Below are 54,420 nucleotides of genomic sequence, written 5' to 3'. Positions count from 1 at the left end.
GGCCGCGAGCGCGTTGATGATGTTGCCATCGAATGTGTTGAGCTGGGTCGCGAGATAGCGCGCGCCGCCATGCACCTGCAGGTAAGGGCTGTCATAGTAATCCGGGTTGATGCCGAGATCGCTGGCGGTGCCGGGCATGATCTGGGTGAGGCCATAGGCGCCGACGGGAGACCGTGCCCCAATGGTGAAACGGCTTTCCTGCCAGATGAGCGCTTGCAGCAACGCGCGCCATTGGACGGGTGAGAGACCAGCGCGGCCGACACCCGCAAAGTCGCTGGTTTCCTGGGCGACGCGGATGATGAGCTGCTCGATGTTCTCGGCGGCGTCGCCGAACATCTGCGCACCGCCGGGATTGGGGTCGATGTCGGCATTGCCATAGACCGCCTCGACTGATCGGGCCGGATACCCGCTGCCGCTTTCCAGCCCCGAGACCATAGCCGGCAAGCCCTGACCGCCGAAGCTGGTCTGGGCATCGAGGATGCGTTGCAGGGTTGCCAGCTGTTCGCGCTCGATCTCCGCGATGAGTTCGCGCACGGCGAGCTTGTCGGCCTGAACGGCCAAGTCAGCCTCGCGATCACCGGTCTCGACGATGTCACGCGAGGTCAGCCCACTGTCATTGGTCGGCACACCTTGAGACAAGGCGAGACCAGGCAGCAGGCAAAACGCGAGGATATGAGGCAGGCTAGACTTCAATGTCGCCCTCCGGCGCATCTAGAGGCGTGAAGGTGCAATCAGGCGCGACAGGGGCTGTCGAGGCCAGGAAGGTGAAGCAGTTTGCCTGCGGTTCGCGATACTGCGCACAGGAAGCGAGCAGGCCGAGTGCTGTCAGGGACAAGAGAATACGGATCATGAAAGCCTCCAGAAGTCCGGGCGGGTGCGATAATCGGCGCCAACGTGCGCTTCGCCCTTTTCCATGCCGCCAAGGATGGTGAGATTGGGTCCAAGCGCGCTCAGATCGGCATCGACGACGATCGAGCCCTGATCGTCACGGATGAGCGCCAAGCGGCTGTTGCTGCCCGTGTTGAGAAGGACGTCGAGCTCCTTCTCCGTGAGGTTCAGCATGGCGTAGTCCGCAGGCTGCGCGCGGATATTGGGCAGCAGGATCTGCGTCGGCACGGCCTCGACGATGGTCTTGCCGGTCCGGGTGCGCTCGAGCTGGCTTGCGTATTGCGTCATCATCACCGCGACGGTGTTCTGCTTGCGCGCAGTCACGAGCCAGTTCGACAACCGTTCGGCGAAATATGCGTTGTCGAGCGCCTTCCAGGCCTCGTCGATCACGATGATTGTGGGGCGACGATCCTCGATCTCGCGCTCGACCCGGCGGAAAAGATAGGATAGGACCGCCATGCGTTCTTTCTCGGCCTCGCTGTCGAGAATGCCGGTGAGATCGAACCCGACCACTTCGCCTTCGAGCGAGAACGTATCTTCCAGCGTCTGGCCGAAGATCCACCCATAGCGGCCGTCTTCGGTCCACTCAAACAGGCGCTGGTGCAGATCGCCGCCATCATCGGTGGACACAAAAAGCGATGCGAAATCCCGCCAGTTCCGCAGGGCCGGATTGGAGGCCTGCGCGTTCTGGCGCACCACTTCCTGGATGCGGTTGGTCTGTGCCGGGGTCAGGGGCTTGTCGGCGCGGTAGAGCAGCGTGGTGAGCCAGTCCGAGAGCCAGGCGGTGCCGCGTGCATCGGTTTCGGTCCAGAGCGGGTTGAGACCCGTAGGCTGACCGGCGTTCAGGGACGCGTAACGCCCGCCATTGGCGCGGACCGCCATCTCCATACCATTACGGTAATCGAAGACGAAGATCCGTGCGCCTGCGCGACGGGCCTGGGTCATCAGGAAGGCCGACAACACCGATTTACCCGACCCGGGCCGTCCCATGATCAGGGTATGCCCGCTGGTCGGTTCTTTGTCGGGCGAACCTTGCTCGTGATAGGAAAACCGGTAGGCGCTCTGCTCCGGCGTGGGCAAATAGGTGACGACCCGGCCCCATGGGGTTTTCGCGGCGGGTTTGCCGAGCTGTGTCCGGTGAAAGGCCGCAAAATCCGCGAAGTTGCGATTGGTGACGGCGCTGGCACGGACGCGCTTGGGCTGGTTGCCGGGATGCTGGCTCAAGTAATGCGCCTTGGCCGCGACCCGCTCGCCGATCATCTTCACGCCTTCGGTTGCGGCGGCGTTCATGATCTCGGCGCTGAGGGTTTGCAGTTCTTCGAGCGTGTCGCAAAAGAGCGTCACGACCATGTGATGCTCGCCGAAGCTTTGGCGCTTGGCCTCGAGATCATCGGCGGCGATGTCGAGGGCTTCCAGGAGCGAGAGGGCCGCGTCCTGGCTGGCCTGCATCTGGCGCTTTTGCCGCTTGATGCGGCCCGCCATGAGGTTCGAATTGATCGGCGTGAAGGAGTGCGTCACGATCATGTCGACCGGCAGGTTCAGCATGTCGAACATGGTGCAGGAGGTGGCCTCAGCATATTCCCCGATGGTGAAACTCTTGCCGTAGCGATGGCCCACGACGCCTTCGGAAAGCTCGAAATGGTCTCCGTGAAACGTTACGCGGGTATTGGCGACGTTGAAGGACAAAAAGCCGTAGGTGTTGGCCGGGTAGAGCGGCAGCTCGGTGCCCGTGTTCAGCGCGCCCAAGAATCCCACCAACTCTCCCGATCCGGCTGAGAGCATGCGCGGCTTGAGCTCTGCGAGGCCGGACAGGAAGACGTTCACGGCCTCACCGAGGCGCTGCAGGCGTTTGCGGGTCTCCTCCTTCAGTCGGTCCGGCGCGCTGCGGCTGAGGAACGGCAGGAGGCTTTTCGGGGGCGGGCGGTGAATGACGGTGAGCGTCAGTGTTTTGTCGCGGAGCCCGCTGGTCTCGAGTTTCGCGCGCCAGCGCCGGTCAACCTCGCCTGCGAAGCTGTCCTCACGGATCGGGTCGAGATCAGGTTTGATGGCCTTGGAGACCTTGTGGACGTAATAGCTGAATTCCGGCCCGAGCTGCGCGACGATGCGGGCAAAGAGCGCCGTCACCTTGTCGAGATAGGCATCGTCCGTCGTGTAGCTGTTGATCCCCTCGAGCCGGATGCAGCGGAAGAGTTCGTTCACCCGGGTCCGCACGGTCTGGTCGTCGACGAGGCTCACATAGGGCAGCATATGCGCGAGGCGGGTCTCGCGCGCATACCAGTCCGGCGTCATCGTGCGGGCATCGAGCGCAGCATCACGGGCGTCATCACGGGGCATAGCTGTCCCCGCCATGGATGGACCTGTTGCGCGTGGGCGGTGTCTCCTGCAGGGCCGTCATCATCACGTCGATGAAACGCGGGTCCCAATCGGCGGCCTTCCACAGCACCGGATAGAGAAGGGTGGCCACGCCCAGCACCGCGATGTGCTGGACCCAGACGAACAAGAGCACCGAGCCAAAGAGCCAGACCATCGCGTACATGATGGGCAGGCCCAGAAGCTTCGGCGGGCGCACGAGGCCGAGAAAGAGAGGCGAGCGCTCAGCCACCGGCAAAGACCGCGGCAACGATGGTGGGGGCAGCCGCGACACCGGCGATGCCCACGAGGACCCAAAGCGCTTGGCGCAGGTCGATGATGTTGAAGAACCAGCTCAAGAAAACGCCGAGAACGGCAAGCGTCGCGATGACAACGCCAAGTGGGCCGGTCAGCGCATCCACGATGCCCTGTAACAGGCTCTGGATCGGGGAGAGATCAATGCTCTGGGCGAGGGCGGGTTCGGCAATCAGCAGGAATAGCGCCAGCGAGGCGACAAAGAGGTTTGAAATCTGTTTCATGAATTTGATCCTTCCAATCGGGCCGCGACGGCCATGACGCGGGCCACGTGGTTCTGGGTTTCTCGGTAGGGGGGAACGCCGCCATACTGGCGGACCGCATCGGGTCCGGCGTTGTAGGCAGCCAGCGCCAGGTGCGGATCGCCGAACGTCTCCAGCATTATCGCGAGGTAGCGGGCGGAGCCGTCGAGGTTCTGCAGCGGATCACGCGGGTCGACGCCCAGATCACGCGCCGTCGCTGGCATCAATTGACCAAGGCCAATGGCACCTGCACTTGAAATCGCATCCTGCCGGTAGGCGCTCTCAACCTCGATATTGGCCCGATAGAGAGCCAGCCAATCCGTCACGGAAAGCCCCGCGCGACGCAGGCCAGGATGGCCGGCATAGCGCAAGGCCGTGGTCTGAATCCCGGAGAGAACATCGGCGCGGGGCAGGGGAGTCATGCGGGCAAGGGCCGCGACTTGGACGCCCTCTTGCTCGGCCTCTACCTCGCCGAAGATCGCGATCCCATCGGAAGCCGAACTCTGACCAATCCCGTCATAGTAGTTTCGAGCAAAGCTGCTTTGGGAGCGGGACGGGATCAGGGAGCCGTCGCTCTCCATGACCAGGACCATTTGCGCTGAGGCAGGTGCTGCGACCAGCCAGAGGCAGACGAGGTTAGTTGTCAGCGGCCTTGTCTGACGAGGCTTTGTCTGACGGGGCGAGTTTATGCGTGCGGCTTGTGCCCGCCTCAAGCGGCAGGTCGACATGCGCAAAGCCAAGGCCAATGAAGAAAGACACCACGCCGGAGATCGTCTTGAACTCGCGGATCTTGATATCGTTGTAGGTCGTCCGTGTGCGGGCGGTGACGAGGAGCTTTTCCACCCCATCATCAGAGACAACGCGCATGATCCAGACCCCGTAATAGCTGGGGCCTTTCTTATGTGCCGACTCCTGGCACAGGATTTCTGCGCTATAGCCGCTTTCCACGAGCTCGCGGAACCTGGCTTCCGTAACCACATTTGGTGCTTCGATGTCCCAGTTCATGGCCCGGCTCACGCTTTCTCCAATGGCGCGACCCCAGGCATTCCTACTTGAAGCCCAGAGTTACGATAGTATATTATCAACCGCAAGATGTAATATCGTGCTTTGGCTGTAGTTTGGTTACGCAAACACTAGTCACGGCCAGTGTCCGCGATCAAGGAGATAACAGGTTTGAGAAACCCAAGGTTGACATGCCTGCTCCCATTGCAAGCTATGGCCCTTCTGATCTGCGTTCCTGGGCCGGTTTTGGCGGAATCCTGCTTTGCGCCATCCCGTCCTTTCCTGCCAAGCGATTCGCAGGCCGCGCGGGACTATGCGGATATCATCCGCGGCGACTTCGAAGATTACATTCAGGATATCCAGAGCTACTTCCGTTGCCTCGACGGTGAACGGGCCCGCGCCTTCGAGGAAGCGCGCGAAGTCAGCGAGGAATATGGCCGGTTCCTGCAATTGGTAGGGGATTGATGGGCAACCTCGGGAGCATCAGACTTGCAGCCCATGGAAACCAGACGCCGATAACACCCTCATATATCTACTTTTTAGATAACAGATTTCATCCGCTAGCGACGTCACAAAAGGTATGTGACGCGTGGCAAAGACAATCAGAAGCAAGGGACAAGTGGCACTCTGTCAGGCGTTGGTCGACGCCCGTGTCAAAGCGGGCCTTGGTCAGAAAGACCTGGCAGACAGGCTCAGATGCCACCAGTCCCTTATTGCCCGCCTTGAGAGCGGCCAGCGCCGGGTCGACGTTGTCGAGCTGGTCGTCTTGGCGCGCGCCATCGGCTTTGACCCGTTCGAGGTTCTGGCGATCGTTGAAGCCGCCACGGAGCCCGACCACAGGATTTGAAGCCAATGAATTGTTGAGAACACGGGAACCCACTTTCCCGGTCTGATGATCATTTCCTCATCGAGGACCAGTTAGCCAACATCAAAGAAGCCCGGCGCGCGGTCGTAGTGAACGCTCTGCAACCCCACGCCGCAATTCGCAGCGCCGCAGTGCAGGAAGCCAGTAAACAGTGAACGAAGATAAGGGTGAGGGCGTCGCGATCGCCAATCTGATCGGGACCGATGGGTGCAGTGTTGTTGGTTGGGTTTATCGCTGGAGGACAGGCTCACATGCGGTGATGTGGGACGTCCAAGGGCCCCAGCCGGTATCGGAAACCCGGCCGGATATAAGTGACGAACAGAAGCAAGAAATCGACTTCGATGCGCTGACGAGGATCGGAAGAAGCGACGACGGGTGAACAGAGCGAACCCGCGGTGTTTGCCTAAACGCCAAACAGCATGTGGACCGCGAAGCGTATGCGGTGCGGTCGTGCAAGCCAAAGAAGCCGTCTTCCATGACAAATCTACGTAGCGGCAGGTCAGTAGTTCACCTGCTCGAACCCGTAGTTGCCGTCATAGTCACGCCAATCGACGAAGACGGATCGGTGATAAATGCCAGGGCAATGCTCGCCCCAACGTTCAAGTCCCACATGGGCCTCGGGCAGGGCAGTTATCGAAGATCGCTGCCATGAGAAATCGCCTTGGGTCCCGTAGGTGCCGAGGACCACGGTCGCGCTTCGGTTACAATCCCCATCGCGCCCGGACTCGTGCTGTCGTGCATACCGTACATCGAAGACGCGGATGGACCGCACGAAATTGAACTCTGGCCCGCTGATATCGATGTCCGCGCGGTCCTGAACGAGCCGCAGGGCGAGGTCGGTGGGAACGAGATTATCTACTGGCAAGGATTGAAGCGGTCGACGGCTGTCGGTTCGGTACAAGGCTTCAAAGATGCCGCCAGCGTTGTTTTGTAACCGATCGTTCTCGTAGGAGGCGCCCATGGGACAGCGCCAGATTTGCAGCGGTGGTTCGACCGGCCAAGGTGTAATCCGCCGGATAAATTCGGCGCGGGCTCGGGCGCAAGGGACGGAAGCAGGCCAGCCGCCAGACAGGCACAAGAGGATCGCGCAATCGATCGGGTATGTCTGCGCGCGGGCGGGTATTGGCAGCGAAGAACCTGTCACGGTCAAAGCGACTGCGACCGAGGGGAGGAGCTTCTTGAGTAAATGGCGCATGCTGTGGAGCCTCCGTGATAGGAGTTCAGCATACATACAATAATATACTATCGCAACGCTAAGTATAAAGTCGCATAATGAAGTTTATGTTATTTCTTCTCCGGCTAATGCCGACCTTCGCTTATGCTTGGTAAAGGTGCACATCGCGGGACAATGCCGTCATTCGTTTTTCATATTTCGCTGACGCAGCACGGCTTCGCGCATGCGGCAGGTTTGTCGCTGCGTTGCAGCTCAAGTTGCCAATGCGGTCATTCAATCTGGCTAAATGTCACAAAGTCCAAACTCCACCTTCGCTGTCTCTTCGCAGCATGTTTTCGAAAACAGTAAGGCGCACAACAACTTGAAGCACCTACAACAATCACACCAGTCCCGTAAATAATGACGGGATCTTTATCCATGGTTTACCGACGATCTTGAAGCGATTCCTCGACGGTCCAATTGTTGCGCTCTTGATCTAAAGATTTCACGATTTCGAAGCTCTAGTGACCAGATTGTTTGGCTACGAGATCCTCGCGCAGCGATAAACCTCCAAGGCTAGAATAATCCGTTTGCGGGGTTCTAAGAGTAGGACGGAATATTGACTTTCACCGCCATGGAACAGCCTTGAACCGACTTGTCGCTTTGGTCCTGAAGATTACCTTGCGGGAGACGGTATCGCTACTTCGACACCAACCACGGTTGTCCCCGCCAAGTTGCCCTGTGCAGACCCGGTCCACGCAACGACAACGCCAGCTGCTGATCGCGTAATCCTTGGAAATCCTACCGACTCTCGCCCACGATTGATGTGGAGTGCTTGTGGCGAAGTACACCCGCTCTCCGGCGACACCTGACACACGACTATTGCTTCACCGCCATTCGCATACTCCAACCAAAGAGCAAGTGCTTTGCCGTCACCCATCTGCAAGACATCTACGCGACCTGCGGGTGTGCCGAGATCGAGTTGCAACGGGTCTTCAAAGGATGCGCCCCCATCCCTGGAAAACGCAATTCGAGCCTTTGCCTCGCCATTGGCACCGGTGAACCACACGACTACCGCGTACGTTCCCAACGCATCGATGGCAGGTCCGTTGACAGGGCATCCTGCGATTTCCCAGCCGTCGCCGTAGATTGTTTCGGGGTCGGTCCATTCTTCTTCGACCAACCTGACAACCGAAATATCGCGGATTTCTTCGGCTGTTCGGTCCCTGTAAACCGCTATGATGTTACCTGCTTCCTTGCGGACGGCCGATGTTTGACAGCACGTACAAGCGCGTGGGTCGAGCAGGCTTTCCGGTCCCATTGAACCGTCCGGCGCAATGCGACGTGCGCGGACCTGCATGGCATTCTCATAGCTGTCGTCTGCGGCTTGATTATCGTATGCACGACCATCTAGCCAAAGAGCTGTCAAACCAGCGCTATCATCAGGGATTAGCGACACGAAACCATGTTCACGCTTTGATCGGTCATCGTGGGGTATGATTGGCGTTGTCCAGTTCAAACCCTCATCGAAGGAGAAAGCGATCTTTACGTCGTATTGATAGCTGCCCGGCCCATTCAATTCCAACCAATGCGCTGCAAGCGTCCCATCGCTAAGCCCAACGACTGACGGAAAGTCGGCCCAGTTCACAAACAGTGTCTCAGATTGATGAATTGTACGCGCCTCCGTCCAATAGGTGCCATCGAACAGGGCCATCCGAACGGCGTTGTTACCTTCGGTCCAACTCATCACGATCCGACCATCGGGCAGTGTTGAAAGCGAGGGTTCACGTGCGTGATCCCCAACCGGTGCAACCAGTGGTCTGACTGGAAACAGAGGGGCATCTTCAGCCGCTACAAAGGGCGCACCGAGCATAAAAAGAGCCGTGCAAACGAATAAAAATCTAATCGGCCTCAACCTCCGGTCCAACCGAAACGAGATAAGCCCAGACTGCCTTGGCATCCGTTTCTTTCTTCAATTTGAATGACATGCCAGATTTCGCCTTGCTGTCGTTCAGAAAAGTCGCGAGGAACTTCTTCGGATCTGCAATATAGGCTACGAAATCGCTCTCGTTCCAGACCAAGCCATTCTCGCCCGCTTCACGAATAGAGTCCCGAAATTTATTCCCAAACATTTCTTCGGTCCCTGCTGTTCGGTTGTACACACCATAAAGATTTGGCCCAACCGCGCCACCCTTTCGGATAACGTCACCATCCGTCCTGACGATTGAGTGGCAGGCCTTGCACTTGTTAAATACCTTGTCTCCGGCCGATGCGTCGCCGGTTGCATGTCCATCGGCGAGAACACCTGTTCCGGACAATGCCAATGCTAGCGTTGCGATAAATTTAGGTTTCATTCGTTTCTCTCCCCGTTGATGACAGTTATTATCTACTGGATGGCTGTTATGCTTTTGCCTCAGGTCGACAGGTCACTCAGTTAATTCCGTTTTCCCTTTGAAGAGCCCGTATATATGCCACGATATTCAATACTTCTGCTCGTGTTACGCCCTCGACAGCTGGCATGTTGCCAAACTTCCAATGGTGCGCCCGAACACCATTCTGTGCTGCGAGGACAAACGCCATGTCACCGTGGTGGCCCGGCTCATAAATCTTGTGCACCAGCGGTGGAGCAACGCCGTCCTGACCCTGCCCATTGACGCCGTGGCAGGTCGCGCAGGCCGCACCATAGGCACGCTTGCCGATTTGCTCTTGCTCGGTGAAACTTGGGGGCAGCCTGACAGTTGCAAGCGCACCTGCGGGAAGTGCCATTCTTTCGTCCGTCTGAGTACTCGTCTGGGAGTGGGTCGGCTGCAGGATGTACCATCCTGCCGCAGAAACGGCGATCAGAGCAAAAAATATTGCTGCCCATTTCATGCTATCAAACTCCTTCATTGTGAAGCGAGGTCTCCATGCCCCTCGAAAGGCAAAGTCGTTTTTCTGAGCGGCGATTGCTCGAATTGGCTGACCTTTTCCAGCGTACTGTCATCAGCCTGGGCCACTTCGGACGAGTGGCCTGACCCGGCAAAAAAAGCCGTGATTTCGTGATACCGGATTCGGGTGTCTTCCAAGGTCTGATAGTAGCGGAAAAGTTCCTTCAGCGGTGCCGAGAAGTCCTTGTGCGCTGCCAGGACGGCCACCAGCGCGCCGAGTGTGATCCGCCCTTCGATGACGAAATATCCACCCAGAGAGTAGAACAGGAATGGCGTCAGCGCGGTCAGAAAATTGTTGAGGGCCTTGATGAAGAACTTCAGACGGAAAATCTTCCTGCGCACGTGCTCAAGCTCTCTAAAACTTGCGCTTACTGGCAGCAGCCCGGCCGGATTGACCTGCCGTTCGCGCAATTGATCGCTGAGCTGCCTGCCAAGCTGTCGGACCTCCTTGATCCTGGTGCGTGAAAGCGCGTTGACCCGCCGTTGCAGCTTGGGCAGCAGCACGAGCTGAATTGGCAGTACCGTCAGTGCGGCGGCACCCAAGACAGGGTCCTGAACGAACATGAAAAACAGGATCGTCAGAAGCGTACCGCCTTGCAGGATTGGCAGCGTAAGGACATCTGCCGCGAAGCCACCGATGGGCTCGACTTCCTGTGCGAGAATAGGGACGATCTCGCTTTGGTTTCCGGAGTCTGGATCGCTGCGCCATTGCCGATAGACCAGCAGGCGGAAGCGCCGCAGAAAACGCTCGGCGACATACCCTTTGAAGACGTTAAGGCTATATTTGTTTAGCCCATTCAGGATAATAGCCAAAAGGTAGAGACCGCAAAGAAGCATGAGGAAAACGACCTGGTCGACGTCTCGTCCCAAAACGGCAACTGGGAAACGGCCAGAATCCAGAGCGTTGTTTACGATCTGTTTTGGCAGTTCCAAAGTCAGATAGAGTATAGGCATCGCGATGAGGCTAACCACGATCATCAACGCTTGCTGCCTTCTTGAATAGCGCAAGACGGTGCTGAAAAGACTTCCTTCGAGCCCTCGTATGGGCTCTGGGTGGATCGCAGGCGTGCTGCGGTACTTCCAAAGCTTCAGAATGCCGCGAATAGCAAGATATGAGCCAACACTGATCAGCAGCGCGGGGGCCAAGACCAGTATGAGATGAATGAACGGATGAACCCAGTCCGGCGTGGCATCGCTGTAGTCGTACCCAAGGGCGGCAGCTACGTCGTGTACAAGCAGGTGATACCTATCCAAGAGTGACATTGAAAATGTCTAATCCTTGGACTTCGGCGCAAGGTGATCGTGCACGATGATGACGCCCCACATGCCCGCTTCCCGGTGGCCGGGAATCAAGCATACGAACTCCAGGTTGGTCATATCGGAGAAATCCCAGATCAACTCGGCATTTTGCCCACTAGGGATCGAAACCGAGTTGGCGCTGTCATGCTGCATATCGGGATGTTCGCGCATCCATTGCTGATGTTTTGCGACCTCGTCAAAGGAACCGAGAAAGAACTCGTGATCCAATGCGCCGGTATTTCTGATTGAAAACTGGACAACCGAGCCGCTTTCAATCTGGATCGCGTCCGGCTCGAAAAGCATGTAGCCGCTTTCCGTCTCCCGTATGGATATTTCAATCGTCCTGTCGATCGAGGAGCCATCACCGGGTTTCCCGATCGGATCATGGCCAGGCACTTCGAAGGCTCGCGCGTGAGGCTGCTGGCCCTTGCCACTGGAAGCGCCCACTGAAAAAGCCGGAAGGACAAGCGCAAGGGCGATGGTGCAGGTTCTCAGGAAATTCTTCATGCTCGGCTACCTCCGTAGCGCTTGATTTTATGGGATCTTCTTGCTTGCTTGGGCTAAGCGATCAAGGCGATGGGGCCGGAGTGTTTACCCCCGGCCCCATTGTTAGTAGTTACTTCATCTGCGTGACGGTCAGTTTACCCTTGACCCGGTCGGCAACGAACTCGATGTCCTGACCTTCCGCCATCTTGGCCACCATCGCCTCGTCGGCGCGGAACACCATGGTCATTGCCGGCATATCCAGGTTGACGAGAGGGCCGTGGATAATTGTGACCTTGCCGGCCTTTGCGTCGATTTTCTTGATGGTGCCGCTTGTGTATTCCACGTCAGCCTGAGCCATCTGGTCACCGACTGCGACCTCACGGTGCATTCCCGATTCGTAGTGGCCCGGGATCAGGCACGCTGCTTCGAATGTGCCAGAATTTGCGAAAGTCCAGACAACTTCGCCCGAGGCGCCCGCATCGAGACGGATACGGTTCGGATCGTCATGTTCCATGTCCATCTTGGCCATTTCGATCTTGTGCTCGGCATTACGCTCTACCGTGTCGAGGACGAATTCATGCTCCAGCTCACCCTTGTTGGTGATGTTGAAGCGGATGGTTTCGCCCTCCTTGATATCCATCGGCTCACTCTCGATCAGCATCTGGCCCTCATCGTTTTCGAGCAAAGTGACGTCGATTGTGCGGTCAACCTTGGCGGCGTCACCCGGCATGCCGACCATCATTGCGGCTGGCTTGGTCTCCCCATGTCCGCCGTCGTGTGTACCTGCAGCAAAGGCCGGTGCTGATAGCGCGATCGCGAAGCTTGTCGTCAAAAGAAGATTTCTCATTTTATTGTCCTGTAGGTTGGTTCGGTTGGAGATGACGAAGGGCCGCTCAGCCCTTCGAGGTTGGTTTCGGTGTGAGAATGGTTTTGGGGCTGTTGTTGGAGGCAAAGTCGGGTAATTCGCCAGTCCATTCGTAGGCCATCTCGCCCGGAGGGTTCTCGTACCAGCCGGGATCGGAGTAATCGTCCGCGTCGATGCCGTCCCGCACCTTCACGACCGAAAACATGCCGCCCATCTCGATGGGTCCGTACGGGCCCCAACCCGTCATCATCGGGATGGTATTGTCGGGTAGCGGCATTTCCATTTTTGCCATGTCCCCCATGCCGGACATGCCCATCGGCATGTATTCCGGCTGGAATTGACGGATCTTCTGGGTCAGCGGCTTCTTGTTCACCCCGATGAACGTCGGCACGTCATGGCCCATGGCGTTCATCGTATGGTGCGATTTGTGGCAATGGATCGCCCAATCTCCCAGATGATCGGCGACGAATTCGTAGGCGCGCATCGCACCTACGGGAATGTCGATGCTGACCTCCGGCCACTGTGCTTCAGGCGGCACCCAGCCGCCATCCGTGCAGGTGACCTTGAAGTCATAGCCGTGCATATGGATCGGGTGGTTCGTCATCGTAAGGTTCCCAACCCGTACTCGCACCCGGTCGCCCTTGTTCACGACCAGCGGATCGATGTCGGGGAAGATCCGGCTGTTCCAGGTCCAAAGGTTGAAATCCGTCATCGTCATGATGCGGGGTACATAGGTACCCGGATCGATGTCGAAAGCATTCAGCATGATCAGGAAATCACGATCCACCGGCATGAATGTGGGATCCTTGGGGTGGACCACGAACATGCCCATCATCCCCATCGCCATCTGGGTCATTTCATCGCCGTGGGGGTGGTACATGAACGTTCCGGACTTCACCAAGTCGAATTCGTAGACGAAGGTTTTGCCCGGCGGGATGCTTGGATGGCTCAATCCGGAGACCCCATCCATGCCTGAAGGAAGAATGAGCCCGTGCCAGTGCACCGTTGTGCCTTCCGGCAGCTTATTGGTGACGTAGATGCGCACCCGGTCGCCTTCGACTGCTTCGATCGTCGGGCCGGTGGATTGGCCGTTGTAGCCCCACAAATGCGCGATCATGCCGTCGGCAAGCTCGCGTTCTACCGGTTCGGCCACGAGGTGAAATTCTTTCACCCCGTTGTTCATCCGGTGCGGCAGGGTCCACCCGTTCAATGTGACCACAGGTGTGTAGTCCGGCCCGGTACTAGGACGCGCCGTGATCGCCGTTGCTGCGCTATCCATTTGGGCAGCTTCGGGCAGGCCCATGTTCAGGGTTTGACCCCAGGCTTTCGAAGAGACCAGCGTTGCACCTGCCGCGCCGGCTCCGAGTAATTGACGTCTATTTAGCATGTCAGTTCCTTTCAGTGTCCTGCGCCGCCACCGGCGGCAAGTGTCGCGCCTTCTCCACCAGCACCGCCACCGCCTTCGCCGCCGCCATAGATCGCAGCGGTCAGATCAGCCTGTGCCATGTAGAATTCGCGTTTTGCGTTTGCCGCTTCCAGTGATGCGCCCAGTTTCTCGCGCACGTCTGTCAGCAGCTCGAAAGTGTTGGTGATCATGCCGTTATAAGACAGCAGCCCCTCTTCTTCGACGGTCGTGCGTAGCGGCACCAGAACGTCGCGATAGTGGCGGGCGATCTTATACGCGGCGTGATAGGAGGCTTCAGCACCACGCGCTTCGGACCGGACGTTGACGGCTCTTTCTGCCAGCACGTTGGCTGCTTGCAGGTACGACAATTCCGCCTTGCGCATCCGTGCCTTCCCGGTGTCGTAGATCGGGATTGCGAACTCCACCTCCACCTGAGGGGTGGTCACGGTCTCCGTTTCTCCGTCCTCAATTTCCCGCTCCGCTTCGAACCCGGCAATGAATTCGAGATCGCTGATAATGCGAGTCTGATCAGTCAGACCAAACGCCTTGGCCTGTGCTTCCAGGCCAAGTTTGGCAACGCGCAGATCAACCCGATTTCGCAATGCTTTCGCTTCGATGTCAGTCACACGGCCGACGGAACGCGGCAGCGCAGGAAGAGCATCGGGCACATAATAGTCGACTTCGGTGCCCCACAGCCCCATGAGCCTGGTCAGCTGCTCTTTGGACCGGGTAGCATTCAAGCGTGCCTGGGCAAGTTGTCCGGCGAGTTCGGCATTGAATGCCTGTTCACGGGCCTGCCCGGCTGTGTTAAGCGCGCCGGTCTCGCCCAGTCTCATCGCTAATTCCGATCCGGCGTCAGACGTCGCTTTCGCACGGCGGAGATAACTCACAGCCTCGAAGGCGGCTACGGCATCGACCCATGCCTTCCGCGTCTGATTGGCCAGTGCGAGTGTGTCGTTCACGGCGCTCAGTTGAGCCTGCCGGAAGTTTGCGTCTGCAATGGCCGTACGCTGCTTGCGAGTGGTGGCATCGAGCACGTTCGACCGGATCAGTCCCTCGATCGCCCTGTAGGCACCCAGTTCGGGCGCACCGATGCCCAGTATACCAATCGACACGATTGGGTTTTCCGGCATCGATTGCTGCCAGGCCTCTGCGGCAGACAGGCCGACGTTTGCATAGGACGCCTGCAACCCTTTGTTGTTCAGAAGCGCGACCTGAACGGCGGTGTCCGCCGAAATGGTCTTGCGGTGCACCATTGCGTGCACCTGCTTCTTCAAGGCCTCGTTTTCGGCCTGGGTTTCGGCGAAGGCTGTCCGTTTGCCGAGGGCTGGTGTGACCTGGCTGGAAATATTGGCGAAGCCAGCTTTTGGTTCCGTGTAGATGCCCGGCACAGCGGTAGCACAGGCACCCAGGATTAGCGGAAAGCCGAAAACCAGCGGAAACTTCGATACCCGCATCAGTTGCCCTCCGTCTGTTCTTGATTGACGGAACGCCAGTCGCGGGGACCTGTAGGGCCGCGATAGGTGTAGCCCGCCAAGGGGTCCTGATAGCTGATCGGCGATGAAACTGCCGTGTTGACGACGGCCTGTTGGGTCGCGACGGACGGCAACGGGGTGGGCTCATAGGCGCATGCGCCAAGCCCGAGGGCCGAAGCCCCCATAAGTAGATGAATTTTCATGAAAGTAACCTGATTGGTGAACGTTGTCTCACGCAGACTCTGCGCAAGGCTCACACCCGTTTTGGGCGTCGGTTCAGATCAGGAATCGAGGGGGCCGCAGGAACCCTGCTGTTTCCACCGAATACGTTTGACCGTCGAGAATGACATATTCACTTGTACCAACCGGCTCTGCTTCGATCTTGGTGTCTTCGAGGAAGACGACAGAAATACAGATACCGTTGCAACACTCTTGGGATTGTTGCTCTTTGCCATCCTTGTCGGACGCTGCGATGTCGCTTGCGACCCTAAGCTTCTCATGCGCGTGATGCGCATCGCTTCCGGTGTCATGAGTCATGGCGGCACCAACGACAACAATAGACTTGGCTTGATGTCCGTCATGCATGCCGGACGCCGCGTGAGCGGCAGAAGGTGGTGAAAATACCAAGGCTAACGCAAACGCAATGCACGTAAACGTCTTGAACCAGCATGATATGAAAACTCGAAAGCTCATGCTCTAGATATCGGATACCGAAGCAATCCAGTCAATCCGTCCTGCGCAGGAAGGTTTGTCGCTTTTTTGTGAAAAAGGCGAGATTCGGCCGCTGCCGTCAGAAAATGTTGCATATCAGAAACATATAAAGAGCCAATATTCCCCTCCGGTCAGCGGAGCGATGCTGACGCGTCTTGTGCTACCGAACTTCAGCCAGCTTCTCAGACCTGTAGCCCGCGTCGCTGATCGCTACCGCCAATGCAGTTTCATCCAGAGTGCTGTCGACGCCGACGATAGGTGCAGTCAGATCGCACGAAACTTTTGCATCTGGGTCGGCAGCCATGATGGGCTTTTGCATGGAAGCGGCACGATGGCCGCGATCTCCGCGCAGATTGCAATAGACCCTGAAAGGAGTCCGCCCACTCGGATAGGAATATTCCGTTCTGAAAATTACCGCCAGCGTAAGACATGCAGAAAAGCTACTTTCCAATGCTATCAACATTTCCGCAACTAGGTCCGGCAGTAACCTACCATTTGTTATGTCGCTCGGCCTGCAGTCGAGACATGGAACGCGGTTCAGGAGATTTCGAAACTTAAATTTCATTCGTCCCAAAGACCTGGAGCGAATGCTTGGTTCCCAAACGCAGGTTCAACATCCTCGATCTCAAGCCGTATATGTGCCAACGTTCTAACATGCAGAGGTTTTTCTCCGTCGACATGCCCGGTGTTCAATTTGTGAGCATTGTCTTGGCATTCAGCCTCGCAGCGTTACTGGCGGTCCTCTGCCTTTATATCTTGCTTTCGCCGGGCTTTGCAGCGGCTCTTGCCGCCGGCGGGCCATCGCTGGCCCGCTTTCTGAGGCAAGTTACGACCAACGGTCTGCCCGTAGTTTTTGCCATAAACTATGTCAGTTTTTTTCTTTTCGCGGTGATACAGAAACCAAAGGTCGCCCGCCGAGATACGGCGTTTTTCGTGCTGGTGGATATCTTGCTCAGAGCCATTCTCTTTCCAAGCCTCCACGCACTGATCTACGTTTTGTCTGCCGACTGGTTCGAGTCATTCGGGGGCAGTCGTGCAACCGCGTTGTCGGTCGTTGCCCCAACCCTTGCGCGTTCGGCGTTTTTTGAGAACATCTCCGGAGTTTATCTTTATGCGACAATGATCAGCGCGCTGCCGCTATATGTTTCAGCTTTCGGGCAGTCGGAATTTCTTGGACCGACCGTTCGTCGCTTGCCAATAAAAGCGGGCTTGATGCTGCTCGCCTTGTTTGCGTTTGCCCTGTCGGTCGGATTGATCGCAATCGGTGCACAAGGCATCGCATTCCTTCAGGGCTAAATGATGGCTGGCTATTCACCGTGGGAATGCGCGGCCTGAGGTGCCAACCATCGCGACAAGTAAACGCGCTCGAAAGCGAAGACAGCGATCATTCCGACAGCCGCATACAGAACGATCATCGGGTCGCTTTGAAGCTTCATCACGGTGAAAGCTGCCAGTACAACTACATCGAGCGCCAGGGCAGTCAAAAGCACGATACCTGAGGCGCCGACGTCTGCTCGACGATAGTGGAACACGCCCCAATGTATGATCATGTCCATGACAAGGTAGAAGAAAGCACCGAGGGATGCGATCCGGCCAAGATCGAAAAGCACGGCCAACGTCGCGGCGATGACAACGGTATAGACCAGCGTGTGGCGTTGGATAGGGCCGGACATACCGAAATGGCTGTGCGGGATCATTTCCATGTCGGTCAGCATCGCCAGCATACGCGACACCGCGAAGACGCTGGCCAGAACGCCCGATGCGGTTGCGACAGCGGCCAGGATCACCGTCAATATGAAGCCGGTTTGTCCAAGGGCGGGCTGCGCCGCTTGTGCAAGAGAATAGTCACGCGCTGAGATGATCTCCTCGATCGTCAGACTCGAACCAACCCCGAAGGCGACCAACAGGTAGGCGACGACGCAGATCCCGATCGAGAACATGATCGCTCGGCCAACGTTGCGGTTTGGTTCGGTGATCTCGGCCCCGCTGTTGGTGATCGTCGTGAACCCTTTGAAGGCGAGGATAGCCAGCGCCGTGGATGCTATGAAACCCGTGATGCCATAGGATTGAGGCGTCTCGGAAGCCGCAGCGAACGCAAAACCACTAGACCACAAAGCAGCGATGCCGAACAGAGCTATGCCACCGATCTTGATTGCTGCCATAATCAATGAAAACAGCCCGACCGAGCGGTTTCCGGCCATGTTCACCAGAAAGGCGAAAACGATTACGGCCACGGCCAGAGCGGGGACCAATGGGCCACCTTCGATATCGAAAGGGCGCAAGACATAGGTGGCGAAGGTCCGGGCGACGAGGCTTTCCGCGATCACCATGCTGAGCGCCATCAGCAGTGCGGCCCCGCCCGCGATGGCTCCAGGGCCATAGCATTTCTGCAGGATCATGGCGATGCCACCCGAGGACGGCCATTTGTTCGACATCCTGATGAAGCTGTAGGCGCTGAAGCTTGTGACGACCGCGCCGGCGATGAATGCAAGCGGGAAAAGCGGGCCGGCGAGCTGCGCGATTTGCCCCGTCAACGCAAAGATTCCAGCGCCGATCATCACGCCTGTCCCCATCGCAACGGCTCCGCCCAGACTGATGGAATTTTCGCGGTACGTTTCTTTTTCGCTCTGCATAAATGGCCCCCTTTTAATTTTGGTTCGTCCGAACGCTGTTGCGCGCTTCTAGATACGAACGCCGCGAAGGCGCAGCGAATTGAGCACCACCGAGATTGACGACGCGCTCATGGCGAAGGCAGCAAACATCGGACTGATGAGGATGCCAAAGAAGGGAAACAGAACTCCCGCCGCGACCGGCACGCCGGAGGCGTTGTAGATCAGCGCGAAGAACAGGTTCTGGCGGATGTTGCGCATCGTGGCCCGGGCGAGCCGCCGCGCACGCACGATACCATCAAGGTTGCCCTTGACCAGCGTGACGCCCGCGCTTTCGATGGCCACATCGGCGCCGGTGCCCATGGCGATGCCGACATCGGCCTGCGCGAGCGCGGGGGCGTCGTTGACGCCATCCCCGGCCATGGCGACCTTGTGGCCCGCCTCTTGCAACTCAAGGATGATCCGCGCCTTGTCCTCCGGCAGCACGTCGGCCCGGATCTCATCGATTCCGAGCCGCGTGCCGATGGCCTTGGCCGTGCGTTCGTTGTCGCCGGTCGCCATGATGACGCGGAACCCCAGTTCATGCAGATCCTCGATGGCTTCTGGCGTGGTCTCCTTCACTGGGTCGGCGACAGCAACTAGACCGGCGATCTCGCCATCCAGCACAACGAACATGACCGTCTCGCCTTCGTCGCGGCGGGCATTGGCCTTGGCGGTCAACGCGCCCGCCTCGAGCCCCAATTCGCGGATCATCGCCAAATTGCCGAGCGCGACCGCTTTGCCGTCAACGACCCCCTTGACGCCCTTGCCAGTGACCGCCTCGAAGTCCCGTGCCTCGTCCATTTTGACATCTCGCTCCTCCGCACCCCTGACGATCGCTTCGGCCAAGGGGTGCTCCGATCCGCGCTCAAGCGATGCGGCGAGACGCAAGACCTCGGCTTCGTCGTGGCCGGGTTGCGGGAGTACGTCGACAAGCCGCGGCTTGCCTTCGGTCAACGTGCCGGTCTTGTCGACGATCAGGGTATCGACTTTCTCGAACCGCTCCAGCGCCTCGGCGTTCTTGATCAGCACCCCTGCCTGAGCGCCCCGTCCTGTCGCTGTCATGATCGACATCGGTGTCGCCAGGCCAAGCGCACAAGGACAGGCGATGATCAGAACCGCCACCGCCGAAATCAATGCGTAGGAAAGCGCAGGCGCGGGCCCCCAGATCGCCCAGGCGATGAAGGACAGGACCGCGATACCGATGACGGCCGGAACGAAATATCCCGCCACCTTGTCGGCGTATTTCTGGATCGGGGCGCGCGAGCGCTGCGCGTTCGACACCATCTCGACAATTTGAGCCAGCATCGTGTCGGACCCGACACGCGTCGCCTCCATCACCAGACTGCCGGTGCCATTGATCGTCGCGCCGGTCAGCGGGTCGCCCTCGGTCTTCTCGACCGGCACGGGTTCACCGGAGATCATGCTTTCGTCGACCGAGGACCGGCCGTCCAGAACCACGCCATCGACCGGCACCTTGTCACCGGGCCGCACGCGCAGCCGGTCCCCGACTTGCACGTCCTCCAGCGGGATTTCCTCCTCGGATCCGTCGTCCCGGATGACCCGCGCGGTCTTTGCCGCCATGTCGAGAAGCGCGCGGATCGCCTTGCCGGTCCCCTCGCGGGCGCGTAGTTCCATCACCTGGCCGAGCAGCACCAGCGTCACGATCACCGCCGCCGCCTCGAAATAGACGCCGACATGGCCTTCGGAGTCTCGGAACCCATCAGGGAATATGTCCGGTGCGAGAACGGCAACGACGCTGAAGAGCCAGGCGGCAAGAACGCCCATGCCGATCAGGGAGAACATGTTGAGGTTCAATGTGCGGAACGAAATCCATCCGCGTTCCAGAAACGGCCAGCCGCACCACAAGACCACTGGCGTTGCCAGGATCAATTCGATCCATTGTGTGGTGCTTTCGCCAAAAAAAGTCCGGACTGCGGGGAAACCGACGAATGGCCCCATCGTGAGGACAAGGAGCGGGATCGTCAGGACTGTGCCGACCCAGAACCGCCGTGTGAAATCCACCAGTTCGGGATTTGGACCTTCATCGCCCGGCACACCGGATTCCAGTTCCAATCCCATACCACAGATCGGACACGCGCCCGGATCAGGCTGCCGCACCTGAGGGTGCATCGGGCAGGTGAAAATGGGACCATCATGTCCTGTAGGAACCAGATCATATCGGCCATCGGCCGGCGTGGCACCCGCGTGGTGTTCGTGATGATCATGTGCTGAATGGACCTCGAGCTCCGATTCCGGCACGAGGTGCATCCCGCATTTCGGACATTTGCCGGGCTCAAACTGCCGCACCTCAGGGTGCATGGGGCAAACGAATACCGAGGAAGCTGCTGTGGTTTCAGAACTGTCGGGGGTGCTCATTTTGCGGTCCTTTCCGAGAATGCTTCTCTTGCTTGGGGCTTCCATCCACAGGAGGGTCAAGAGAGATCAGTACGGCGATTACATTGCGGCTCTGCGGGGTGGCGCTGTCCGGCCCCGTTCCCGCCGGGCGAACACGATCAACGCCAGCCCGACCAGCACCATTGGCATGGAGAGCAACTGGCCCATGGTCAAACCCCACTCACCAAAGTGGAGCGCATGGCCAATTGGGTTATCTTCCGTCACGAACTGCTGGTCCGGTTGCCGGAACATCTCGACGAAATTTCGGGCAAGACCATAGCCGGTCAGAAACACGCCAGCCAAGGCACCGGGCATTTTCAGCCAGCCCCGGCCCCAAGCGAGATAAATGAGCAGTATTCCAAGAATGAGCCCCTCCAATACCGCCTCGTACAGCTGGGACGGGTGTCGGGCGCAGAGGCCGCTAACCCCTGGGCAGGCCTGCGCGACTTCGCCGGGAAAGATCACCGCCCAGGGAACGTCCGTTGGACGCCCCCACAACTCATTGTTGGTGAAGTTCGCCAGCCTTCCAAGAAACAAGCCTGGTGGTGTTGCCAAAGCCAGCAAGTCGCCAGTGCTGAGCAATGACGCGTTCTGTCTAAGGCAGAACAGCAAGGCCGCGATGACAACTCCCGCGAACCCCCCGTGGAAAGACATGCCGCCTTGCCAGACCATCAGAATTTCCAAGGGATTGGCGAGATAATATGCGGGCTGGTAGAACAGTACAAAGCCCAGGCGACCACCAGCAATCACGCCGATGATGATCCACGTCAGAAGATCTTCGATCTGCGTTCGGTCAAGCGGCGGTCCAGCTGACGTCCAGAGCGCGGGACGGCTTATGGCACTCGAACAAATGCGCCAGCCAATCAGGATACCGAAGATATAGGCTAGCGCGTACCAGCGGAGTGCGAATGTGACCCCCCCGATGTCGAAGGAGAAGAGGTCGGTTCCAATATCCGGAAATGGCAATCCCGCTGGCAGCACTGGGTGAGTTCCTCATCAAGAATTTACGTGGGGATTAGATGGCATTGATCGAGCACCGCTAAAGGCGCTCGATCTGCGACAGGGCATCCAACGCCCATCCCGCCATCACGCGGTGTCGAGGGCGTCCCGAAGGAGATCGCGGACTTCGCCGGCGACCGCGTCCAGGTCTTGGTTCTGCACCGCCTGCATCGAAGCGACAGGATCGACCGCGCTGACCTCGGTGTCGCCGTCCAGTTGCCGCAGGATAACATTGCAGGGAAGCATCGCACCGATGCGAGGCTCGATCTCGATGGCTTTGTGCGCCATGCCCGGATTACAGGCCCCCAAGATGCGGTAAGGCGGCATGTCCGCATCAAGTTTCTTTTTCATCGTCGCTTTGACGTCAATCTCAGTCAGAACGCCGAAGCCCTTGTCTGCCAAAGCATCCCGAACACGCATCTCTGCGTCATCGATTTTGGTGTCTTTCAGGACGCGATCATAGGTATAGGCCATGGGAATTTTCCTTTCCGTGTCTCTATTTGTTGGCATACCGAGGCTAAACGGTTCAGGTCGCGGTTCGGTTCAATGTCCCGACCGCGAATGGTTTTGGGGTTGTGAGGACGGGTGCCGGAAAAAAACCGGCACCCATTGGCTCAGTTGTCCTGCATCATGGAGCCGTTGCCCATGCCCTGACCGTTGCCAGGCCGCGCAGGCGCATCTGCCATATTCGACCGCATCATCTGCATCCGCTCCATCCTATCGGCAGGAGCGGCCATCTCTTCCGGCGTCACCGCGCCGTCGCCATCGGCATCGAGGTGTTGGAAGCGATCCACCATCATTTCGCGGATCATCGCGCTGTGGAGAGCTTCAAACTCGGTAATCGAGAGGCTTCCATCCCCGTCGCTGTCAAACTCGGAAAGCTTGGCCTGCAGCTGCGTGCGCATTTCTTCCGGCGTCGTTGTGCCGTCTCCATCAGTGTCGAACATTTGCATCATGCCGCCAGCCATGCCTGGGCTCATCATACCACTGCCCATGCCTGCGCCCATCATGCCTGCGCCCATCATGTTTCCGTGCATGCGCTTCATCATGTCCATCATTCCGCCCATGTTCCCCATCATACCGGGACCACCGTTCTGCATCATGCCTGGTCCGCTCTGGGCGCCAAATTGTCCCCCACGCCCGTGGTTGGCGTCCGCGAATGCGGCACCGCCAAGGGCGGTTGCAGCCAGGGTCATTGCAGCGAGTAAAGTGTTGCGTTTCATTTCGATCACCTCGTGTCAGTGTTGCGATACCCAGCATATGGGGGGCACCTGCAGATGCGGAATGCCACGCGAGCCGGTGTTTTGTATCGCGAGGTCACAAAGGCGGGGTCTGTTACAAATTGCGACAAATCAATTCGGGGCGAACGCTCCTCTTCATCTGAAACATGCGATATCCAGAAAAAAAGGTGTCGAGGATCCGTATACCAACCGAAACCGAACCCATGTTTCGGTAGAGGTGAAATCCGGAAGAGTTGATGTCGAGATTGCTAGAGGCCCTGAATATCCCGAAAATTCAATCATTCAACCCATGGCAGGAGGCTGCAGGGTGCTCTTTTTGAACCGCATTTTCTCAGTTCTAACCTTGGTAATTTTGGCGGGGTGCGGTGCAGGAAACGACATGCGCCCGGATGCTTCAGCCGAAGTCATCAGTAGCGCATCCTACCGTCACGATGGACCGGCCGCGCTGACGTTGTACACCATGATCAACAACAGGTCCGGGGCGGGTGCGCATAGCAGCGTCATGATTAATGGGTCGCAGCGTGTTATCTTCGATCCGGCAGGAACGGTCCGGCTGAGCGCTGTACCGGAACGGGGAGATGTGCTTTATGGCATTACTCCACAAGTGGCCGATTTTTATGCGCGGGCTCATGCTCGCGAGACCTACCATGTCGTCATACAAGAGATCGATGTGTCTCCCGAAGTCGCGGAGCAGGCTTTGCGCCTTGCAATTGCCAGCGGCCCAGCCGCTTCCGGTTTTTGTAGTGCCAGTACCTCCGCGGTACTCAGACAATTACCAGGATTTGAATCCATCGGACGCACATTTTTTCCAAAGCGCCTGATGGCGGATTTTGGCAAGTTGCCGGGCGTGCGAACCACAAAGCTGTTCGAGAACGATGAGGACGACAAATCCGTAGCGATCGCACAGTTCGAAAGTTCACTTGCGACACAGCCGTGAGTGTTCGTCCAACAATTCATTGGAAGATGTCCCTGCACGACGCAGTCCTCGGCGTGTGAGCCAAAGATGCAATAGGTTAGCTTCGAGCGGTAACGCTGTCTTCGGCCGAGTAAAGGAACGCCGTCGATCCGACAGCGACATTCGGATAGAGATCATTGATGTGGGCCATCACCATGCGCACGCATCCCGAACTGGCCCGGCCGCCAATGCTGCGAGGGCTCGGCGTTCCGTGAATTCGAAGGTACGTATCCCGATCTCCGACGAATAGATACAAAGCCCTGCTGCCCAAGGCATTGTTGGGGCCGGGCTCCATACCGTCGGCAAACCGCTCGTAAGCCTCCGGATCGCGTTCGATCATTGACTGCGTTGGCGTCCAGTGCGGCCATTCGACCTTTCGGCGGATCGTATAGGTGCCGGGTTCATAGAGATCGCCCTTGGCAATCGCCACCCCGTATCGCATCGCGGTGCCACCTTCCTCGATATGGTACAGATAGCGCGCGATCGCATCGACGTGAATGTCACCCGGGCGCAAACCGTCATTCGCCAAAACGCGTTGCGGCAGCAGCCTGGGATGCAGCCCCCATGGGTTGGTTGTTGCCGGGTCATAGTTGGCGGGCGTGATCTGCGCATCCCAAGCTGCTTTTTCGGCTGTTGACGGCCAGGTCTTAGCGAATGCTGGCGAACTCAGAGACGCTGAAAACAGCGAGCCGGAAAGTGCAAGGAAGTGTCGTCTTGTAACCATGAAGCGAAGCCCTTTGTTTGTTTTCGATGAATGCGGGACGATTCAAGAAACGTCCGCGACCCCATGCCACCGAACCTTTTGATGTCTTGCGATCGCGACCAACCAGAGGCAAGCAAGGACACCGCTTAGGATCGCGTTCCAACTGGCCATGGACAACGTCAGAAATTCCCAGACAACCTCACTGCACAGAACAAGATTGGACGCATTTGAACTGGCAGAGGGCAGCAATTCCGATACCGACATTTGGGAAACATCGAGGCCGGATCCCGTGCAAGAAGTCGGTCCCTCCCACCAGCCGCGCTCGACACCGGTATGAAACACTCCCAACGCGGATGTGCTGAGTACCGACAGGGCACCGATTATCAGGATTGGCAAAATCGGCAGAGCAAAGAGCAACAGAGCGCCCATTCCAATGGCGATTGCGTGTGGGTAGCGTTGCCAGATGCACATTGCGCACGGCGCGTACCCAAGAGCCTGGAAAACGAAGGCCCCCAACAGCAAGGCGGCTGATCCTGCCGCCGCAGTCATGCCGAGAGATTTTGGTGTCAGGGTCAATGAACGCTCCCATTGGCAGTCGATGGACCTGTTTCTCGCTTGTCAGGTTACGTAGACGGCGAAAGGCCTGTTATCATTCAGAGATTTGTAACGGTATGTATCCGTCTCGACCCTCAGCCGACTCTGATCCACGTTGCCATACCGTCGGCTTGGTGGCTCAACATGTGGCAATGCAGCATCCACGATCCCGGATTGTCCAGGACGACGAGAATATCCCGCGTCTCGCCGGTATCCAGATAGGTCGAGTCCCGGTATGGACCGGCTTCACCCGCCGCATCGAGTTCCCAGAAATGGTGGCCATGCAGATGCATGACGTGTGGGAACCCGGTTTCGTTGCGGATCGAAATGCGCGCGGTCGTCCCCTGCGCGGCGGATAGGAAAGGCCTTCGAGGCAGGCCGGATACGTCATTGAGCGCCCATGTCCCTGTGCCGTTGTGGGACGCGCTTCCCGCACCTCCCTGGAGCACCAGCTCCGCGGTTTGGCCGGGGTCTTTCGGGGCGGGCATTCGGTTGGCGGGCAATGCGGTGATGGGCGCTTTCGCGGGCTCACGGGAACCGGAAACAGCGATTTCGCCAAGGCTCAACGTCTGTTCTCCAAAGCTGTCGTCGAATCTAATAGGCCCGGTCGCATCACCAATCACATCGCATCTTTGCCCCGGAGCGAGAAGGATCGGTTCGAGCGTCCGAGGATGCGCCAGAGGCATGCCATCCAGTGCAACGATCTTGCCTATCAAACCATCCAGGCCGACACGGTACACCCTGTCGATAGAGGGATTTATGAGACGCAGTCGCAGACGGTCGCCTCGTTTCACAGTCTTGCCGGTTCCATTGAAAACAAGTGCCGTGACCGTATTGCCGATACGGCCCTCGGTTGCGAAGTGGGCCGGGTTGAACGCTTCGTCGTACTGCCCGGACTGATCCAGCAAGACATCGAAGAACTGAACAACGATGTCATGGTCGACAGCCGGCGCATTTTGCTCCTCGACGATGAAGGCGCCGAAAAGACCGCGGCTGACCTGATCGTAAGACAGGTAATGCGAGTGATACCAATACGTGCCGGCATCCGGGACGCCGAATTGATAACGATACGAGTCGCCCGGAATGACCACATCCTGAGTGAGGACGTTGACACCATCCATCCGATTTGGAACCCGCAACCCATGCCAGTGAACGAGAGCGCCCTCCTCCAATCGGTTATCGAGGGTAATGCGGGCGGTTTGTCCTTGTCGCATTCTGACTTCTGGGCCCGGCAGACCACCGTTGAAGCCCAACATCGACACGTCGTACCCAGCAAGGTGCGCCTTGATCGATTGGGGCGCGAGGATCAACTCGTGTGTCGCTGCTGGCAAGCGGGTACCAGCCAGCGCAACGGTCATCCCGCCAAGGAAAGACCTCCGGCTCAAAGACAATTCCGTCACCTCATGAATGATAGACTGGCTTTCGCCAACTGCCGCACTTGTGCCATTTCCGGAAGAGGAACTTCAAGGCGACAGAACACTCCTCACGCCGTTGTCACTTTGGGATACAGGAAGACGCGGGCGCCGATTTCAACGCGTTCGTACAGATCCTTCACATGTTCATTCGTCAACCGCGCGCATCCATTCGACACGGCAGACCCAATTGTCTCCGGGGTGTTCGTTCCATGAATGCGAAGATAGGTATCGCGTCCCTCGGCATCGTAGAGATAGAGCGCGCGGGCCCCGAGCGGGTTGTTTGGCCCGCCTTTCAGTCCATCCTTGTACTTTGCGTATTTGCGTGGCTCGCGCCGGATCATGGCGTTCGTTGGCCGCCACCATGGCCATTTGGCCTTGCGCGCTACCGTGAACTCTCCGGGTTCGTACAAACCTTTGCGCCCTACCCCGACCCCGTAGCGGATCGCCATCCCGTCCTCGAGCATGAAATAAAGGAAAAAATCGTCGGGAACGACGTGGACATCGCCTTTAACCCAGTCACCACGACGGGTGTTTACCAATTGTGGTTCGAACCGTTCGGGCAATTTGACTTTGTGGGCCCAGGCAGTTGTGGGCAGAAAGCAACCCATCGCTCCGGCACAAATCAATTCTCGTCTCGTGAAATTCTGCATGGCGCGATCTCCTCGGACCCATGAAAATTCAGTGCGCGTCAGGGGCAAAGAAAAGAAGCCGTGAACCGGGGCAAACGACGCGCCTTTGTTGCCTTGAAACTACGAAAATTCGTGCTTTTGGAACTCTCCAGCGCTGGAATGTTGTTGTTTTACAAAGAACTGCAAGGAGGTGACTGGAAATGCACTACTCACGATTCTTTATGATGATCGGAACATCGACCGTGGTCATGTTCGTTCTGATGTACCTGAACACCTATCTTTGGGGCCATATCTTCTTTTCGGAGACACGCCTTTACATGGCCATCCTGATGGGGGCGACCATGGCCGTGATCATGTTGGCGTACATGTTGTCCATGTATCAGAACACCAAAGCCAACATCGCGATTTTCGTTGGCGCAATAGTCCTTTTCGCGGCGAGCCTCTGGCTGGTTCGCGGGCAATTCACGGTGCAGGACAGGTCCTACATGCGCGCCATGATCCCGCACCACTCGATCGCCATCATGACGTCGACTCGTGCCGAGATCACCGACCCGCGCGTCCGGGGGCTCGCAGACGACATTATCTATGCGCAGGACAAGGAAATCGCCGAAATGCGCTACCTTATTGCTGACATTGGAGCAAACGGCGAAGCATCGGCCACGCGAAGCGAAACGCCGGCGCAGGTTGTGGATGCGCAACAGGCGCTTCAAACGGAGGTCGTGTCGAAGGTCGATCCTGAGTTTCTGACGGAAGACGAAATCGCTGCGGTGTTCCCGAATGGCGGAAATTGCCGCTTTGCTTACACCTCGGACAGTCCGGCTGTACTGGTGACTGGTGAAACCGGCGAAGGGTCTGCCGCCGCAATGAAGATCAGCGGTGATCTGGTGCGCCTGAATGCGCAGGGCGAAAATGCATTTTCTGAAGGCCCGCTGTCGGCCGAGATCGCAGAGACGAACGGTGACCTGACCGATCTGATCGTCAGCGCGGGAACCGACTACGAAGCCGGGTTCCGTGGTCAACTTACGTGCAGCGGATAAGGAGGAAAGGACATGCCCCGCGACACAGACAGTAAATCCGCGCAGCTTTATCGCATGGTCATGCCGGGCCATGTCTGCCCCTACGGTCTGAAATCGAAAGACCTGCTGGAGCGGCAAGGCTTCGAGGTGGAAGACCATCCGCTTGACACCCGTGAAGACACCGATGCTTTCATGGAGAAGCACGGGGTCGAGACGACGCCGCAGACTTTCATCGGGGACGAACGGATCGGCGGTTACGATGATCTCAGGGTGTTTTTCGACATTGACCCACCCGAGGAAGAGCAAAGCGACACGACCTACCAGCCGGTCATCGCGATCTTTTCCGTTGCCGCGCTGTTGGCATTGGGCCTGTCTTGGCACCAGTACGGGTCGGTCCTTACCTTGCGGGGGTTCGAATGGTTCATTTCGCTGTCCATGACCATTCTCGCGATCCAGAAATTGCAGGATGTCGAAGGGTTTTCGACGATGTTCCTCAACTACGATCTGCTGGCGCGCAAATGGGTGCGATACGGCAAGGTCTACCCGTTCGGCGAAGCGTTGGCAGGTGTCCTGATGACTGCCGGCGCGCTGCTGTGGCTCTCGGCGCCTGTCGCCCTGTTTATCGGCACGGTCGGCGCTGTCAGCGTGTTCAAGGCTGTTTATATCGACAAGAGAGAGCTGAAATGCGCCTGCGTCGGCGGTGACAGTTCCGTCCCGCTGGGGTTCATTTCGCTGACGGAAAACCTGATGATGATCTTCATGGGTATCTGGATGCCGGTCCGCGCGATCTGGTTCTGAGGTACAGCCCCTTCTTGCCTGTCACTTGGCCAACCGCTCCGGCGACAGATCCTCGATGATGGGGCAGTCGGGCCGGTGATCCCCGGCACATTTTTCCACCAGTTCGGCGAGCGTCGCGCGCATGGATTGCAGTTTCGCGATCTTTTCCTCGATCTGGCGCAGATGGTCTTCCGCAACCGCCTTCACTTGCATGCTTTCGCGGTTTTCATCCTCGTAGAGCGACAGGAGCGTCCTGCAATCTTCGATGGTGAACCCCAAGGCCCGTGCGCGACCCAGAAACGCCAGCTTGTGAATGTGGCTCTCGGTGAACGCGCGGTAGCCGTTCTCGCTACGGTTCGGGCGGATCAGCCCGATGTCCTCGTAGTAGCGGATTGTTTTTGGGGGCACACCCGATTGTCGGGCAACGTCTCCGATGTTCATGTCGAACCTCCGTTATTCTGCTGGAGCAGGAGTGGCGGCTGCCAGCTCTGCCGGGATTGCGCGCTGCTCGTCCATCGCAGGCGCGATGCGCCGCAGCCGCAGGGCATTGGTCAGGACAAACACCGAGGACAACGCCATCGCACCCGCCGCAAGGATTGGTGACAGGAGCAACCCAAAGGCGGGATAAAGCACCCCGGCAGCGACCGGAATAAGTGCCACGTTGTAGGCAAAGGCCCAGAACAGGTTCTGCCGGATGTTGCGCATGGTCCGCCGCGATACTTCGAAGGCGTTCACCACGCCGCGCAAATCGCCCGACATCAGGACGACATCCGCAGATTCGATGGCCACATCGGTGCCGGTTCCAATGGCGATGCCCACATCGGCATGCGCCAGCGCCGGGGCGTCGTTGATCCCGTCGCCGACAAAGGCGATGCGCTTGTTCCCTTGGCGCAAACTGTCGAGCGCCGCAACCTTGCCGTCCGGCAGGACGCCGGCGATGACGTGGTCGATACCGGTTTCGCGGGCGATGGCTTCGGCGGTTTCGCGTTTGTCGCCGGTGATCATCGCAACCGCAAGACCCTTTTCGTGCAGCGCTGCGATGGCTGCGCGGCTTGCCGGTTTGACCGGATCGGCCACGCCGATCACGGCGGCGACACGCCCATCTATGGCAGCGTAAAGCGCCGTGCGACCCTTGCTTGCGATCTTCGTTTCCTCTGGAGCCAATGCCGAGACGTCAATGCCTTCGCGCGCCATGTAGCGGTCGGCCCCAACCAACACCTCCACGTCTTCGACCACGGCGCGCACGCCGTAACCTGTGACCGATTGAAAGCCTTCGGCCGCCACAAGAGGTGCGCCCTCGGCCCGCGCGGCCCGCACGATGGCGTCCGCGACAGGATGCTCGGAGAGCGACTCCACGGCAGCGATCTTCGAGAGCGTTGTTGGGCGATCGAACCCTTCCGCCAGCACAAGGTCAGTCAGTGCGGGTCGCCCCTCGGTCACCGTGCCTGTTTTGTCGAGGGCGACCACATCAACGGAATCAAGTTGCTGCAAGGCGTCACCTTTACGGAACAGGACACCCATTTCCGCAGCACGTCCCGTCCCGACCATGATCGAGGTCGGCGTCGCAAGCCCCATCGCGCAGGGGCACGCGATGATGAGCACCGACACACCGGCGACCAGCGCCATCGTCAGGGCCGGATCAGGCCCGAAAAACAGCCAGACCAGCACGGTCGCCGCCGCGATCGCCATCACGGCAGGCACGAACCACAAGGTGATCCGGTCGACCAATCCCTGGATCGGCAGTTTGGCGCCCTGGGCCTCTTCGACCATGCGAATAATCTGCGCCAGGGTCGTGTCGGCGCCGACCCGCGTGGCGAGGAACTGCAGGCTTCCGGCGCCGTTGACCGTCCCGCCGGTCACCGTATCTCCGGCACCTTTTTCAGCGGGGATCGGCTCGCCTGTCAGCATGCTTTCGTCGACGCGGCTGGTCCCCTCGATGACCTCGCCATCGACCGCGATGCGTTCACCAGGGCGCACGATGACGATGTCACCCTGAACCAGCGCATCGATCTCGATCTCGACGCTTTCTCCGTCCCGCATCACGCGTGCAGTCCGCGCCTGAAGCCCTAATAGCTTCTGGATGGCCGCGCCCGTTCTCCCCTTGGCGCGCGCTTCAAGAAACCGCCCCAGAAGGATCAGAACGACGATGACCGCTGCCGCCTCGAAATAGACGGTGCGCAGCGTGTCAGGCAGGACCGACGGTACGAATGTCGCAACCACGGAATAAAGGTAAGCCGCCCCGGTGCCGACCGCGACGAGGCTGTTCATGTCGGGGGCACCCCGGAACAAGGCCGGGAAACCCTTGGTGTAAAACGTCCGGCCCGGGCCGAAGAGAACGATTGTCGTCAGCACGAACTGAAGAAGCCAACTCGTCTGCTGGCCAATCGTGGTCTCGATCAGCATATGAACGGCCGGAATGACGTGGCCACCCATTTCGATCAGGAAGACCGGCAAGGCGAGGATGGCCGCAAAGGTGACCCGTTTGGCAAGCGCCTGAGCCTCTTCCTCTTTGCGCGCAACTCTGTCGTCACCGGCCTGGGCCGTTGCCACGGTTGCTGGATACCCTGCCGCGCCGCTTGATTCGATCAGATCGGATGTCGTGACAAGACCTTCGACGTAAACGACCGTCGCCGTCTCTGAGGCGAGGTTGACGTTCACCTCGACCACCCCGGGCACCGCGGCAAGCGCCTTATCGACCCGCCCGACGCAAGAGGCACAGGACATCGCTGCAATCGTGAGTTCGGCCCTGGCCTTCCGCGCGGGGTAGCCCAGCTCGCGAAGGGATTCGATGATGTCGGGAATGCGCTTGAGCGCGTCCACGCTCATACGCGCGGTTTCGGATGCAAGATTCACCGACACATCCTCTACGCCGTCGATTGCATTCAATGCGCGGTCGACCCTGCCAACGCAGGACGCACATGACATGCCTTCGATCGGCAGGCTGATCTGTTTGGGTTCGGGCATATGTGTCACCTGTTTTTCCATTCGAAGTGGAATATGAGGCTTCCAGTTACTGGAGGGTCAATGGGAGGGCGCCAAATAAATTTCTTCACTTGACCTTCCAGCGGGGGGAAGCCCCATGTCACCGACAGAAATCAGATCAAGGAGTGGTTCCGATGAAGTTCAGCGTTCCGGACATGAGCTGTGGACATTGCACCGCAGCAATCGAAAGCGCGGTGAAGAGCGCAGATCCGAATGCAGGCGTAGAATGTGATCTTTCTGCCCGACATGTGCGTGTCGCCAGCGTGTTACCAGCCGATCAAGTCCTAGCGATCATTCGGGATGCGGGCTACAACGTGGAACCTGCGGCCGCTTGATGCAGTGCCTGGACCACCCAAGGGCGGTCCGGGCACAGAATTTCAGTCTTCGACTTTGCGGGCTTCCTCGACCAAGTCGACAAGCTGCGCCTTTTCGACGAAGCCCGGGACCAGCGCGTCACCGATCACGAAAGACGGCGTGCCGTTAAAGCCCAGAGCTTGGGTCAGTTGCATGGATGTCGCAATGTGCTCTTCGACCTCGGGGGCCTCCATGTCCTTGCGCAACTGTGCGATATCCAGGCCGATCTCCTCGGCAACGCGCAGCACGGAGGCCTCTTCCGCGCGGCCTTCCAGCCCCATCATCGCCCAGTGAAACTCTTCGTATTTGTCCTGCTTGCGCGCTGCCAAGGCCGCTTTCGCGGCGAACACCGATCCGTCTCCGAGAATGGGCCATTCACGATAGACGAGGCGAATGTTTGGATCGTCTTCGATCAAAGCCCGCACCTCGGGTTTGACCCGCCGACAATAAGGACAGTTGTAGTCGAAAAATTCCACAACGGTGACGTCCCCTTCCGCGTTGCCGAGAACCGGCGCATTCGGATCGTTCTCGATCAGATCGCGCTGGTCATTCAGAACTTGGGCCTGACTGAGCTCCTGCGCTTGCGCCTGCCTTTGTTCAAGGATGGCGACGGCCTCCATGACAATCTCCGGGTTCTCGCGGATTGCTTCCAGCACAAGTTCCTTGACCCGGGACTCTGACAGTTCGTCGGCGAGTGCCGGTAGCGGAAGCAAGGCAGCTATCGCGACCGTCGTGAAGGCTTGTCTGAAACGCATTTTAGTTCTCTCCCCGTTGTTCGTCGGCTTCTGTCCGCGCGGCCTGGACTTCGCGGATGCGATCTGGCCAGGTGGACCGGATGAAGGCCAGGATGTTGTGAATTCGCTGGTCGGTCAGCACGTCTGCGAAACCGGGCATGCCACTGTCGAATTCGACGCCCTGACGCGCCAGAAGCGTTGCACCCCCCAGTTTTGTGTAATCGAAGAGCAGGCTGTCAGGATGATGCCAGGTGTGACCCGTCTCATCATGCGGTGGTGCTGGCAGGCGCCCATCCGCGCCCGGCGTTCGCCATTCCGGCTGGCCTTCCAGATCCACGCCATGACAAGACGCGCAGTTTTCTGCGTAGAGCAACGCGCCTTCTTCGATGTCGTAGCTCTCCGCCTTGGACGCGCTGCCGACATCCGAGGATGCACTGGTCGAGAGCCAATACGTGAAGGCGGCTGCTGCGACAGTGATCGGAACGGACCAAACGAGATACCTCATGTGACCCGTATCCAGGTTGTCATGCCGGACGCGGCGTGGCTGAGCATGTGGCAATGGAACAGCCACTTGCCGGGATTGTCTGCCGTAAAGGCGATCTCCCGGGACTCGTTGCCGGCCAACAGGATCGTGTCCCGCATCGGCCCGAACGCGCCGTCGGGGCGCAGCTCACGGAAATGCATCCCGTGCAGGTGCATCGCATGTGGGAACACGGTCTGGTTCTCGATCTTCAAGCGCACCGGCTCGTTCAGGGATAGATCGGCCAGTGGCGTGTCGGTCATATCGGCGACATCATTCAGGGCCCAGAATTTGCCCGCTTGGGCAAGCTGACGGAATCCAAGACGTTCCCCACCGAGCAACGCGGACTGCATCCGCCCCATTGCACCGCCGGACATGACCAGTCGCAAATCTCGCGCATCGGCAAGGTCCGGGGCGTTTGCTGCGGGGTTCGGCGGCAACGGCAGTGGCTTGCCTCTTGGTACTGAACTGGCTGTGCCGTCGATCGGAAAACTCACGAGCGGGGTCGGTTGATCGTCATCGCCGATGCGCAGCAAATGGGCCACGCCGCCTTCGTCTTCGGTCACATCGACAATTAAGTCGACGCGCTGTGCCGGGCCGAGGATCAACTCGCCGTCAATCTGCTGGGGTTGGCCGATTGGCATTCCATCGACGGCCACCCTCCAGCCATTCAACCCCGAGAGCGTCAGCGGGAAAATCCGCGCGCTTGCTGCGTTGATGATCCGCAAGCGAATGCGTTCGTTGCGCTTCGCGGACAAGGTCAGGTCATAGCGCCCATTGGTCGTGATAAAGTTGCCGGTACGTCCACCGTGGCTCATCATCATGGGCTGTTCGAAATTGTCGAACAGCTGCCCGCTCTCAGGGTCGAGCAACCAGTCCTCCAGAACGATGACTTCCTCGCGGTCGATGTCCGGTCCATTGGCCTCTTCGACGATCAAAGCACCGCGCAAACCACGCGCGACCTGCTCGTATGAGCGATTATGCGCGTGGTACCAATAGGTCCCGGCGTCCGGTACGACGAAGTCGTAGTCAAAGGTTTCACCAGGTGCCACGGGCTCTTGGGTCAGCCCTGAAACGCCATCCATCGCGTTATCGATCCGGATTCCGTGCCAGTGAACCGAACTGGGATCGGGTACCTCGTTGCGGAACCTGCGGCGCACCCGATCGCCTTGAGCGACCCGGATTTCCGGGGCCGGAACAAGGCCGTCATAGCCCCAGATCTCTGTTTCCGGGTAGGTGTCCGGAAGAAGCTGTTGACGTGCAACCTTGGCAACCACGTCCTCGAACGGGGTTGCGGCAAAAGCCGACCGCGGGATGGCCGCCGCGCAGGCCGCCAGTGTTGCATGGCGCAAGAAATCCCGACGTGTTTGTCTCATTTCGATCCTCGAGAAAGCGGGGGCTTGTTGCCCCCGCGTGGTGTTAGTTCGACGCGGGGTTCTCCGCCTCGACCGTGTCCTTGTTCAGCAGGAAAAGCGCCATCGCTTCGCGATCGGCAGGTGTCAGAAACCGAGTTCCCTCGCGAACCACTTCCGCCATGCTGCCGCCGAAAGCATCGCCCGAAGGGATGATGCCGGTCTGGAGCGCATAAGCGAGGTTTGAAACCGTCCAGTCATTTTTGGCCAGGTCTTTTGGCCGTATCGCGGGTGCCTTGCTGCCACCGGGAAGCTGGGCGTTGCCTGCAAAGGAAGCACCGATATCGCGACCTCCTGCAAGATTGCGCGGCGTATGGCAGGCTCCGCAATGTGCCGCACCGCGCACCAATTCCCGTCCGCGATTCCATGCGCCGCTTCGCCCTTCAACCGGTTCGGTATCCGGATCGTAGAAGAACGCCGCTCGCCAGAGCTTCAGCCCCCATCGTTGATCGAATGGGAAGCTGACATCGTTTTCTGGTGCAGGTTCGTCCACGGGCGGCACGGTTTGAAACGCCGCCCAGAGGTCAGCGATATCCTGGTCAGAAAAATCCGCATAGAACGTATATGGGAAAGATGGATAGTAGGGCGTTCCATCGGGGCCGATCCCCTGCCGCACGGCTTTTGCGAACTGTTCTGCCGTCCATTCGCCCATGCCATGTTCGGGGTCGGTCGTCAGGTTGGGCGGATAGAACGTTCCGAACGGGGTTTCGAGCGGCGCCCCTCCGGCAAGTGGTGCGCCGCCCGCTTCAAAATTGGTATGACAGGCAATGCACCCACTGGCGCGCGCCAAATATGCGCCCCGGTCGACATTGCCCTCTGTTGCAATCGGAGTCACTGCACTGCCGACAGGCCATGCAATCACCACGCCGAGGCCGGCCGCGCCCAGCACGGCGACCCCGGTGACGAGTTTCAAAAACCGGCGCATGGTTAGTCTTCTTCCGCCCGGAAGCGTTCATGGCATGCGGAACAGACCTGTGTCGTCATCGCGAATGCCGCGTCGGCGGGCATTTCGGCAATGGCGGCAGCATCCATCATGCCGCCGCTGCCCATCATCGTGCTCCCGCCCATCATGGTTGTATCGCTTCCCATCATGGATCCGCCGCCCATCATCGAGGCGCCATCCGTGGAGGTATTGCCGCCCATGCCGCCTAGCCCATTGTCGGCTGCGCGTTTCAGGCCTTCAGAGTATTCTTCCAGCTGATTTGCCAGTGCTGCGAAGCGGTCCCAATCGGTCCACACTTCGTCTTTGGCTTCCGAGGGCATGCCACCTGTGCCCTCTGGGAACAGCTTTGTCATGCTCTCACCGGCGTGCTGCTGGAACAGGCGCGCTGCATCGCCCACTATTTCTGCGTCATAGGCCGTTTCGCCCCGCATCATCGGGGCTACGGTTTTGACTGCCTTTCCCATGGCGGCCATGGCATCCATGCGTTCCTTTACGATGCCCGTGGCACCGCTATGCGCAAATGCCGCGACCGCGGTTCCTGCAATCAACACTGCCGCTGCGATAGTCGTCTTTTTCATGTCTTCGATCCTTTAATGGGTCTGCTCTAAGAGGGGTGTGAAATCAGACCCACTTCCGTGGGGGTGGAGGATCGCTGTCGGGGCGCAATTCGGTTCGTTGGGTCGCGCCGTCTTGCATGACGGCGTTCATAAAATGAGGCTCGTAAACCACCGTTTCTGGGAACAACAACGCTGCCGGAACAGAACAGTCGAGTCCCGGATGACAGTGACCAGAGGTCTCGCTCGTAGATGGCCCCACATTTTCATGACTGTGTGATTCTTGCGCCAAAGACGCTCTATCATGGAACGCTGGTGCCTCAGGGACACCGAGAACCACAAGGAACAGGCCAAAAACGATCGACAGGATCCATCTGTTCGTCTTCGACCAACGCATCAGTTGATCCCGTTGGCCCGCTGTAGTTCTCGGACATAGGCAGCCACCATCTTGACGTCTCCTTGGGTCAGCCCCTCGATCTTGGGCATATTACCGGGGAGTGGACAAAACATGGGGGTCATCTTCGTCGTTGCGGCCCGTGCTAAGGTGAGTTCTTTGCGTGTGGGGCTGCCATGGACGTACGGATTACAATCGAAACTACCTTCGACAACGGGGAGAAGCGCACTCATCAGCTTGACGGCATTTCACGACCCTACCGGGTGACCTGTCCAGACGGGATCGGGTTGCGCCTCGAGGATGGGAAGAGGGTTGTCGAACAGATTCAGCGGGCAATTCTTTGCGATCAGGTTGAGGAAATCATCCGAGAAAGCCGCGTATGCCCGGATTGCGCCTCGGTTCGTGCCATTCATGACTATCGCACGCGCGATCTCGACACGCTCTTTGGGCGGGTTCGGGTCAAAGCCGCGCGCTTGCGCCGCTGTTCGTGTGATGCCAGGTCAGCGGCGATGCCCGGCGGACCTATTTCTCCGCTGGCCTATTTCTTTCCTGACCGGGCTACCCCGGAGCTGCAGCGGCTCCATGCGGAACTCGGGTCCCGGCATTCCTTTCGCGAAGCCGCGCGGCTGATGAAAAGCTTCCTCCCCTGCCATCCGCCCCATCACACCACGGTGCGTGACCGGTTGGGAAGAGTAGCCGCGGGGCTCGAGAAAAGTCGAAGGGCATCAGGCGATCCCGCTGAAGCACTTCCCAAAGGGGGTTTGACGGTTTTTCTGGACGGTGCGCATATCCGCTGTCGACCGGAGTATCAGCAGCGACACCTGGATCTTGTGGTCGGCAAGATTGAAAGTCGCAATATGTGCCGACGATTTGGCTTGGTCGCCAATGCGACGGCATCGCCAGGCAGCCGGATGCGAGAAGAGCTGTCAGACTTTGGATGGAAGCCGGGCCGTCTGTTGACGGTAATCTCTGATGGCGAGCTTGCTCTCCCGAACCTCATACGGAATGCCATGGGTGGCGACGGCCAGGTGAAGCATATCCTCGACTGGTGGCACATCTCGATGCGTATTCGACATGTCGAGGCCGCCGTTCAGGGTCTGGTCCAGATACCGGGATTCACTGGAATTCCGGTGCTGTTCCAGCGCCCCGCGAAAAGCCTTCGCTGGTGGCTGTGGCATGGCAGAGCACGGGTCGCGGAAACTTATCTGAAAGGGCTCATGCACGATTGCACCCGCCTTGCGGAAGAACCTTTGGCTGTCCGCACCGCTGCCGCTCGTGTGCAGGCCCGATGCGGGACACTGTACACCTATCTCGCGAACAACATGGAATCTCTTGTCGACTATGGCCGACGGTACCGTAACGGGCTGCCCATCTCGTCATCTCGTGCCGAAGGATCAGTCGATGACATTGCCAATGCCCGCATGGGAAAGCGCAGAAGGATGCGGTGGTCGCCCAAAGGGGCTCACCGAGTAGCCGTCACAAGGGCCGCAGTTCTCGATGGTCGGCTGACCGTCGCAAACAGAAAACGCGCCGCATGACCCCCATGTTTTGTCCACTCCCTCCTTGTCGGCGAGATCGCGATCTACGATGCGGTGCATGATACAGACGAAATGGGCTCACGTTTCGATACGATCCCCATTCCACGATGGGCGTATGACGAGGAGTTCGCGACGCTTCTCGACAGCCTGGAAGCCAGTCTGCCGCTCGCCGACACCTCCGATCTGTCGCGCGAACCCTTGGTGTCGCGTTGCCCTTAAATCGGCTCTGCCTCACTTTGTGTGGCGGAACGGTAGCATTCTCGCCCGCAACAATTCTGGACCGGCTCGGCCGTACATGGCGCGCTTGAGGGTCTTCAGACGATTGATCTGACCTTCGGCCTGGCCGTTGCTCCAGGGCATCTCGATGGCGTTTTTGACCGCATCGAGGTCCCGATTCAAGGTGCGGGCAAAGCGCACGATTGGCGCCAAGTCGGTTTCAATCGCGTCGTCAATCCATGCAGGGAGCGGGTCTGCCACGCGACCTCGCAGGATGCCATTGAACCGCATGGCGAGGCTGCGCATCGTTGCGAAGGCCGGAGAGCCGGTCTTGAGCGCGTCGACTTTCCGCGCCTGATCCGCGGTGAGCTTGCCGCGAGGTTTGATGCACAGCGCGGCCGCAATGACCGGGGAGATCGCGTGCCCAGTTTCGGGGTCCCGGACTGGCTTAAGGATTTCGTGCTCTACCTTGGGGTCGCTCGCTTGCTGTTCGGCTCTGCGCCAACCCGCCAGCAGCCGCTGCAAATGCGACTGACTCCCCTCGTAACCACGCTCTTGGATCATACGGAACAGGGCGCTGCCAGTTCGAATGCCCTCCTTCCAGCTTTGGCTCAGGAACCCTTCAAAGTACCACGGCGAAGTCGGTTTCAAAGCTGCCCGCTTGCGGTCCGGTGGTGTCTCGAACTGCAGCCATTTCGCGATGCTGCGACGCGGGAACCCTGTTCGCCGCCCGATCTCGCTGCAGGAAAGCCCCTGATTTCGGAGCGCATGGATGGTGGTGAAAATCTCTTCCCGAGACGTCCTGTGCGCAAGGCGGGACTTCAGAAGGCTTCCGGCTGCGGTAATGTTGTCAGCGTCGGACAACAGCGCTCTGCCGGTCGCACGGCCGTGAAGGTTCATTTGCTCCTCGATGGCCTGCCGCAGGTTCTGCACGATATGGAACCGATCAGCGACCTGCTTCGCCTGCGGTGCCCCTTGCCGTGCAGCCTGGGCGTAGAGGCCGCACCGATCTCTGCTGATCACTTCCACATCGGGGTGTCGCTTCAGCCAGTTGGTGCAAGTGACGACATCTCGATCCTCGAGAACATCGATGACCACGCGACGCTCCAGGTCCACAATGATCGTGCCGTAGGTTTGCGACTTCCGCCAGCTCCAGTCGTCGATCCCGATGACTGTTGGCGGCTCGGCGGTGCCTTGAGCACGCTTCTTCAGATGCCTGAGCACCGTGTCATCGCTGACCCCAAGTCCCAATCGGTGCAAGAGCCGCTCGGCAGGTCGCCCGCCTGCCGCATGCCCAAGATGGCTGACAATCTCCCCGACACGCGACGTACGACGTGCAAAAGGACGCGCAATCCATGCGATCTGGTCCGAGAAAGTCCGACGTGGGCAAGCGGGTGCCTGACATCGCCAACGGCAAACCGCGAGATCAACCGTTACCTCGTCTCCATGGGCGGGATAATCCTGCAGCCGCCGACGCCGCCAACCGTGACGACGTCGCGAATGCAATCCACAGTCTGGGCAGATGCCGCTTGGTGTCAGACTGCCCGATACAATCCACCCGCCGGATTCACTTCGATCAACGCTTTGAACGGCAACATCGCTCCCGGGCGACCAGTGCTTCTTCGAAATCACAACTATCCCTCCTGAATTTTCCAGTTTCAGGATAGTTCCGCCACACAAAGTGAGGCAGAGCCCATTTAAGGGCTACGCGACATATCTGTTTGGAGGCCAGATGCACTTGGACGGGCGGGCGATCGACCAAAAGAGCGCACCAATCAAAACCAGACCGGACAGCAGGCCTACGACCACTAGTATGCCTTGGGCAATCGTCATGAGCGGTGTCCGAACACCTGCGCCTCCTGATGCGCATTGTCGGTCGCTTCGAATTCAAGCGTGGAATGCTCGATTGAGAAACGTTCATGCAGCACCGATTTGACGTTTTCTTTAATTTTGTCGGCCTCACCCATCCGGTCGCGTTCGACAACAATATGGCAGTCCAATGCCGCAGTGTTCTCCTGCATTTGCCACAGGTGGACATGATGCACGTTCACAACGCCATCGACACTCTGGATCGCTCTGACCACGTCATTTCCATCAATATCTGGTGGGCTCCCAAGCATCAGGGTTCGAATTGGGCCCCCTATTTCGGTGAAGGACAGATACAGGATGTAGAGCGCGATGCCGATGGTGATGGCCGGATCCACCCAACGCATATCATAAAGTATAATGAGCGTCCCGCCGACTATGACGGCCACTGAAGCCAACGCGTCCGAAAGGTTGTGGAGAAACAGCGCGCGGATGTTCACGCTCCCCTTCTGCATCGAATAGGTCAGCATTGCGGTCAGCGTGTCGACCACAAGCGCAATTCCACCGAGAATGACGACGGTCCACCCCATGACTTCGGGTGGATCAATCATGCGCATGCCACCTTCGTAGATCAGGTAGAAGCCGATCACGATCAGGGTGGTGTAGTTGATCAGGGCAGCGACGATTTCGACCCGGCCATAGCCGAAAGTCATGCGCTCATCGGCCGGGCGGCGCGCGATCTTGCGCGCGGCGAAGGCAATGACAAGCGAGGCCATATCGGAAAAGTTGTGCAGCGCATCGGCGATAAGTGCTAGACTGCCCGACAATATGCCCCCGACGATTTGCGCAACAGTAAGTAGCCCATTCGCCCAGATCGCGATCGCAACCCGTCGATCCCCAGAATTCGGATCGATATTCGCGTGCCCGTGATCATGCGGCATTGGCAGGCTCCTCATGCGCGTGTGTCGCGCGTCGGTCAGTCTTCAGGCGGCCGCTGCGGAAACCACGTACGCGCGCATTCATCCAGTGGCGTATTATATGACGGTAAAGGGCACCACGCAGCCTTCCAAAGGATTGCTCATGGGACAAATAGAAGGCGTCGGGCGTATCGTACACGCCGAAATCTTGCACGATGCCGGTTTTCTGAATGTAGGTATCTTCTCCGTTCCAGGCGACGGGAGGTGCGCCAAGGCAATCTGTGCCCGCGCCATAACCGCAGAGACTGTCCGTGTCCGAGAACGATCTTTGCAGGACTTCGAAGAAAGCGTCATCCAGGATGAAGCCTTCAAGGTTGATCCAGGCCCCTTGAAATTCGATCTCTACCCACGAATGGAGAATTTCCTCTGGAGCAAGCGGATACACCAACTCTGGGACAACACCGCGCTGCAAGCCTTTGTGGATCGTAAACCCATGCAACCGGCAACGAACGCCAACACCACGCAGCAGCGCCATTAAGAGCGTGCCTTTCGTATTGCACTGCCCGTAGCCGTCGGAAAGTACCTCGGATGCGGGGATGTCGTCAGCTCGATTGTATCCGAACGAGATTTCATTTCGAACGAAATCATAGGCAGCTCCGATCCGATCGTATTCGGATAAGTCGCGCCAGCTGCGGCTCTCTATTAGATGCGCAAGAGGCGCGGCATCAAAATCCAGTAGTTTGGTGGGTGCAAGTAGGGGGTTGGTTATCTGCAACGGAGTCGCTCCTCGAATCGTCTTGGAACAGACTAGTCTCTATAGTTACTGCAGCTTCAACCCCTTCTTTTAGAAACGATCTCTCGCAACTACTTGTCCGTGTGAACTGCTTTGTGGTGTTCACCGTGTGCGTCGCGTAGGATATTGACGCCGCCCCAGGCCGCGATCCCGGCGATAATCACACCGACGACTAGGTCGGGCCAGTTCGTTCCCAGCCAGGCAACGAGGCCACCTGCGACCACGATTCCGAGGTTTGCCGCAAAGTCGTTCCAGCTGAAAGTATTGGCCGCGCGGATGTTGACGTCCGGATCTTTGAGCCGAGCGAGCAACCAGACACAAACTGAGTTGATGGCCGCCGCGCTCAGCGCCATGACGATCATAACGGTGCCAAGGGGATCCGACCCACCGACATAGCGGCGCCAAGCATCATAAAGGATCCCGATGGCGAACACGATCAGCAAGCAGCCCGAGACATTCGCCGCACCACGTTTCCATTTCGCAGACCGCGACAATGCAAACAGACTGATTGCGTAGACCAAGCTGTCTGAAAGGTTGTCGAGCCCGTTTGCGATCAGGGCACTGGAATCCCCGAAGGCCCCGGTCGCAAAAAAGGCCATGGCAAGACCCACGTTTAGACCGAGAACAATCCAAAGGGTGCGTCTTTCGCTTGCTCCTTTTCCTGCAGTCATACTTCCCATTCCGCTTGGTCGACTATGATCCTTCAACCTCTCGGGCAGATCAGAGTTCCGGATTGATTAATAATGGTCAGTTCCATTTACGACCGCCGGGAGCTGTCAGTCAGGCGTCTCAACCAAAGTAGAGTATAGCCCTTTTTATGGGGCGATGAGATCGCGATTTGAGACGGTTTCAAGTTCAAACCATAAAGTTCAATTGGTTCATGGCGCGGCCAGTATTATAGCTGCGCCGAGCAAGCAAACGGCTGTGCCAAGCGTATCCCACCTGTCCGGTCTGTGACCCTCTGCAAGCCACATCCACAGTATCGAAGCCGCAATGTAGACTCCGCCATAGGCGGCAAACGCGCGGCCCGCAGCAACCGTTTCGACTTGCGCCAGAAGCCACCCGAATACCACCAAGGCTACAATACCGGGTACGAGCCAGGCCGCGGATGCGCCGAGGCGCCACCAACTCCAGATCGCGAAACACCCGGCGATCTCGGCCAAGGCCGCAAGCGGATAGGCAAGCGCGGCAGGCATCTCAGGCACCGATCTCGTCGTGTTCGGTCAAACATTCGGAATGATCCCGCAACACCTCAAGCACCTTGCAATCGGCGGTACGTCCACCGCTGCATTCGTGAACCATGCGTTTCAGTTCGGTGCGCAGCGCCTTCAGACGGGCCATGCGCTGCTCCACCTGCTTTAGCTGGCGACGCGCAATCGCGTCGACTTCTTCGCAGGGCCGATTGGGCTGGTCGCTGAGGTCGAGCAGCTCGCGGATCGCATCAAGCGAGAAGCCGAGTTGTCGCGAATGGCGGATGAAGGACAGTCGGTCGAGCTGTGCATTGTCATAGCGCCTCTGTCCGCCTTCAGTCCGGCCAGGTTCGGGCATGAGCCCGATCTGCTCGTAGTACCGAATGGTCTGCACCTTTGTGCCGGTCTTCTTTGACAGAGTGCCGATCGTGAGCATCTTCGCCTCCATGAAAAGTTACAGTCTGTGTAGGTTTTGCCGCCTCAATAGACAAGTGCCGGATTCACAGACGCGTGAGTTTAAGCCACAACGTGATTTCGCGCTTGAACCTCTAGTAGCTAGAGGATGTAAACGCGACAATAATCAAGAATCAAAATCAGGCGCGCAGGTTTGTCCCTTACATCGGCACAGAAATTTCTTTGGGTTTTGGCAGGCGTCGCGTCGCTTGCCTTCGTATGGCTTTTGCTCTGGTCGGACTATCGCGCTGACCGCGCCCGAACCGACAACGATCCAGCGTTTGTCGCTGCATTCGAATTGACGGACCACCAAGGTGTGGTTCGCACGGAAGAAGACTTTTCGGGGCGTTGGATGTTGGTATTTTTCGGCTTCAGCAACTGCCCCGATGTCTGCCCGACGACACTGTCTGAGGTCGCGGCGGTGATGGACGGTCTGGGCGACAATGCCGCGAGGGTCCAGCCGATTTTCATAACCATCGACCCCGAACGGGACACGCCCATGGCACTCGCCGAATTCGTTCCGCTGTTCGATGCGAACATCATCGGGCTGACAGGTACGCCCGAACAGATCGCCGCTACATCCGAAACGTTTCCGATCTTCTTTGAACGCATCGAAGAGGCTACAGCTCCGGATGGCTACACAATGGGCCACACGTCACATCTGTTTCTATTCGATCCCGAGGCAGGCTTTGCAGACTCATGGCCCTATGGCACGTCCGCTGAAGAGATTCTCGCCGATCTGGAAGAGAGGATCTGACCGACATGAACCGCGTACCCGCAGAAACCGCCCTCGGGCTGGCATGGATCGTTGCCCTCGTCGCCTCGCTTGCTGTACTTTTCATCGGCGAAGTGATGGGGCAGACACCCTGCGTGCTGTGCTGGTTCCAGCGCGCCTTCATGTTCCCGCTCGCGATCATTCTCGGCCTCGGCCTTTGGTGGCGAGACGGCAGCGTCGGGCGCTATGGCATCGCTCTGGCGCTTGGTGGTGGCGTGGTCGCCCTGTGGCACATGGGCCTCTACGCGGGCCTGATCCCCGAACGCATCCAGCCCTGCACGGCCACCGGCCCCTCTTGCACCGATGATAACCAATTGGTCTTCGGCATTCCGATCCCGCTGATGGCGCTGGTCGCCTTCGCACTGATCGGGTTCCTGTCGGCACTTTCATTGAAGGAAACACAAACATGAATCGACGCGGCTTAATCCTGTCCGTTCTCGCCCTCGGCGTTGCCGGTTTCGGCGGAGCCACTTGGTACGCGACTCGCCCCGGCCCCGCGGCCGAAGCAAAAACCGTTGCGCCGGAACTCGCGGACGCGATGATCCGCTCTTACTCGCCCATCCTCGGACCTGCCGACGCGCCCGTCACGATTGTCGAATTCTTTGACCCGGCCTGCGAGGCTTGCCGCGCCTTCCATCCGATCGTGAAGGACATCATGGCACAGCATGGAGATGCCGTCCGCGTCGTTGTCCGCTACACCGCGTTTCATGGCGAGGCATCCGAGGAAGCGATCCGCGTGCTCGAGGCAGCACGCATGCAAGGCGTTTACGAGCCGGTGCTCGAAGCCGTTCTGCGGGATCAGCCGAGATGGGCGTCGCACGGCGCGCCTGAGCCCGGTCTGATCCTCCAGATCGCCGCCACTGCCGGACTCGATGCAGAGGCCGCGCGCACGCAAATGCTGGCACCGGATGTCGTTGCGATCCTGAATCAGGATCGTGCGGACGTCGAAACCGTGGGAGTTCGCCAGACTCCTACTTTCTTTGTAAACGGCAAGTCGCTCGATCCATTCGGGGAGGCAGAACTGCGTCGATTAGTGGCCGCGGAAGTTGCCGCCGTGCAAAGCTGAATGGAAAAGGCAGGACCAAAACGATGAAAAAGATTATTATGACGGGCACACTGGCCGCGCTCTTGACCTTTGGAGGGCTCTCAGTACCCGCACTAGCCGGACCCGTGGATGTCGTCGTCGAAAGCGCCTGGTCCCGCGCCTCCATAGGGATGAACCGCCCCGGGGCCGTCTACATGACGATCCGCAACACTGGCGACGAGCCGGTGACGCTGATTGGTCTTTCAACACCCCTCGCGATGATGCCCGAGATCCACGAGACGAAGACCAATGCCGAAGGTGTGAGTTCCATGAGCGCGGCAGGTGAGATCGCGATCGCCCCGGGCGAGAGCGTCGCGCTTGAGCCGGGCGGCCTCCACGCGATGTTGATGCGGCTACAACAACCCATGACGGAAGGGGAAACCTTTCCGCTGACCCTACTTTTTGTCGACGGGGGCGAGGTGACAGTCGAGGTGCCGATCCTTGGCATCGCCGCACGCGGACCGGAAGACTAATGCGACGAAGGACGATCGCAGGATACGGCGCGGCCGGTGCCGGTGCAATTGCCTTGACGCTCTTCGTCGGTTGGTGGCGGGTCGACGGACCCGGTGCGCCCGAACCTATTGAGCAGCGGCCTATGGCTCTGACCGAGATGGATTTCCGCCTGACTGACCATGAAGGCAACGAGGTCGGGCCGGAAACCCTGATCGGGCGACCGACGATGGCGTTCTTCGGTTTCACTTACTGCCCCGATGTCTGCCCGACCACGCTCTCGGACATTTCAGGTTGGCTCGACGATTTAGGAGACGAAGCCAAACAGCTGAACGTGGTTTTCATCACGGTCGATCCCGAGCGCGATACCGTCGAGGCGATGGCAGAATATGTCAGTTATTTCCACCCAGCGATCCGCGGCTGGACGGGACCGGAGGGGCAGATTGCGCGCATCGCGGACGGCTTCCGCGCTGCCTACGAGCGGGTGCCCACGGAAGGCGGCGACTACACGATGAACCACACGGCCAGCGTCTTCCTGTTCGGTGCCGCTGGACGGTTCGTCACCATGATTGACTATCATGAACCGAGGGAATTCGCGGTACCGAAGATCCGCCGCGCGTTGGAAGAAGAAACGGAGGGAGCGACATGAGGCTCAGAACTTTTGCGGCAGGTGTCGCGCTTGCGGGGACCGTTTCGGGGGCGGCTATCGCATTCTTCGATGTTCTGTCGAAAGAACCCGTGCCGCCAGAACTTGCCCAGGCAGGTAGCTGGATGCCCCAGCGTCCTGAAGCTCCCCGGAGCCTGGATATTCCGTTGTCGCTGCCAGCTACGGCGTGGGCGGAAGATACACCCCGCCTCGGCCCCTTGCCCCTGCTGCAGGCCGCTGTTGTTGACAGGCCGATGCAGGCGATCGAACCGCCCCTGTTGACTTGGTCTCGCGACATATCTTCTGGTGAAACGCTCGACTCCTTGCTTTCCGAAGCCGGTCTTGCGGGAGCCGACCGGGCGGAAGTCGCCCTTGCGCTTGGCGCGGAATACGATCTGCGACGGTTGCGGCCGGGGAATTCGGTCACTGTTGTTTCGACTATGGATGGCAGCCCCCGCACCGTCTCGCTCGCCGTCGAGGACGGGGTGCGGATCGAGGTGCTTTTTGGCGAGCAGGTGTCCACGCAGGTCGTGGCGCCGGATCCGGAGATCGTAACCCTTGCTGGGGAGGCCGTGATCGACACCTCGATCTTCGCGGCACTCGACAATGCCGGCATCCCCGCCCGATTTGCCGTGGACCTTGCGCAAATGCTGGGTGGAACCGTGGATTTCCGCCGTGAGATGGCTGGAGGCGAGACACTAAGGCTTCTCTGGCGCGAGACGCGCGTCGGCGATGACAAGATCGGACAGCCGGACCTCGCCTTCGCCGCACTGGAAATCGGCGATTCGCTTTACGAGATCGTTTGGCCGGACGACGGCAGCGGTCAGGCGACGATCTACGTCGATGGCGAGGTGCTTCGCGTCTTTGCACAGCCGGTCGAGGGCGCGCGCCTCAGCTCGGTGTTCGGGCGCCGCACACATCCGGTCTACGGAAACGTCCGGATGCACACCGGCGTCGATTTTGCCGCGGCAAGCGGGACGCCGGTACGGACGACGGCACCGGGCCGGGTCAGCTTCATCGGCTGGCGAGGCGGCTATGGACGCGTGGTCGAAATCTCCCACGGCTCCGAGACCATGACGCGCTACGCGCATCTCAGCGCCGTGCCGGAGGGCCTATCACAGGGCCAACGCGTGGCGGCGGGAGATGTGATCGGCCGCGTTGGCGCAACCGGCACAGCGACAGGTCCCAACCTGCACTACGAAGTCCTCGTAGATGGGCGTCCGACTGACCCTCTCTCTGACGACCGGCTCGCAGAAGCCGCAGAGAAAGAGGTGGATGATACCGCCGCGCTGTTGCGTCTGACCGAGGCGCGCGCGCTTCTGACTGAAAACCTTGACAGCGAAATTGCCCAGACGACAACCGAAAGGCTCTGACCCATGAAACGCATGACCCAAGCTCTGACCATCGCGCTCGCCCTGTTCCCGGCGGCCCAGGCCCTCGCAGAGGCAACAGCGATAGACGTCCGCAAGACCAACGGATGCGGCTGCTGCCTGTCCTGGATGAACCATCTCGAGGAAAACGGATTCGCGCCGACGGGCGAGAACATGTTTGGCGGGTCGCTGGTTCGTTTCAAGCTCGACAACGGCGTGCCGCAGCGCATGGTCTCCTGCCATACCGCGCTCATAGAGGGCTACGTGATTGAAGGCCATGTCCCGGCCGCTGATATCCGCCGCCTTCTTGAGGAACGCCCGGACGCCGTCGGCCTCGCCGTTCCGGGAATGCCCTATGGCTCGCCCGGCATGGGGCCGGAAGAAAACCGTGAAGCTTATGATGTCTTCCTCATCCGCGAGGACGGGTCGACCGAAGTCTTTTCAAGCTACGCCGAAGGATAATCTGGCCCGCTTATGGAAAACCTGTCTCCGATAATGCTCGGCTTTCTCGGAAGCCTTGCCGCCGGATCGCTCACGGCAGTCGGAGCAATTCCCGTGCTGTTCGGGCGCATCCCGTCGCGGGCGACGCGCGATCTGTCGCTCGGCTTCGCTGCCGGCGTCATGCTCTCAGCCTCGTTCTTTTCTCTGATCATCCCGGCATTGGATGCGGCGGAGCCGATGTTCGAAAACGGCGCGATGCCTGCGGCCATCGTTTGCGTCTCGATCCTTTTGGGCATGGGGGCCGTTGCATTGATGAATGAAAGGCTGCCGCACGAGCATTTCAGAACGGGACGCGAAGGGCCCGAAGCGGCGTCCTTACGGCGGGTCTGGCTGTTCATCATCGCGATCACGATCCACAACTTCCCCGAAGGCCTCGCGGTCGGAGTTGGCTTCGGTTCCGGAGGTATGGAGGGCGGTCTGCCACTCGCTATCGGCATCGGGCTTCAGAATGCGCCTGAAGGGCTGGCCGTCGCGGTATCCCTGTTGGGCGAAGGATATCCGAAGCTGCGCGCATGGGGCATCGCCGCGCTAACGGGCATGGTCGAGCCGATTGGCGGTTTGCTCGGGGCGGGCATCATCACACTGTCGGAACCGCTGCTGCCATGGGGCTTGGCCTTTGCCGCAGGCGCCATGCTCTATGTCATCAGCCACGAAATCATCCCCGAAACCCATCGCAGCGGCCATCAGAACAAGGCAACGCTCGGCTTGGCCGTCGGGCTCGTTTTGATGCTTTTTCTCGATGTTTGGTTGGGGTGACGCAATGCCAGTGCATAAACTATCTCCGGTGATCGGTATTTTTGCGGCGCTTACCGCTTTCGTAATCGATCAGATCACAAAAGCCATTGTTGTGGCGAATGCGGCCTCCTTAAGCACTGGAATCGCCGTGTTTCCAGGTTTTAACCTTGTCTTTTATCGCAATGATGGCGTCACTTTCGGACTACTTGGCGGCGCACCATGGTGGAGCCTCATAGCTCTCGCTCTTGCCATCTGCGGCTGGCTGGGGGTTATGCTGTTTCGCGCCGAAAATGCGGTTGAAACGCTCGCTTACGGAGCGATCATCGGTGGGGCCTTGGGCAATGTCTTTGATCGTGTGCGGTATCGGGCTGTAACGGACTTCCTGGATTTCTACATCAACTCAACGCATTGGCCTGCCTTCAACATGGCCGATGTGTTTGTCGTCAGTGGCGTGGGGCTCTTGCTCGCCGCACCCTGGATCAGTGCGCGGCGTCCGATCAAGTCGTGAAGCCGGTAATTCTGAACTGCTTCGCTCTGCGCAAACGTCTGCTCTCGCGGATGACGCTTGGTTTCGCCGCCGGGGCGCTGACCGTTCTAACCTTCCCGCCTTTCTCGATTCTCCTGCTTGTTCCCGTTGCCTATTCTGCGTTGTTTGTCGGTCTTCGCGACCTCTCCTTCGGGCGTGCTTTTCTCGTCGGCTGGGCGTTTGGTCTCGGCCAGTTCGGTTTCGGGATTTCGTGGATCGCGGAAAGTTTCTACGTCGAGGCCGAGCGTTTCGGGGCGCTGGCGATCCCGGCCGTCGCGGGATTGTCCGCAGGTCTCGCGATTTTCCCGGCCATTGCCGCCGTGCTCTTCGTCGAAATCGCGCGGCGCGGAGCCATGGGCAGTCTCCTGGCCTGCCTCCTGTTCGCGACCTCATGGACCGCGGCCGAGTGGTTGCGCGGTCACGTTCTGACAGGTTTTCCGTGGAACCTCGCCGGCTACGCTCTTGTTGATTACGCCGCCCTTCGCCAGCCCGCCGCCTGGGTGGGAAGTTATGGGCTAAGCTTTCTCACCGTGTTCGTAGCGGCACTCCCCGGCGCGGCTCTCATGGCGGTCGGGCGACAACGATTGATCATCTCGCTCATGCCGCTGGCCGGCATCGTAACGATGTGGGCCATCGGCACGCTTCGCCTCCAGTCGGATGCACCACAGCCACCGGATGTCGACCTGCGCATCGTTCAGGGCAACGTACCCCAAGAGGAGAAATGGGCGCCCGAGAACCGCGAGGCGACCTTCGCGCGCTATATCGAGCTTTCAACCCAGCCCGGCGATTTCGACGTTCTTCTCTGGCCGGAAACTGCCTTTCCCGGTTTCCTCGATGAGGATGCCCAGGCGCGATCCCGTATCGCGGCTGCGCTTCCGGACGGCAGCGTGCTGCTCACCGGAGTGCCGGACCGTGTACCGAGTGAGGATGGCACCCGATATTTCAACACCGTCCAGGCTTTTGACGATAACAGTGAGATCCTGACCGGATACGCGAAACACCATCTCGTGCCCTTTGGCGAATACACTCCATTCCGCGGCTGGTTGCCGATCGAGCGGCTGACAGCGGGGCTGGGCGATTTTACGCCTGGACCGGGCCTGCGAACGCTTGCGCTTCCGGGTGTGCCGCTGGTCGCCGTGGCGATCTGCTATGAGATCATCTTCCCAGGCCATGTGGTCGACGACCTGTTCCGACCCGACTGGATTTTTAACGCGACAAACGATGCCTGGTTTGGAACCAGCATCGGACCCGAGCAGCATCTGGCTTCCGCACGTATGCGCGCCGTAGAGGAAGGCCTTCCTGTCATCCGAGCCGCGAATACGGGCATCTCTGCCGTCATCGACGCGAACGGAGAGATCGTTGCGCGGCTCGATACCGGGGAAAGGGGCATAGTCGACGCTGATCTTCCCTCTGCGCGGCCGCCTACGCCATATGCGCTTTTTGGGGACTGGATGTTGCTGGCGCTCATCTTGGCTTCGTGGAGCTGGGCTCTGGCGGCCAATGCGACGGCTAACTACCGCCGCATGAGAAAGACCGTCATGCATAGATGTGGATAGGCGTTCCGTCCTTCACCATTGCATAGATGTCCTCGATCTGCCGATCTGTGACCGCGATGCAGCCAGCTGTCCAGTCGCGGATGTCCGTCGGGTCGATGCCGGGGCGTGGACCACCATGGATGAAGATGTCGCCGCCGGGGGAAAGGCCCTGCGCTTCGGCAAAGGCGATGTCGGCCTCATTCGGATAAGAGATGCCAACTGAAAGATGATACGTACTTTCAGGGTTGCGCTTATCGACTATGTAGGTGCCCTCCGGGGTCCGACCGTCTCCCTCGAATTGCTTGTGACCCTGAGGAGCGAAGCCCAGCCCGATCGGATAGGTTTGCAGCACGCGATCGGATCCGTCGAGAACAAGCAAACGCTGTCCCTTGTAGAGCCGAAGTCGCGTCACTTCGGGTCCGTCATAGCTGCGGAACTTGCCGGCACAGCCCGACAAAAAGGCCGCTAAGCCACCCAACAGGACGGCGCGGCGGGGAAATCGGATGGTTTTCACTGCTCGATGCCTCTTTCGTGAGGTCTGATATGGAAATAATGTTACCTTGCAAATGCCGCGTGATCAATGTCCGTGGGCAAGCGCGGCCTTTGCGATCTGTGGCCCAACCTGCTCGCCACCGGACGGCGGTGCCTTGGCCTCTTGGCTGTTGAGCAGGCGCAGGGCGTTCGCCACCACCAGCAATGACACACCCACGTCGGCTGCAATAGCGCCCCACATCGATGCCATTCCGAACGCGGTAGCGACAACGAAAACTCCCTTGGTCGCCAAGGAAATACCGATGTTCTGATGGATAATCGACATTGTCCGGCGCGAATGACCGATCAGCCAAGGCACCTTGCCGAGGTCGTCGGTCATAAGGGCAATGTCCGCCGTCTCGATTGCCGCGTCAGAACCAACCGCACCCATCGCGATGGCATAATGCGCGCGCGCCATTGCGGGTGCATCGTTCACCCCGTCGCCGATCATGGCAACCATGTCGTGAGTTTTGACCAGGTCTTCGATGGCTGTCACCTTGTCTTCGGGCAGAAGCTCAGCGCGCACCTCGTCGATACCGACCTCGGCGGCAACGGCGCGCGCTGTTCGCTCGTTGTCACCGGTCAGCATGACGATGGTCTTCACGCCCTGCGCGTGAAGTTGCGCCACGATGCCCTTGGCATCAGGGCGGATGCGATCGCGCAGTTCAAGAATGCCCGTCACACCGGATTCATCGCCGACAGCGACAAGGGTGCTGCCGGCGCCTTCGATCCGCTCCCGCAGATCCTTCGGAATGGCGTCGCCGAAACCCTTCTCCTCGGCAAACCGGTCCGACCCCAGCCAGATCGACCGTCCGTCAGTGCGTCCTTCAAGTCCCCTGCCGGGAATGGTGCGGGTATCCTCTGCGGCGGACACCTTGACGCCGTCGGCCTCCGCCCGCGCGAGAATGGCACGCGCCAAAGGGTGCGACGAACGTGCCTCCAGTCCTGCGGCGAGGGTCATCAGATCTTGCGCTGAAGCCCCGCCCAGCGGGTGCACCGCCGCCACTTCCGGCTGGCCCATGGTGATTGTGCCGGTCTTGTCCATGGCCAGCGCCGTCGTCCTGCCCGGCGCCTCTACATAGGCACCGCCCTTGATGAGGACGCCCGCCCGCGCCGAAGCGGTGAGCGCTGCGACGATGGAGACAGGGGTCGAGATGACCAGAGCACATGGGCAAGCGATCACCAGCAGCACGAGGGCATTGTAGAACCAGTAATCCCAGGCTCCGCCGAAGATAAGCGGCGGCAGTAGCGCAATTGCGACGGCGAGAGCCATGACGATAGGCGTGTAGATGCGGGCGAACTTTGCCACCCACTGTTCCACGGGCGCGCGGCGGGCATGAGCGTCGCCGACCATGCGGATGATCTTGGCCAAGACGGTATCCGAGGCGGCCTTCGTGGCGCGCACCGTTAGTGTACCTTCGCCGTTGATCGTGCCCGCATAGACCTCGTCTCCGGTCTCTTTGGGTATCAAAGCACTTTCGCCGGTGATCGGCGCCTGGTCGACCGCGCCCGCGCCACCCGTCACCAGGCCGTCGAGCGGGATACGGTCGCCACCGCGTACAATAAAGCTTGAGCCTACGGCGACTTGCGCCGCCGGCATGTCGGTCTCGCTTCCGTCATCGCGGATCACGCGCGCGGTGGGTGGCGCAAGATCCAGGAGCGCCGACACCGCGTTCCGCGCGCGCCCAACGCTCCAGCTTTCGAGAAAGAGGGACAGCGAAAAGAAAAAAGCCACTGTCGCTGCCTCGAAGAATTCACCGAGCCCGATGGCTCCGGCGACTGCGACAACCATCAGCAGGTTCATGTCGGGCGACAGCCGACGTGCGGACGACCATGCCTTCGGTGCCACAAGCCAAACGCCGAATAGGATAGCAACTGCAAAAAGCCCTGCCTCGGCCAGCGGCATCGGCGCTTCGCCGTGCCCCGCGAAGAGGCCGAGCGCCCCGCCCATACCTGTCTCGACGATGTGCCAGAGAAAACCCGCCGCCCAGAAGCCGCCGCTGAGAGCCGTAAACAGCCGCTGTCGTGCAAGATGGGCCGCTTGGTCGACCGACGCGTTCTCGGCATTCCACGGCTTCGCGGTCATGCCGGTGCTCGCGACAAGT

63 protein-coding genes and 1 pseudogene (1 of these 64 only partly in view) are annotated in these 54,420 nt (G+C 59.2%); 20 read left to right on the top strand and 44 right to left on the bottom strand.

Annotated features, from left to right (window positions below; genetic code table 11):
* The 7 genes in view from OO25_RS20760 to OO25_RS20735 are tightly spaced (at most 43 nt apart) and all read right to left on the bottom strand, a layout consistent with a single transcriptional unit that may run on beyond the window.
* Positions 1-693 carry the 5' portion of a lytic transglycosylase domain-containing protein gene (locus OO25_RS20760; RefSeq protein WP_024099337.1) on the bottom strand. Its footprint begins 462 nt before the window's first position, so 693 of the gene's 1,155 nt are visible here — the first part of the coding sequence; it begins with the start codon at positions 691-693; its stop codon lies beyond the left edge, outside the window.
* The gene (locus OO25_RS23050; RefSeq protein WP_024099338.1) at positions 683-850 is read right to left on the bottom strand and encodes a hypothetical protein; all 168 of its coding nucleotides are present in this window, start codon (positions 848-850) and stop codon (positions 683-685) included. The genes OO25_RS20760 and OO25_RS23050 overlap by 11 nt, the downstream gene beginning before the upstream one ends.
* Positions 847-3,222: a type IV secretion system DNA-binding domain-containing protein gene (locus OO25_RS20755; protein ID WP_040182600.1), complete on the bottom strand. Its 2,376-nt coding sequence runs from the start codon at positions 3,220-3,222 to the stop codon at positions 847-849. The genes OO25_RS23050 and OO25_RS20755 overlap by 4 nt, the downstream gene beginning before the upstream one ends.
* A complete protein-coding gene (locus OO25_RS20750) occupies positions 3,212-3,490 on the bottom strand; it encodes a type IV secretion system protein VirB3 (RefSeq protein ID WP_027238604.1) in 279 nt (92 codons plus the stop codon). Before OO25_RS20750 ends, OO25_RS20755 begins: the two co-directional genes overlap by 11 nt.
* Positions 3,483-3,776, bottom strand: a complete 294-nt coding sequence (locus OO25_RS20745) for a TrbC/VirB2 family protein (RefSeq protein WP_009503803.1) — start codon at positions 3,774-3,776, stop codon at positions 3,483-3,485. The genes OO25_RS20750 and OO25_RS20745 overlap by 8 nt, the downstream gene beginning before the upstream one ends.
* Positions 3,773-4,387, bottom strand: a complete 615-nt coding sequence (locus tag OO25_RS20740) for a lytic transglycosylase domain-containing protein (RefSeq protein WP_027238603.1) — start codon at positions 4,385-4,387, stop codon at positions 3,773-3,775. The genes OO25_RS20745 and OO25_RS20740 overlap by 4 nt, the downstream gene beginning before the upstream one ends.
* A gap of 43 nt (positions 4,388-4,430) precedes the next feature.
* The gene (locus OO25_RS20735) at positions 4,431-4,799 is read right to left on the bottom strand and encodes a hypothetical protein (RefSeq protein WP_027238602.1); all 369 of its coding nucleotides are present in this window, start codon (positions 4,797-4,799) and stop codon (positions 4,431-4,433) included.
* A gap of 210 nt (positions 4,800-5,009) precedes the next feature.
* Between OO25_RS20735 and OO25_RS20730 the strand changes: the two genes are divergently transcribed.
* The 3 genes from OO25_RS20730 (at position 5,010) to OO25_RS23495 (ending at position 6,040) form a co-directional block, all read left to right on the top strand.
* Complete coding sequence (locus tag OO25_RS20730; protein WP_008327366.1) at positions 5,010-5,261, top strand: hypothetical protein; 252 nt, start codon at positions 5,010-5,012, stop codon at positions 5,259-5,261.
* Positions 5,262-5,385: 124 nt separating this feature from the next.
* On the top strand, positions 5,386-5,643 hold the full coding sequence (locus tag OO25_RS20725) for a helix-turn-helix transcriptional regulator (RefSeq protein WP_017470289.1): 258 nt from the start codon (positions 5,386-5,388) through the stop codon (positions 5,641-5,643).
* A 169-nt stretch (positions 5,644-5,812) separates the two neighbouring features.
* A complete protein-coding gene (locus OO25_RS23495) occupies positions 5,813-6,040 on the top strand; it encodes a hypothetical protein (RefSeq protein WP_027238601.1) in 228 nt (75 codons plus the stop codon).
* 120 nt (positions 6,041-6,160) lie between these two features.
* Here OO25_RS23495 and OO25_RS20715 read toward each other — a convergent pair whose 3' ends face one another.
* From OO25_RS20715 to OO25_RS23045, 12 genes are all read right to left on the bottom strand, one after another.
* On the bottom strand, positions 6,161-6,856 hold the full coding sequence (locus OO25_RS20715; protein ID WP_173674657.1) for a hypothetical protein: 696 nt from the start codon (positions 6,854-6,856) through the stop codon (positions 6,161-6,163).
* 634 nt (positions 6,857-7,490) lie between these two features.
* On the bottom strand, positions 7,491-8,561 hold the full coding sequence (locus OO25_RS20705; protein WP_096708181.1) for a sialidase family protein: 1,071 nt from the start codon (positions 8,559-8,561) through the stop codon (positions 7,491-7,493).
* A 154-nt stretch (positions 8,562-8,715) separates the two neighbouring features.
* The gene (locus OO25_RS20700; RefSeq protein ID WP_027238598.1) at positions 8,716-9,168 is read right to left on the bottom strand and encodes a cytochrome c family protein; all 453 of its coding nucleotides are present in this window, start codon (positions 9,166-9,168) and stop codon (positions 8,716-8,718) included.
* A 76-nt stretch (positions 9,169-9,244) separates the two neighbouring features.
* Complete coding sequence (locus OO25_RS20695; RefSeq protein WP_036783961.1) at positions 9,245-9,703, bottom strand: cytochrome c; 459 nt, start codon at positions 9,701-9,703, stop codon at positions 9,245-9,247.
* Positions 9,700-11,004 carry an ABC transporter transmembrane domain-containing protein gene (locus OO25_RS20690; protein WP_027238596.1) on the bottom strand — a complete coding sequence of 435 codons (1,305 nt, stop codon included), beginning with the start codon at positions 11,002-11,004 and terminating at the stop codon, positions 9,700-9,702. Before OO25_RS20690 ends, OO25_RS20695 begins: the two co-directional genes overlap by 4 nt.
* 9 nt (positions 11,005-11,013) lie before the next feature.
* On the bottom strand, positions 11,014-11,547 hold the full coding sequence (locus OO25_RS20685; RefSeq protein ID WP_027238595.1) for a plastocyanin/azurin family copper-binding protein: 534 nt from the start codon (positions 11,545-11,547) through the stop codon (positions 11,014-11,016).
* Positions 11,548-11,656: 109 nt separating this feature from the next.
* Positions 11,657-12,373, bottom strand: coding sequence for a copper-binding protein (locus tag OO25_RS20680; RefSeq protein WP_027238594.1), 717 nt, complete (start codon positions 12,371-12,373; stop codon positions 11,657-11,659).
* A gap of 46 nt (positions 12,374-12,419) precedes the next feature.
* The gene (locus OO25_RS20675) at positions 12,420-13,778 is read right to left on the bottom strand and encodes a multicopper oxidase family protein (protein WP_027238593.1); all 1,359 of its coding nucleotides are present in this window, start codon (positions 13,776-13,778) and stop codon (positions 12,420-12,422) included.
* 11 nt (positions 13,779-13,789) lie between these two features.
* Positions 13,790-15,253: a TolC family protein gene (locus OO25_RS20670; RefSeq protein WP_027238592.1), complete on the bottom strand. Its 1,464-nt coding sequence runs from the start codon at positions 15,251-15,253 to the stop codon at positions 13,790-13,792.
* Entirely contained in the window at positions 15,253-15,474 is a 222-nt protein-coding gene (locus OO25_RS20665; RefSeq protein WP_226892491.1) for a hypothetical protein, read from the bottom strand. Before OO25_RS20665 ends, OO25_RS20670 begins: the two co-directional genes overlap by 1 nt.
* A gap of 73 nt (positions 15,475-15,547) precedes the next feature.
* Positions 15,548-15,856: a hypothetical protein gene (locus OO25_RS20660; protein WP_232367722.1), complete on the bottom strand. Its 309-nt coding sequence runs from the start codon at positions 15,854-15,856 to the stop codon at positions 15,548-15,550.
* A gap of 286 nt (positions 15,857-16,142) precedes the next feature.
* Entirely contained in the window at positions 16,143-16,286 is a 144-nt protein-coding gene (locus OO25_RS23045) for a hypothetical protein (RefSeq protein ID WP_175304855.1), read from the bottom strand.
* A gap of 287 nt (positions 16,287-16,573) precedes the next feature.
* On the opposite strand from OO25_RS23045, the gene OO25_RS20655 reads away from it, so the two are divergent.
* The gene (locus OO25_RS20655) at positions 16,574-17,278 is read left to right on the top strand and encodes a hypothetical protein (RefSeq protein ID WP_237455014.1); all 705 of its coding nucleotides are present in this window, start codon (positions 16,574-16,576) and stop codon (positions 17,276-17,278) included.
* Positions 17,279-17,289: 11 nt separating this feature from the next.
* Here OO25_RS20655 and OO25_RS20650 read toward each other — a convergent pair whose 3' ends face one another.
* The 5 genes from OO25_RS20650 to OO25_RS20630 all read right to left on the bottom strand — a co-directional run bounded on the left by OO25_RS20650 (position 17,290) and on the right by OO25_RS20630 (position 23,249).
* Positions 17,290-18,615 (bottom strand): APC family permease, encoded by a 1,326-nt coding sequence (locus OO25_RS20650; RefSeq protein WP_027238587.1) that lies wholly within the window; start codon positions 18,613-18,615, stop codon positions 17,290-17,292.
* A gap of 48 nt (positions 18,616-18,663) precedes the next feature.
* Positions 18,664-20,952 (bottom strand): copper-translocating P-type ATPase, encoded by a 2,289-nt coding sequence (locus tag OO25_RS20645; RefSeq protein ID WP_369808881.1) that lies wholly within the window; start codon positions 20,950-20,952, stop codon positions 18,664-18,666.
* A gap of 135 nt (positions 20,953-21,087) precedes the next feature.
* Positions 21,088-22,008: a prolipoprotein diacylglyceryl transferase gene (gene lgt, locus OO25_RS20640; RefSeq protein WP_027238585.1), complete on the bottom strand. Its 921-nt coding sequence runs from the start codon at positions 22,006-22,008 to the stop codon at positions 21,088-21,090.
* Between the two features lie 105 nt (positions 22,009-22,113).
* On the bottom strand, positions 22,114-22,500 hold the full coding sequence (locus OO25_RS20635; RefSeq protein WP_007803435.1) for a DUF302 domain-containing protein: 387 nt from the start codon (positions 22,498-22,500) through the stop codon (positions 22,114-22,116).
* A 140-nt stretch (positions 22,501-22,640) separates the two neighbouring features.
* Entirely contained in the window at positions 22,641-23,249 is a 609-nt protein-coding gene (locus OO25_RS20630; protein WP_012187178.1) for an EF-hand domain-containing protein, read from the bottom strand.
* 397 nt (positions 23,250-23,646) lie between these two features.
* Here OO25_RS20630 and OO25_RS20625 point away from each other — a divergent pair, with 397 nt between their 5' ends.
* Positions 23,647-24,204: a hypothetical protein gene (locus tag OO25_RS20625; protein WP_012187179.1), complete on the top strand. Its 558-nt coding sequence runs from the start codon at positions 23,647-23,649 to the stop codon at positions 24,202-24,204.
* Between the two features lie 76 nt (positions 24,205-24,280).
* Here OO25_RS20625 and OO25_RS20620 read toward each other — a convergent pair whose 3' ends face one another.
* From OO25_RS20620 to OO25_RS22415, 4 genes are all read right to left on the bottom strand, one after another.
* Positions 24,281-24,946, bottom strand: a complete 666-nt coding sequence (locus OO25_RS20620) for a L,D-transpeptidase (protein WP_012187180.1) — start codon at positions 24,944-24,946, stop codon at positions 24,281-24,283.
* A gap of 42 nt (positions 24,947-24,988) precedes the next feature.
* A complete protein-coding gene (locus OO25_RS20615; RefSeq protein ID WP_040182569.1) occupies positions 24,989-25,474 on the bottom strand; it encodes a disulfide bond formation protein B in 486 nt (161 codons plus the stop codon).
* Positions 25,475-25,614: 140 nt separating this feature from the next.
* Positions 25,615-26,877 carry a multicopper oxidase family protein gene (locus OO25_RS20610; RefSeq protein ID WP_007803424.1) on the bottom strand — a complete coding sequence of 421 codons (1,263 nt, stop codon included), beginning with the start codon at positions 26,875-26,877 and terminating at the stop codon, positions 25,615-25,617.
* A 125-nt stretch (positions 26,878-27,002) separates the two neighbouring features.
* Complete coding sequence (locus OO25_RS22415; protein WP_082035383.1) at positions 27,003-27,584, bottom strand: L,D-transpeptidase; 582 nt, start codon at positions 27,582-27,584, stop codon at positions 27,003-27,005.
* 179 nt (positions 27,585-27,763) lie between these two features.
* Here OO25_RS22415 and OO25_RS20600 point away from each other — a divergent pair, with 179 nt between their 5' ends.
* Positions 27,764-28,600 (top strand): DUF305 domain-containing protein, encoded by an 837-nt coding sequence (locus OO25_RS20600; protein ID WP_012187184.1) that lies wholly within the window; start codon positions 27,764-27,766, stop codon positions 28,598-28,600.
* A 12-nt stretch (positions 28,601-28,612) separates the two neighbouring features.
* Positions 28,613-29,377, top strand: coding sequence for a MauE/DoxX family redox-associated membrane protein (locus OO25_RS20595; RefSeq protein WP_012187037.1), 765 nt, complete (start codon positions 28,613-28,615; stop codon positions 29,375-29,377).
* Between the two features lie 21 nt (positions 29,378-29,398).
* Here OO25_RS20595 and cueR read toward each other — a convergent pair whose 3' ends face one another.
* Complete coding sequence (cueR, locus tag OO25_RS20590) at positions 29,399-29,797, bottom strand: Cu(I)-responsive transcriptional regulator (RefSeq protein WP_007803416.1); 399 nt, start codon at positions 29,795-29,797, stop codon at positions 29,399-29,401.
* A 12-nt stretch (positions 29,798-29,809) separates the two neighbouring features.
* Positions 29,810-32,320 (bottom strand): heavy metal translocating P-type ATPase, encoded by a 2,511-nt coding sequence (locus tag OO25_RS20585; RefSeq protein ID WP_040182674.1) that lies wholly within the window; start codon positions 32,318-32,320, stop codon positions 29,810-29,812.
* Positions 32,321-32,472: 152 nt separating this feature from the next.
* Between OO25_RS20585 and OO25_RS22680 the strand changes: the two genes are divergently transcribed.
* Entirely contained in the window at positions 32,473-32,673 is a 201-nt protein-coding gene (locus OO25_RS22680) for a heavy-metal-associated domain-containing protein (protein ID WP_058239067.1), read from the top strand.
* Between the two features lie 42 nt (positions 32,674-32,715).
* Here the strand turns inward: OO25_RS22680 and OO25_RS20580 are convergent, their stop codons facing one another.
* The 6 genes and pseudogenes from OO25_RS20580 to OO25_RS22675 all read right to left on the bottom strand — a co-directional run.
* Positions 32,716-33,447, bottom strand: coding sequence for a DsbA family protein (locus OO25_RS20580; protein ID WP_040182558.1), 732 nt, complete (start codon positions 33,445-33,447; stop codon positions 32,716-32,718).
* A 1-nt stretch (position 33,448) separates the two neighbouring features.
* Complete coding sequence (locus OO25_RS20575; RefSeq protein WP_040182556.1) at positions 33,449-33,931, bottom strand: cytochrome c; 483 nt, start codon at positions 33,929-33,931, stop codon at positions 33,449-33,451.
* Positions 33,928-35,322, bottom strand: a complete 1,395-nt coding sequence (locus OO25_RS20570) for a multicopper oxidase family protein (RefSeq protein WP_040182555.1) — start codon at positions 35,320-35,322, stop codon at positions 33,928-33,930. The genes OO25_RS20575 and OO25_RS20570 overlap by 4 nt, the downstream gene beginning before the upstream one ends.
* A gap of 43 nt (positions 35,323-35,365) precedes the next feature.
* Positions 35,366-36,283, bottom strand: coding sequence for a cytochrome c (locus OO25_RS20565; RefSeq protein WP_040182554.1), 918 nt, complete (start codon positions 36,281-36,283; stop codon positions 35,366-35,368).
* Positions 36,284-36,285: 2 nt separating this feature from the next.
* Positions 36,286-36,879 carry a cytochrome c gene (locus tag OO25_RS20560; RefSeq protein WP_040182553.1) on the bottom strand — a complete coding sequence of 198 codons (594 nt, stop codon included), beginning with the start codon at positions 36,877-36,879 and terminating at the stop codon, positions 36,286-36,288.
* Between the two features lie 372 nt (positions 36,880-37,251).
* Positions 37,252-37,347, bottom strand: a pseudogene (locus OO25_RS22675) (cytochrome c); the annotation flags it as partial.
* Positions 37,348-37,425: 78 nt separating this feature from the next.
* Between OO25_RS22675 and OO25_RS20555 the strand changes: the two are divergent.
* Together OO25_RS20555 and OO25_RS23145 are read left to right on the top strand one after the other, a co-directional pair.
* Positions 37,426-38,787, top strand: a complete 1,362-nt coding sequence (locus OO25_RS20555) for an ISKra4 family transposase (protein WP_040182552.1) — start codon at positions 37,426-37,428, stop codon at positions 38,785-38,787.
* Between the two features lie 72 nt (positions 38,788-38,859).
* Entirely contained in the window at positions 38,860-39,006 is a 147-nt protein-coding gene (locus OO25_RS23145) for a hypothetical protein (RefSeq protein WP_242407088.1), read from the top strand.
* Between the two features lie 12 nt (positions 39,007-39,018).
* On the opposite strand, the gene OO25_RS20550 is transcribed toward OO25_RS23145, so the two are convergent.
* The 6 genes from OO25_RS20550 to OO25_RS20525 all read right to left on the bottom strand — a co-directional run bounded on the left by OO25_RS20550 (position 39,019) and on the right by OO25_RS20525 (position 44,145).
* On the bottom strand, positions 39,019-40,557 hold the full coding sequence (locus OO25_RS20550) for an ISL3 family transposase (protein WP_082035385.1): 1,539 nt from the start codon (positions 40,555-40,557) through the stop codon (positions 39,019-39,021).
* 275 nt (positions 40,558-40,832) lie between these two features.
* Positions 40,833-41,750: a cation diffusion facilitator family transporter gene (locus tag OO25_RS20545; protein ID WP_027240785.1), complete on the bottom strand. Its 918-nt coding sequence runs from the start codon at positions 41,748-41,750 to the stop codon at positions 40,833-40,835.
* On the bottom strand, positions 41,740-42,495 hold the full coding sequence (locus OO25_RS20540) for a transglutaminase family protein (RefSeq protein WP_027240784.1): 756 nt from the start codon (positions 42,493-42,495) through the stop codon (positions 41,740-41,742). The genes OO25_RS20545 and OO25_RS20540 overlap by 11 nt, the downstream gene beginning before the upstream one ends.
* A gap of 95 nt (positions 42,496-42,590) precedes the next feature.
* On the bottom strand, positions 42,591-43,199 hold the full coding sequence (locus tag OO25_RS20535) for a cation transporter (RefSeq protein WP_369808880.1): 609 nt from the start codon (positions 43,197-43,199) through the stop codon (positions 42,591-42,593).
* A gap of 198 nt (positions 43,200-43,397) precedes the next feature.
* On the bottom strand, positions 43,398-43,715 hold the full coding sequence (locus tag OO25_RS20530) for a YnfA family protein (RefSeq protein WP_027238635.1): 318 nt from the start codon (positions 43,713-43,715) through the stop codon (positions 43,398-43,400).
* Between the two features lies 1 nt (position 43,716).
* Complete coding sequence (locus tag OO25_RS20525) at positions 43,717-44,145, bottom strand: helix-turn-helix domain-containing protein (RefSeq protein WP_027238634.1); 429 nt, start codon at positions 44,143-44,145, stop codon at positions 43,717-43,719.
* 207 nt (positions 44,146-44,352) lie between these two features.
* Here OO25_RS20525 and OO25_RS20520 point away from each other — a divergent pair, with 207 nt between their 5' ends.
* Genes OO25_RS20520 through lnt form a run of 10 tightly spaced genes read left to right on the top strand, consistent with a single transcriptional unit; the run spans position 44,353 to position 51,805 of the window.
* Positions 44,353-44,919 (top strand): SCO family protein, encoded by a 567-nt coding sequence (locus OO25_RS20520; protein ID WP_040182672.1) that lies wholly within the window; start codon positions 44,353-44,355, stop codon positions 44,917-44,919.
* A gap of 5 nt (positions 44,920-44,924) precedes the next feature.
* Positions 44,925-45,347 (top strand): disulfide bond formation protein B, encoded by a 423-nt coding sequence (locus OO25_RS20515; RefSeq protein ID WP_009807981.1) that lies wholly within the window; start codon positions 44,925-44,927, stop codon positions 45,345-45,347.
* Positions 45,344-46,003, top strand: coding sequence for a thioredoxin domain-containing protein (locus OO25_RS20510; RefSeq protein WP_027238632.1), 660 nt, complete (start codon positions 45,344-45,346; stop codon positions 46,001-46,003). Before OO25_RS20515 ends, OO25_RS20510 begins: the two co-directional genes overlap by 4 nt.
* Before the next feature lie 23 nt (positions 46,004-46,026).
* A complete protein-coding gene (locus OO25_RS20505; RefSeq protein ID WP_027238631.1) occupies positions 46,027-46,494 on the top strand; it encodes a copper chaperone PCu(A)C in 468 nt (155 codons plus the stop codon).
* Positions 46,494-47,120, top strand: coding sequence for an SCO family protein (locus OO25_RS20500; RefSeq protein ID WP_009807978.1), 627 nt, complete (start codon positions 46,494-46,496; stop codon positions 47,118-47,120). The genes OO25_RS20505 and OO25_RS20500 overlap by 1 nt, the downstream gene beginning before the upstream one ends.
* Positions 47,117-48,490 carry a M23 family metallopeptidase gene (locus tag OO25_RS20495; RefSeq protein ID WP_040182544.1) on the top strand — a complete coding sequence of 458 codons (1,374 nt, stop codon included), beginning with the start codon at positions 47,117-47,119 and terminating at the stop codon, positions 48,488-48,490. The genes OO25_RS20500 and OO25_RS20495 overlap by 4 nt, the downstream gene beginning before the upstream one ends.
* Positions 48,491-48,493: 3 nt before the next feature.
* On the top strand, positions 48,494-48,949 hold the full coding sequence (locus tag OO25_RS20490) for a DUF411 domain-containing protein (RefSeq protein ID WP_009807976.1): 456 nt from the start codon (positions 48,494-48,496) through the stop codon (positions 48,947-48,949).
* 12 nt (positions 48,950-48,961) lie between these two features.
* Complete coding sequence (locus OO25_RS20485; protein WP_027238629.1) at positions 48,962-49,744, top strand: ZIP family metal transporter; 783 nt, start codon at positions 48,962-48,964, stop codon at positions 49,742-49,744.
* Positions 49,728-50,231, top strand: a complete 504-nt coding sequence (lspA, locus tag OO25_RS20480) for a signal peptidase II (RefSeq protein WP_197540519.1) — start codon at positions 49,728-49,730, stop codon at positions 50,229-50,231. The genes OO25_RS20485 and lspA overlap by 17 nt, the downstream gene beginning before the upstream one ends.
* 50 nt (positions 50,232-50,281) lie before the next feature.
* A complete protein-coding gene (lnt, locus tag OO25_RS20475; RefSeq protein WP_197540520.1) occupies positions 50,282-51,805 on the top strand; it encodes an apolipoprotein N-acyltransferase in 1,524 nt (507 codons plus the stop codon).
* Here lnt and OO25_RS20470 read toward each other — a convergent pair.
* Together OO25_RS20470 and OO25_RS20465 are read right to left on the bottom strand one after the other, a co-directional pair.
* Positions 51,786-52,298 carry a murein L,D-transpeptidase family protein gene (locus OO25_RS20470; protein ID WP_036783996.1) on the bottom strand — a complete coding sequence of 171 codons (513 nt, stop codon included), beginning with the start codon at positions 52,296-52,298 and terminating at the stop codon, positions 51,786-51,788. The genes lnt and OO25_RS20470 overlap by 20 nt on opposite strands.
* A gap of 63 nt (positions 52,299-52,361) precedes the next feature.
* Positions 52,362-54,420, bottom strand: a 2,059-nt coding sequence (locus OO25_RS20465; RefSeq protein WP_040182533.1) for a cation-translocating P-type ATPase, incomplete at its 5' end; no start/stop codon positions are given.

This window comes from Phaeobacter sp. S60 (assembly GCF_000826845.1).
Taxonomy (GTDB): Bacteria; Pseudomonadota; Alphaproteobacteria; order Rhodobacterales; family Rhodobacteraceae; genus Phaeobacter; species Phaeobacter piscinae.
Note: the sequence above shows the minus strand (reverse complement) of the source record. Positions and strands in the feature narration are given on the sequence as shown.

What these genes read in the sequence shown, in the direction of transcription:
- OO25_RS23050 (WP_024099338.1), bottom strand. Translation starts at nt 850, where the DNA reads ATGATCCGTATTCTCTTGTCCCTGACAGCACTCGGCCTGCTCGCTTCC.
- OO25_RS20755 (WP_040182600.1), bottom strand. Translation starts at nt 3,222, where the DNA reads ATGCCCCGTGATGACGCCCGTGATGCTGCGCTCGATGCCCGCACGATG.
- OO25_RS20745 (WP_009503803.1), bottom strand. Translation starts at nt 3,776, where the DNA reads ATGAAACAGATTTCAAACCTCTTTGTCGCCTCGCTGGCGCTATTCCTG.
- OO25_RS20740 (WP_027238603.1), bottom strand. Translation starts at nt 4,387, where the DNA reads ATGGTCCTGGTCATGGAGAGCGACGGCTCCCTGATCCCGTCCCGCTCC.
- OO25_RS20735 (WP_027238602.1), bottom strand. Translation starts at nt 4,799, where the DNA reads ATGAACTGGGACATCGAAGCACCAAATGTGGTTACGGAAGCCAGGTTC.
- OO25_RS20730 (WP_008327366.1), top strand. Translation starts at nt 5,010, where the DNA reads ATGGCCCTTCTGATCTGCGTTCCTGGGCCGGTTTTGGCGGAATCCTGC.
- OO25_RS20715 (WP_173674657.1), bottom strand. Translation starts at nt 6,856, where the DNA reads ATGCGCCATTTACTCAAGAAGCTCCTCCCCTCGGTCGCAGTCGCTTTG.
- OO25_RS20705 (WP_096708181.1), bottom strand. Translation starts at nt 8,561, where the DNA reads ATGAGTTGGACCGAAGGTAACAACGCCGTTCGGATGGCCCTGTTCGAT.
- OO25_RS20700 (WP_027238598.1), bottom strand. Translation starts at nt 9,168, where the DNA reads ATGAAACCTAAATTTATCGCAACGCTAGCATTGGCATTGTCCGGAACA.
- OO25_RS20695 (WP_036783961.1), bottom strand. Translation starts at nt 9,703, where the DNA reads ATGAAGGAGTTTGATAGCATGAAATGGGCAGCAATATTTTTTGCTCTG.
- OO25_RS20690 (WP_027238596.1), bottom strand. Translation starts at nt 11,004, where the DNA reads ATGTCACTCTTGGATAGGTATCACCTGCTTGTACACGACGTAGCTGCC.
- OO25_RS20685 (WP_027238595.1), bottom strand. Translation starts at nt 11,547, where the DNA reads ATGAAGAATTTCCTGAGAACCTGCACCATCGCCCTTGCGCTTGTCCTT.
- OO25_RS20680 (WP_027238594.1), bottom strand. Translation starts at nt 12,373, where the DNA reads ATGAGAAATCTTCTTTTGACGACAAGCTTCGCGATCGCGCTATCAGCA.
- OO25_RS20675 (WP_027238593.1), bottom strand. Translation starts at nt 13,778, where the DNA reads ATGCTAAATAGACGTCAATTACTCGGAGCCGGCGCGGCAGGTGCAACG.
- OO25_RS20670 (WP_027238592.1), bottom strand. Translation starts at nt 15,253, where the DNA reads ATGCGGGTATCGAAGTTTCCGCTGGTTTTCGGCTTTCCGCTAATCCTG.
- OO25_RS20665 (WP_226892491.1), bottom strand. Translation starts at nt 15,474, where the DNA reads ATGAAAATTCATCTACTTATGGGGGCTTCGGCCCTCGGGCTTGGCGCA.
- OO25_RS20660 (WP_232367722.1), bottom strand. Translation starts at nt 15,856, where the DNA reads ATGCATGACGGACATCAAGCCAAGTCTATTGTTGTCGTTGGTGCCGCC.
- OO25_RS23045 (WP_175304855.1), bottom strand. Translation starts at nt 16,286, where the DNA reads ATGGCTGCCGACCCAGATGCAAAAGTTTCGTGCGATCTGACTGCACCT.
- OO25_RS20650 (WP_027238587.1), bottom strand. Translation starts at nt 18,615, where the DNA reads ATGCAGAGCGAAAAAGAAACGTACCGCGAAAATTCCATCAGTCTGGGC.
- OO25_RS20645 (WP_369808881.1), bottom strand. Translation starts at nt 20,952, where the DNA reads ATGCACCCTGAGGTGCGGCAGTTTGAGCCCGGCAAATGTCCGAAATGC.
- OO25_RS20635 (WP_007803435.1), bottom strand. Translation starts at nt 22,500, where the DNA reads ATGGCCTATACCTATGATCGCGTCCTGAAAGACACCAAAATCGATGAC.
- OO25_RS20630 (WP_012187178.1), bottom strand. Translation starts at nt 23,249, where the DNA reads ATGAAACGCAACACTTTACTCGCTGCAATGACCCTGGCTGCAACCGCC.
- OO25_RS20625 (WP_012187179.1), top strand. Translation starts at nt 23,647, where the DNA reads ATGCGCCCGGATGCTTCAGCCGAAGTCATCAGTAGCGCATCCTACCGT.
- OO25_RS20620 (WP_012187180.1), bottom strand. Translation starts at nt 24,946, where the DNA reads ATGGTTACAAGACGACACTTCCTTGCACTTTCCGGCTCGCTGTTTTCA.
- OO25_RS20615 (WP_040182569.1), bottom strand. Translation starts at nt 25,474, where the DNA reads ATGACTGCGGCGGCAGGATCAGCCGCCTTGCTGTTGGGGGCCTTCGTT.
- OO25_RS20610 (WP_007803424.1), bottom strand. Translation starts at nt 26,877, where the DNA reads ATGACCGTTGCGCTGGCTGGTACCCGCTTGCCAGCAGCGACACACGAG.
- OO25_RS22415 (WP_082035383.1), bottom strand. Translation starts at nt 27,584, where the DNA reads ATGCAGAATTTCACGAGACGAGAATTGATTTGTGCCGGAGCGATGGGT.
- OO25_RS20600 (WP_012187184.1), top strand. Translation starts at nt 27,764, where the DNA reads ATGCACTACTCACGATTCTTTATGATGATCGGAACATCGACCGTGGTC.
- OO25_RS20595 (WP_012187037.1), top strand. Translation starts at nt 28,613, where the DNA reads ATGCCCCGCGACACAGACAGTAAATCCGCGCAGCTTTATCGCATGGTC.
- cueR (WP_007803416.1), bottom strand. Translation starts at nt 29,797, where the DNA reads ATGAACATCGGAGACGTTGCCCGACAATCGGGTGTGCCCCCAAAAACA.
- OO25_RS20585 (WP_040182674.1), bottom strand. Translation starts at nt 32,320, where the DNA reads ATGCCCGAACCCAAACAGATCAGCCTGCCGATCGAAGGCATGTCATGT.
- OO25_RS22680 (WP_058239067.1), top strand. Translation starts at nt 32,473, where the DNA reads ATGAAGTTCAGCGTTCCGGACATGAGCTGTGGACATTGCACCGCAGCA.
- OO25_RS20580 (WP_040182558.1), bottom strand. Translation starts at nt 33,447, where the DNA reads ATGCGTTTCAGACAAGCCTTCACGACGGTCGCGATAGCTGCCTTGCTT.
- OO25_RS20575 (WP_040182556.1), bottom strand. Translation starts at nt 33,931, where the DNA reads ATGAGGTATCTCGTTTGGTCCGTTCCGATCACTGTCGCAGCAGCCGCC.
- OO25_RS20570 (WP_040182555.1), bottom strand. Translation starts at nt 35,322, where the DNA reads ATGAGACAAACACGTCGGGATTTCTTGCGCCATGCAACACTGGCGGCC.
- OO25_RS20565 (WP_040182554.1), bottom strand. Translation starts at nt 36,283, where the DNA reads ATGCGCCGGTTTTTGAAACTCGTCACCGGGGTCGCCGTGCTGGGCGCG.
- OO25_RS20560 (WP_040182553.1), bottom strand. Translation starts at nt 36,879, where the DNA reads ATGAAAAAGACGACTATCGCAGCGGCAGTGTTGATTGCAGGAACCGCG.
- OO25_RS20555 (WP_040182552.1), top strand. Translation starts at nt 37,426, where the DNA reads ATGGACGTACGGATTACAATCGAAACTACCTTCGACAACGGGGAGAAG.
- OO25_RS23145 (WP_242407088.1), top strand. Translation starts at nt 38,860, where the DNA reads ATGGGCTCACGTTTCGATACGATCCCCATTCCACGATGGGCGTATGAC.
- OO25_RS20545 (WP_027240785.1), bottom strand. Translation starts at nt 41,750, where the DNA reads ATGCCGCATGATCACGGGCACGCGAATATCGATCCGAATTCTGGGGAT.
- OO25_RS20535 (WP_369808880.1), bottom strand. Translation starts at nt 43,199, where the DNA reads ATGGGAAGTATGACTGCAGGAAAAGGAGCAAGCGAAAGACGCACCCTT.
- OO25_RS20530 (WP_027238635.1), bottom strand. Translation starts at nt 43,715, where the DNA reads ATGCCTGCCGCGCTTGCCTATCCGCTTGCGGCCTTGGCCGAGATCGCC.
- OO25_RS20525 (WP_027238634.1), bottom strand. Translation starts at nt 44,145, where the DNA reads ATGCTCACGATCGGCACTCTGTCAAAGAAGACCGGCACAAAGGTGCAG.
- OO25_RS20515 (WP_009807981.1), top strand. Translation starts at nt 44,925, where the DNA reads ATGAACCGCGTACCCGCAGAAACCGCCCTCGGGCTGGCATGGATCGTT.
- OO25_RS20510 (WP_027238632.1), top strand. Translation starts at nt 45,344, where the DNA reads ATGAATCGACGCGGCTTAATCCTGTCCGTTCTCGCCCTCGGCGTTGCC.
- OO25_RS20505 (WP_027238631.1), top strand. Translation starts at nt 46,027, where the DNA reads ATGAAAAAGATTATTATGACGGGCACACTGGCCGCGCTCTTGACCTTT.
- OO25_RS20500 (WP_009807978.1), top strand. Translation starts at nt 46,494, where the DNA reads ATGCGACGAAGGACGATCGCAGGATACGGCGCGGCCGGTGCCGGTGCA.
- OO25_RS20495 (WP_040182544.1), top strand. Translation starts at nt 47,117, where the DNA reads ATGAGGCTCAGAACTTTTGCGGCAGGTGTCGCGCTTGCGGGGACCGTT.
- OO25_RS20490 (WP_009807976.1), top strand. Translation starts at nt 48,494, where the DNA reads ATGAAACGCATGACCCAAGCTCTGACCATCGCGCTCGCCCTGTTCCCG.
- OO25_RS20485 (WP_027238629.1), top strand. Translation starts at nt 48,962, where the DNA reads ATGGAAAACCTGTCTCCGATAATGCTCGGCTTTCTCGGAAGCCTTGCC.
- lspA (WP_197540519.1), top strand. Translation starts at nt 49,728, where the DNA reads ATGTTTGGTTGGGGTGACGCAATGCCAGTGCATAAACTATCTCCGGTG.
- lnt (WP_197540520.1), top strand. Translation starts at nt 50,282, where the DNA reads ATGACGCTTGGTTTCGCCGCCGGGGCGCTGACCGTTCTAACCTTCCCG.